The organism is Pantoea anthophila (genome assembly GCF_026104315.1).
In the GTDB taxonomy this organism is placed as follows: Bacteria; Pseudomonadota; Gammaproteobacteria; order Enterobacterales; family Enterobacteriaceae; genus Pantoea; species Pantoea anthophila.
Map to the genome: position 1 here is coordinate 57354 of NZ_CP110473.1, position 57671 is coordinate 115024.

At 56.6% G+C, this 57671-nt stretch carries 44 protein-coding genes, 1 tRNA gene and 3 rRNA genes (1 of these 48 only partly in view); 25 read left to right on the top strand and 23 right to left on the bottom strand.

Translation table 11 applies throughout. From position 1 onward, the window contains the following. Window positions 1–598: 598 nt before the first annotated feature. From rsmG to ravA, 7 genes are all read right to left on the bottom strand, one after another. Window positions 599–1216, bottom strand: coding sequence for a 16S rRNA (guanine(527)-N(7))-methyltransferase RsmG (rsmG, locus tag OJ965_RS02820; protein WP_265137735.1), 618 nt, complete (start codon window positions 1214–1216; stop codon window positions 599–601). A 47-nt stretch (window positions 1217–1263) separates the two neighbouring features. Next, complete coding sequence (mnmG, locus tag OJ965_RS02825; protein ID WP_009088193.1) at window positions 1264–3153, bottom strand: tRNA uridine-5-carboxymethylaminomethyl(34) synthesis enzyme MnmG; 1890 nt, start codon at window positions 3151–3153, stop codon at window positions 1264–1266. Between the two features lie 433 nt (window positions 3154–3586). Further along, window positions 3587–4027, bottom strand: coding sequence for an FMN-binding protein MioC (mioC, locus tag OJ965_RS02830; protein WP_058957195.1), 441 nt, complete (start codon window positions 4025–4027; stop codon window positions 3587–3589). A 155-nt stretch (window positions 4028–4182) separates the two neighbouring features. After that, window positions 4183–4644: a transcriptional regulator AsnC gene (gene asnC, locus OJ965_RS02835; RefSeq protein WP_009088190.1), complete on the bottom strand. Its 462-nt coding sequence runs from the start codon at window positions 4642–4644 to the stop codon at window positions 4183–4185. A 103-nt stretch (window positions 4645–4747) separates the two neighbouring features. Next, window positions 4748–6886, bottom strand: coding sequence for a 5-histidylcysteine sulfoxide synthase (gene ovoA / locus OJ965_RS02840; protein WP_154929064.1), 2139 nt, complete (start codon window positions 6884–6886; stop codon window positions 4748–4750). Between the two features lie 217 nt (window positions 6887–7103). Then, window positions 7104–8564, bottom strand: coding sequence for an ATPase RavA stimulator ViaA (gene viaA, locus OJ965_RS02845; protein ID WP_009088186.1), 1461 nt, complete (start codon window positions 8562–8564; stop codon window positions 7104–7106). After that, a complete protein-coding gene (ravA, locus tag OJ965_RS02850; protein WP_046100974.1) occupies window positions 8561–10057 on the bottom strand; it encodes an ATPase RavA in 1497 nt (498 codons plus the stop codon). Before ravA ends, viaA begins: the two co-directional genes overlap by 4 nt. Before the next feature lie 290 nt (window positions 10058–10347). Here ravA and kup point away from each other — a divergent pair, with 290 nt between their 5' ends. Continuing rightward, window positions 10348–12216: a low affinity potassium transporter Kup gene (gene kup / locus OJ965_RS02855; RefSeq protein WP_009088184.1), complete on the top strand. Its 1869-nt coding sequence runs from the start codon at window positions 10348–10350 to the stop codon at window positions 12214–12216. 15 nt (window positions 12217–12231) lie between these two features. Here kup and qseC read toward each other — a convergent pair whose 3' ends face one another. Together qseC and qseB are read right to left on the bottom strand one after the other, a co-directional pair. Further along, window positions 12232–13587, bottom strand: coding sequence for a quorum sensing histidine kinase QseC (qseC, locus tag OJ965_RS02860; protein ID WP_140029589.1), 1356 nt, complete (start codon window positions 13585–13587; stop codon window positions 12232–12234). Further along, a complete protein-coding gene (qseB, locus tag OJ965_RS02865; RefSeq protein ID WP_009088182.1) occupies window positions 13575–14246 on the bottom strand; it encodes a quorum sensing response regulator transcription factor QseB in 672 nt (223 codons plus the stop codon). Before qseB ends, qseC begins: the two co-directional genes overlap by 13 nt. 162 nt (window positions 14247–14408) lie before the next feature. Between qseB and OJ965_RS02870 the strand changes: the two genes are divergently transcribed. The 7 genes from OJ965_RS02870 to rbsR all read left to right on the top strand — a co-directional run bounded on the left by OJ965_RS02870 (window position 14409) and on the right by rbsR (window position 20904). Beyond that, the gene (locus OJ965_RS02870; RefSeq protein WP_009088181.1) at window positions 14409–14816 is read left to right on the top strand and encodes a YgiW/YdeI family stress tolerance OB fold protein; all 408 of its coding nucleotides are present in this window, start codon (window positions 14409–14411) and stop codon (window positions 14814–14816) included. A gap of 294 nt (window positions 14817–15110) precedes the next feature. Then, window positions 15111–15530, top strand: coding sequence for a D-ribose pyranase (gene rbsD / locus OJ965_RS02875; protein WP_265137736.1), 420 nt, complete (start codon window positions 15111–15113; stop codon window positions 15528–15530). 7 nt (window positions 15531–15537) lie between these two features. Continuing rightward, window positions 15538–17046, top strand: coding sequence for a ribose ABC transporter ATP-binding protein RbsA (gene rbsA, locus OJ965_RS02880; RefSeq protein ID WP_058957198.1), 1509 nt, complete (start codon window positions 15538–15540; stop codon window positions 17044–17046). Next, the gene (rbsC, locus tag OJ965_RS02885) at window positions 17043–18014 is read left to right on the top strand and encodes a ribose ABC transporter permease (protein WP_009088178.1); all 972 of its coding nucleotides are present in this window, start codon (window positions 17043–17045) and stop codon (window positions 18012–18014) included. Before rbsA ends, rbsC begins: the two co-directional genes overlap by 4 nt. Window positions 18015–18039: 25 nt before the next feature. Beyond that, window positions 18040–18915, top strand: coding sequence for a ribose ABC transporter substrate-binding protein RbsB (gene rbsB / locus OJ965_RS02890; RefSeq protein ID WP_009088177.1), 876 nt, complete (start codon window positions 18040–18042; stop codon window positions 18913–18915). A gap of 62 nt (window positions 18916–18977) precedes the next feature. Beyond that, window positions 18978–19907: a ribokinase gene (gene rbsK / locus OJ965_RS02895; protein WP_265137737.1), complete on the top strand. Its 930-nt coding sequence runs from the start codon at window positions 18978–18980 to the stop codon at window positions 19905–19907. A 4-nt stretch (window positions 19908–19911) separates the two neighbouring features. Next, window positions 19912–20904, top strand: coding sequence for a ribose operon transcriptional repressor RbsR (gene rbsR, locus OJ965_RS02900; protein WP_009088175.1), 993 nt, complete (start codon window positions 19912–19914; stop codon window positions 20902–20904). Here rbsR and mdtD read toward each other — a convergent pair. Next, window positions 20901–22301, bottom strand: coding sequence for a multidrug transporter subunit MdtD (mdtD, locus tag OJ965_RS02905; RefSeq protein ID WP_009088174.1), 1401 nt, complete (start codon window positions 22299–22301; stop codon window positions 20901–20903). The genes rbsR and mdtD overlap by 4 nt on opposite strands. A gap of 534 nt (window positions 22302–22835) precedes the next feature. On the opposite strand from mdtD, the gene OJ965_RS02910 reads away from it, so the two are divergent. From OJ965_RS02910 to rrf, 4 genes are all read left to right on the top strand, one after another. Beyond that, a 16S ribosomal RNA gene (locus OJ965_RS02910) occupies window positions 22836–24377 on the top strand. 88 nt (window positions 24378–24465) lie between these two features. Beyond that, window positions 24466–24540: transfer RNA gene (locus tag OJ965_RS02915), tRNA-Glu, on the top strand. Between the two features lie 226 nt (window positions 24541–24766). Further along, window positions 24767–27672: ribosomal RNA gene (locus OJ965_RS02920) — 23S ribosomal RNA — on the top strand. A 91-nt stretch (window positions 27673–27763) separates the two neighbouring features. Then, a 5S ribosomal RNA gene (rrf, locus tag OJ965_RS02925) occupies window positions 27764–27879 on the top strand. The 16S, 23S and 5S rRNA genes sit together here with 1 tRNA gene alongside, the layout of an rRNA operon. Window positions 27880–27964: 85 nt before the next feature. Here rrf and mobB read toward each other — a convergent pair. Together mobB and mobA are read right to left on the bottom strand one after the other, a co-directional pair. Then, entirely contained in the window at window positions 27965–28471 is a 507-nt protein-coding gene (gene mobB, locus OJ965_RS02930; protein ID WP_265137739.1) for a molybdopterin-guanine dinucleotide biosynthesis protein MobB, read from the bottom strand. 1 nt (window position 28472) lies between these two features. After that, window positions 28473–29039: a molybdenum cofactor guanylyltransferase MobA gene (gene mobA, locus OJ965_RS02935; RefSeq protein ID WP_058957391.1), complete on the bottom strand. Its 567-nt coding sequence runs from the start codon at window positions 29037–29039 to the stop codon at window positions 28473–28475. A 39-nt stretch (window positions 29040–29078) separates the two neighbouring features. On the opposite strand from mobA, the gene OJ965_RS02940 reads away from it, so the two are divergent. The 5 genes from OJ965_RS02940 (at window position 29079) to spfP (ending at window position 34539) form a co-directional block, all read left to right on the top strand. After that, a complete protein-coding gene (locus tag OJ965_RS02940) occupies window positions 29079–29354 on the top strand; it encodes a YihD family protein (protein ID WP_046100879.1) in 276 nt (91 codons plus the stop codon). A 45-nt stretch (window positions 29355–29399) separates the two neighbouring features. Then, window positions 29400–30386 carry a serine/threonine protein kinase gene (locus tag OJ965_RS02945; protein WP_140029970.1) on the top strand — a complete coding sequence of 329 codons (987 nt, stop codon included), beginning with the start codon at window positions 29400–29402 and terminating at the stop codon, window positions 30384–30386. Window positions 30387–30412: 26 nt separating this feature from the next. Beyond that, on the top strand, window positions 30413–31042 hold the full coding sequence (gene dsbA, locus OJ965_RS02950) for a thiol:disulfide interchange protein DsbA (RefSeq protein ID WP_009088168.1): 630 nt from the start codon (window positions 30413–30415) through the stop codon (window positions 31040–31042). Between the two features lie 378 nt (window positions 31043–31420). After that, complete coding sequence (gene polA / locus OJ965_RS02955) at window positions 31421–34207, top strand: DNA polymerase I (protein WP_154929321.1); 2787 nt, start codon at window positions 31421–31423, stop codon at window positions 34205–34207. Window positions 34208–34491: 284 nt separating this feature from the next. Next, window positions 34492–34539: a small protein SpfP gene (gene spfP / locus OJ965_RS21360; protein ID WP_071892919.1), complete on the top strand. Its 48-nt coding sequence runs from the start codon at window positions 34492–34494 to the stop codon at window positions 34537–34539. Window positions 34540–34624: 85 nt separating this feature from the next. Here the strand turns inward: spfP and yihA are convergent, their stop codons facing one another. Continuing rightward, window positions 34625–35260: a ribosome biogenesis GTP-binding protein YihA/YsxC gene (gene yihA, locus OJ965_RS02960; protein WP_009088163.1), complete on the bottom strand. Its 636-nt coding sequence runs from the start codon at window positions 35258–35260 to the stop codon at window positions 34625–34627. 549 nt (window positions 35261–35809) lie between these two features. Here yihA and yihI point away from each other — a divergent pair. Continuing rightward, a complete protein-coding gene (yihI, locus tag OJ965_RS02965) occupies window positions 35810–36334 on the top strand; it encodes a Der GTPase-activating protein YihI (protein WP_009088161.1) in 525 nt (174 codons plus the stop codon). A 233-nt stretch (window positions 36335–36567) separates the two neighbouring features. Next, on the top strand, window positions 36568–37941 hold the full coding sequence (gene hemN, locus OJ965_RS02970; RefSeq protein ID WP_265137748.1) for an oxygen-independent coproporphyrinogen III oxidase: 1374 nt from the start codon (window positions 36568–36570) through the stop codon (window positions 37939–37941). A 40-nt stretch (window positions 37942–37981) separates the two neighbouring features. On the opposite strand, the gene glnG is transcribed toward hemN, so the two are convergent. The 3 genes from glnG to glnA all read right to left on the bottom strand — a co-directional run bounded on the left by glnG (window position 37982) and on the right by glnA (window position 41996). Continuing rightward, window positions 37982–39391, bottom strand: a complete 1410-nt coding sequence (gene glnG / locus OJ965_RS02975) for a nitrogen regulation protein NR(I) (RefSeq protein ID WP_009088155.1) — start codon at window positions 39389–39391, stop codon at window positions 37982–37984. A gap of 7 nt (window positions 39392–39398) precedes the next feature. Next, window positions 39399–40448 carry a nitrogen regulation protein NR(II) gene (gene glnL, locus OJ965_RS02980; protein ID WP_009088153.1) on the bottom strand — a complete coding sequence of 350 codons (1050 nt, stop codon included), beginning with the start codon at window positions 40446–40448 and terminating at the stop codon, window positions 39399–39401. 138 nt (window positions 40449–40586) lie between these two features. Beyond that, window positions 40587–41996, bottom strand: coding sequence for a glutamate--ammonia ligase (gene glnA, locus OJ965_RS02985; RefSeq protein WP_009088151.1), 1410 nt, complete (start codon window positions 41994–41996; stop codon window positions 40587–40589). A 438-nt stretch (window positions 41997–42434) separates the two neighbouring features. On the opposite strand from glnA, the gene typA reads away from it, so the two are divergent. From typA to fabY, 5 genes are all read left to right on the top strand, one after another. Further along, the gene (gene typA / locus OJ965_RS02990; RefSeq protein WP_009088150.1) at window positions 42435–44258 is read left to right on the top strand and encodes a ribosome-dependent GTPase TypA; all 1824 of its coding nucleotides are present in this window, start codon (window positions 42435–42437) and stop codon (window positions 44256–44258) included. A 210-nt stretch (window positions 44259–44468) separates the two neighbouring features. After that, window positions 44469–45065, top strand: a complete 597-nt coding sequence (yihX, locus tag OJ965_RS02995) for a glucose-1-phosphatase (protein WP_140029965.1) — start codon at window positions 44469–44471, stop codon at window positions 45063–45065. A gap of 3 nt (window positions 45066–45068) precedes the next feature. After that, window positions 45069–45938 carry a virulence factor BrkB family protein gene (locus OJ965_RS03000; protein WP_009088146.1) on the top strand — a complete coding sequence of 290 codons (870 nt, stop codon included), beginning with the start codon at window positions 45069–45071 and terminating at the stop codon, window positions 45936–45938. Then, on the top strand, window positions 45935–46372 hold the full coding sequence (gene dtd / locus OJ965_RS03005; protein ID WP_265137749.1) for a D-aminoacyl-tRNA deacylase: 438 nt from the start codon (window positions 45935–45937) through the stop codon (window positions 46370–46372). Before OJ965_RS03000 ends, dtd begins: the two co-directional genes overlap by 4 nt. 56 nt (window positions 46373–46428) lie before the next feature. Next, window positions 46429–47376 carry a fatty acid biosynthesis protein FabY gene (fabY, locus tag OJ965_RS03010; protein ID WP_009088141.1) on the top strand — a complete coding sequence of 316 codons (948 nt, stop codon included), beginning with the start codon at window positions 46429–46431 and terminating at the stop codon, window positions 47374–47376. Window positions 47377–47408: 32 nt separating this feature from the next. On the opposite strand, the gene OJ965_RS03015 is transcribed toward fabY, so the two are convergent. From OJ965_RS03015 to gmk, 7 genes are all read right to left on the bottom strand, one after another. Beyond that, window positions 47409–49088 (bottom strand): AsmA family protein, encoded by a 1680-nt coding sequence (locus OJ965_RS03015; protein ID WP_140925490.1) that lies wholly within the window; start codon window positions 49086–49088, stop codon window positions 47409–47411. Between the two features lie 118 nt (window positions 49089–49206). After that, complete coding sequence (locus OJ965_RS03020) at window positions 49207–50580, bottom strand: uracil-xanthine permease family protein (RefSeq protein ID WP_046100872.1); 1374 nt, start codon at window positions 50578–50580, stop codon at window positions 49207–49209. A gap of 105 nt (window positions 50581–50685) precedes the next feature. Beyond that, entirely contained in the window at window positions 50686–52764 is a 2079-nt protein-coding gene (gene recG / locus OJ965_RS03025; protein ID WP_046100871.1) for an ATP-dependent DNA helicase RecG, read from the bottom strand. After that, the gene (gene trmH, locus OJ965_RS03030) at window positions 52761–53459 is read right to left on the bottom strand and encodes a tRNA (guanosine(18)-2'-O)-methyltransferase TrmH (protein WP_265137750.1); all 699 of its coding nucleotides are present in this window, start codon (window positions 53457–53459) and stop codon (window positions 52761–52763) included. Before trmH ends, recG begins: the two co-directional genes overlap by 4 nt. 3 nt (window positions 53460–53462) lie before the next feature. Next, window positions 53463–55568 (bottom strand): bifunctional GTP diphosphokinase/guanosine-3',5'-bis pyrophosphate 3'-pyrophosphohydrolase, encoded by a 2106-nt coding sequence (gene spoT / locus OJ965_RS03035; protein ID WP_009088134.1) that lies wholly within the window; start codon window positions 55566–55568, stop codon window positions 53463–53465. 20 nt (window positions 55569–55588) lie between these two features. Beyond that, complete coding sequence (gene rpoZ / locus OJ965_RS03040; protein ID WP_003851346.1) at window positions 55589–55864, bottom strand: DNA-directed RNA polymerase subunit omega; 276 nt, start codon at window positions 55862–55864, stop codon at window positions 55589–55591. A 54-nt stretch (window positions 55865–55918) separates the two neighbouring features. Next, window positions 55919–56542 (bottom strand): guanylate kinase, encoded by a 624-nt coding sequence (gmk, locus tag OJ965_RS03045; RefSeq protein WP_009088132.1) that lies wholly within the window; start codon window positions 56540–56542, stop codon window positions 55919–55921. A 239-nt stretch (window positions 56543–56781) separates the two neighbouring features. Here gmk and ligB point away from each other — a divergent pair, with 239 nt between their 5' ends. Next, a protein-coding gene (ligB, locus tag OJ965_RS03050; RefSeq protein ID WP_265137751.1) for an NAD-dependent DNA ligase LigB crosses the window boundary here: on the top strand, window positions 56782–57671 show its 5' portion. The gene runs 862 nt beyond the window's last position; the window shows 890 of its 1752 coding nt (coding positions 1–890); the start codon lies at window positions 56782–56784; its stop codon lies off the right edge, out of view.

Consider the following 57671-nt stretch of genomic DNA (forward strand, 5'->3'; position numbering starts at 1 on the left):
TTTCAATCGGTAAGTAGCGAAAAGGTGAACAATTATTTAAATTTCTTTCCGGAGGGCTATTTTTCCAAAGATTACCCTGCCGGAATTCATCTGAATCGGACTGAAAATTCACTGGCGTCTTGCTTTTAAAGCGTGCTTTAGATCACATAATAAGCACCTGCGCAAGAATGAGTTTTATCAGGGTGCTATTTCAGCGCCCGGCCTGCATCGGTTAAGGCTAGTGGAATCAGCCACTTAAAATTAGATCGCTGTAGCGGAAAGCGTAATTTCCCGGAAAACAGGCTATTGACATCGAACTGTGCCTGAGAATCGTGAAACTGATATTACGCACGGCAGGTTATTACCGCGATATATTTTCTGACGTGACTATTTTTATTCCGCTACCCGGCTATACAAGTGATATTTCTGATAACTAAATGTGAATTAAAGGTTAAATGTAACAGAGCTTTTCGGATAATTTCCATCGGCCTTTTTAACCTTCTTACCGCGCGCGTTTAATCAAAAACTTTTATCACGCCGATCTCGTCTGCGTTTTTTTTAATCAGCCGCCTGAGAGGGCCTGAGGCTGAAACGCGCTAAGACCCTGCTGACGATAAGGTTACTGGTGACGCAGAATGACCAGGTGGCGGTCACCGTCCAGCTGAGGCACCTGCAGTCTGATGACGGAATCTACCCCAAAGCCCGCCGGTAAAGCGGCAATTTCATCGTCTGGTTGCACCCCTTTCAGCGCAAAGAAGCGCCCTTCCCTTCCCGGCAGATGATGACACCAGGTCACCATATCGGTCAGGGAGGCAAAAGCACGGCTGATCACCCCGTCGAACGGGGGTTCCGCCGGGAAGGTCTCTACCCGGCTCTGAACCGGCGTGATGTTAGTAAGTCCTAACTCATGCTGAACCTGACGCAGGAACCGGACCCGCTTGCCCAGACTGTCGAGCAGCGTAAAGTGCGCATCCGGCATGACGATAGCCAGCGGAATGCCTGGCAGACCCGGTCCGGTGCCAACATCAATAAAACGTGCGCCCTGAAGGTGCGGCGCCACCACGATACTGTCGAGGATATGACGCACCAGCATCTGCTGCGGATCGCGGACGGAGGTCAGGTTGTAGGCTTTGTTCCACTTATCCAGCAGGCCGACATAGGCAATCAGCTGCTGTTTTTGTTGATCGGAGAGGGAAATACCGGCTGCATTGAGCAGCGACGTGAGTGTGTTAATCACAGCATAAGTCCATTCAGCGGGGGCGAGTCTCCTCGCCCCGTTTAAGATCAGGCGCTTTTGCGCAGCAGACCCTGTTTTTTCAGGTAAATAAGCAGAATCGAGATGGCCGCCGGGGTAATACCGGAAATGCGCGTCGCCTGCCCGATCGACGTCGGCTTGTGATCGTTCAGCTTGGCAATCACCTCATTGGAGAGTCCATTCACCTGGCGATAGTCGAGCTCAACCGGCAGCAGCGTGTTCTCATTACGCAACTGACGATCGATCTCTTCCTGCTGACGCGCGATGTAGCCTTCATACTTCACCTGAATCTCAACCTGCTCAGCGGCCTGCTCATCAGCCAGTGCCGGGCCGAAGGCCTCCAGCGCCATCAGCTTCAGATAGGTCATCTCTGGACGACGCAGCAGATCTTCACCACTCGCTTCTTTGGTCAGCGGCGCGCTGAGCACCGTATTGACGTCGGAAACGTGTTCGGATTTCGGATGAACCCAGATATCACGCAGACGCTGACGCTCCTGCTCAATCGCTTCCAGCTTCTGGTTGAAGCGCGCCCAGCGTGCATCATCGACCAGACCCAGTTCACGACCGGTTTCGGTCAGACGCAGATCGGCATTGTCTTCGCGCAGCATCAGACGGTATTCGGCACGGGAGGTAAACATGCGGTACGGCTCTTTGGTGCCGAGCGTACAGAGGTCATCAACCAGCACGCCCAGATAAGCCTGATCGCGACGCGGTGCCCAGCCTTCTTTGTCAGCAGACTGACGGGCGGCGTTCAGACCGGCCAGCATCCCCTGCGCAGCGGCTTCTTCATAACCGGTTGTGCCGTTGATCTGTCCGGCAAAGAAGAGGCCGTCGATAAACTTACTCTCCAGCGTCGGTTTGAGATCGCGCGGATCGAAGAAGTCATACTCGATGGCATAACCCGGACGCACGATCTTCGCATTCTCCATCCCCTTCATTGAGCGGACGATCTGCATCTGCACGTCAAACGGCAGGCTGGTAGAGATACCGTTCGGGTAGATCTCATTACTGGTCAGCCCTTCCGGCTCCAGGAAGATCTGATGCGAGTTACGATCGGCAAAGCGCATGACTTTGTCTTCGATCGACGGGCAGTAGCGCGGGCCGATCCCTTCGATGATCCCGGCGTACATCGGGCTGCGATCCAGATTTTCGCGGATCACGTTGTGGGTTTTCTCGTTGGTATGGGTGATCCAGCACGGCACCTGCTGCGGATGCTGAGCGGCACTGCCCATAAACGAGAAGACCGGCATCGGGTTATCCCCATGCTGCGGGCTCAGCACTGAAAAATCGATGGTGCGAGCGTCAATGCGCGGCGGCGTGCCGGTTTTGAGGCGGTTTACCCGCAGCGGCAGCGCGCGGAGTCGTTTTGCCAGCGGAATGGACGGGGGATCACCTGCGCGACCGCCACTGTAGTTGTCCAGACCGATATGAATTTTGCCGTCCAGGAAAGTTCCGACGGTCAGTACCACGGTTTTCGCGCGGAACTTCAGTCCCATCTGAGTTACGGCACCCACCACACGATCGTTTTCAACGATGAGATCGTCGACCGCCTGCTGGAAGATCATCAGGTTGGGCTGGTTCTCCAGGGCAGTGCGTACCGCCTGGCGATAGAGCACGCGGTCGGCCTGAGCACGGGTGGCCCGCACCGCCGGCCCTTTGCTGGCGTTTAGTATCCTAAACTGGATACCGGCCTGGTCGATCGCATGGGCCATCAGACCCCCCAGGGCATCCACTTCCTTCACCAAATGTCCTTTGCCAATGCCACCGATCGCCGGGTTGCAGGACATTTGTCCAAGCGTATCAATGTTATGGGTGAGTAACAGGGTTTGCTGACCCATTCGGGCTGCCGCCATTGCGGCTTCGGTGCCCGCATGACCACCACCAATTACGATGACGTCAAAAGGATCCTGATAAAACATGAAGTGGTACCTCGGTTGATGAACGTGCAGGATCGTCGTCCTGGGGCGTGGATTCTACTCAAATTCCGTCTGGGGTGAAAGCCGCGGGATCGTCCGGTTTTAAAAGAAAGGATCTTAGATCTGTATATGATCTTTCTGTTAGATCTCTTATTAGGATCCCGGCCTCCTGTGGATATGTGCCAGAAGCATTGCATAAACAACAGGATGGGCAGGATCACTAGCTGTGAGTGATCGGTGATCCTGATCCGTATAAGCTGGGATCAAAACCTTAGGTTATACACAGCTCAAAAAACATGCATCGGTTGTTCTTTGGATAACTACCGGTTATACGCAGTAAAAGAGGGTAGTTATCCACAAAATAAACGAGCGGAAAAGGATAAAATCAGCATCTTCCACTGGGGATCGTCACTATTTCGCGATCCCCGTCCGCGATTCAGATCGCGTTTTTCCACGTTTCCAGCCAGGCCTCTGCCGGATCTTCAGGGATCTCATGCTCCAGCACGTCAATCTCCAGACGATCGCCTATCCGCTGCGCCCCCTGTGCGGTCAGCAGCGCATCAATCTGGCGGATCGCGCCGCAAAAGAGATCGTACTCATGGTTGCCGAGTCCGACAGCGCCAAAGCGAACCTGAGAAAGATCGGGCTGGCTGTCGCGGATGGCTTCAGCGAGTGGCAGCAGATTGTCAGGAATATCGCCGGCACCATGCGTTGAGCAGACCACCAGCCAGATACCGGTCTGCGGTACCTCATCCAGCTCCGGGCCATGCAGCAGCTGCGTGGAGAAGCCTGCTTCCTGTAATTTTTCTTCCAGATGTTCAGCCACATACTCGGCGCTTCCCAGAGTACTGCCACTGATTAAGGTAATATCGGCCATCTTGCTCTCCCGGACAGTAAGGCGAGCATTGTACGCTGTGATCAAGCGGTGATCCACCTGTGGACAACAGGGTTAATGGATCGGGAAAGGCGAACGCAGCCGTTGCCAGCCGCCACATTCGTCAGGGATAAGATTATGCACAGGGGAAGGAACGATCAGGGCTTGATGGTACGCATGATCGGGTTTTGCAGCGAGATCAGGGTTTCGGTTGACTGAATTTCATCAATGGTCTGGATCTTGTTGATCAGCACCTGCTGCAGGGCATCGATTGACCGGCACATCACCTTAATAAAGATGCTGTAGTGACCGGTGGTGTACCAGGCTTCAACCACCTCATCCAGCGCATCCAGTTTGCTCAGCGCCGCCGGATAGTCACGCGCGCTCTTCAGGATAATGCCGATAAAGCAGCAGACATCAAACCCCAGCTGGCGCGGATCGATATCCACCCGCGTGCCGAGGATAATACCCGCCTGCTTCATCTTCTCCACGCGCACATGAATGGTGCCGGGACTGACATTAAACTGCTTTGCCAGCTCGGCGTAAGCGGTGCGCGCATTCTCAAGCAGGGCATTCAGAATGCCGCGATCCAGATTGTCGAGCTGCAGATGTTCGGCCATGGCCATCCTCGTTGTGGGTCTGCTTAAGTGAACAAGGGTGAATGTGCAGCAAAATAGTGGTTCAGGCAACTCCCGGCAGCGACGGGCGCCGCTGCCGGGTTGCTTAGCGTTTGCGCCAGACGGTGACCTGCGCCAGCGTATGCTGGAACTTGCGGGCCGTTTCGCGGATCACGAACGGCACATCCTGCGGTTCATCGATCAGCTCGAAGTCGGCAGCCAGCAGCCGTTGCAGCGCCTGCAGGGTCGTCAGGGCCTCTCCGTTTTCCCGCACGCCGCCCAGCCAGTTCTCTTTCGGCGTGAAATCTTCCAGCCAGGTGTAAGGCGATGAGAGCAGCAGAATGCCGCCCGGACGCAGCATCGGCGTCACATCCTGCAGGAAGCGCGCGGGCTGACGCAGACGATCGATCAGATTGGAGGCAAGCACCAGATCGTAACCGGCCGGTTGCGGCTTCAGGTTGCAGGCGTCCCCCTGCACAAAGCGGATTCGCTGCGCCAGATCGCTCTCCAGATCGAAATCTTTCAGGCGAACCTGACGATACTCGACCAGATCGCCCTCCTGAGGCAGGAGATAGCGGAAATCTTCACCGCTGGTCAGCTGCAGCGCCACATCGATGAAGCGCGCCGAGTAGTCCATGCCGGTGACGCGTTCAAAGTGGCGGGCCAGTTCAAAACTGGCGCGTCCGGTCGCGCAGCCGATATCCAGGGCGTCGCCCCGGGCGCGGGTGTAATTCAGCGCCAGCTTCACCAGGCTTTCGGCATAGTTTTCCACGCCGAAATAGCGCGGGCCATACTGGAAGTCGAGATACTGCGACACCATGGCGTCAGACTCATACGGATTCAGCGCCATGCTCTCCCTGTGCCCGGACACCACATAGCGGAAACCGGCATGCTGGAAGAAGTGGCGGCGAAACGCATAGCGTGCCGATTTCAGGGCTTCGTTGCCGGTGGATATCCAGCTGCCCCCTTTGATCAGCGAGTGTTTGCCATCAAACGTCGGCGTCGAGAAATCGTCGTAAAGCGGATGGACCCGGAAGCCTTCGAAGCCGTTAATTGGCGTGGTGGTCCACTGCCAGACGTTGCCGACGATATCGAAGAAGTCGCCCTGGGCGAACAGATCGACCGGTGACGAGGAGGCCCAGTAAGCCAGGTTAATGTTGCCCGGTGCCTGCTCCCAGTGCGGCTGGTCGCCGGCAACCTGTTCGCGCAGCTGAGTCCACTCCGCTTCGCAGGGAAGCTGTATCGCCAGCCCCGTCTGCTCTGCTTTCCAGCGGCAGAAGGCGGCGGCTTCCAGCTGATTGACCTCGGCAGGCCAGTCCCAGGGCATCGCCACCTCTTCACACATCAGACGCAGTTTCAGCTGATCGGGCATCGCAGGTGTGCCAACCCAGAAGGTGGGCATCTCTGCTTTGGCAAACTGACACCAGCCCCAGCCTTCATCATCCCACCAGCGACGATCCTGATATCCCCCCGCCTCGACGAAGGCCAGAAATTCTGCGTTGCTGACCAGCATTTTGCTCGCCTGGAACGGCTGCAGCGTAATCTGCTGGCGGCCATACTCATTATCCCAGCCGTAGGTGTCGTCAGTTTTACCCAGCGTGACCGTGCCGCCGGGCATCGGCAGCAGGGCGTTGGCCGGAACAGCCTGACGCTGGTGGCGCGCCAGCGGACAGATGGGCCATGCGGACTGCGGCTTAACCCACTCAATCGGAAGCTGGCGGATCAGCACGCTGGAGGTTTCCAGATGGATGCGCTCATGCTCGATGCCCATCAGGATCACCCAGGCCGGACTTTCCCAGTCGATCGGCAGAGTCAGCGGCATGGTCTGGATGAGATCGCTGACCAGGGCTTTCACGCGTCCCCGGTATTCACGCACTTCATCGACGGTGGGCCAGTCGTAGTGACTGTCGTTGAGATCGTCCCAGCTCATTTCATCCACCCCAATCGCCATCATCGCTTCGATGCGATCGTTCAGACGCGCGTCGATGAGACGTCCGGCCATCAGCTTATTAATGTAGAAGGTCGCCGTGTGACCGAAATAGAAAATCAGGGGGTGGCGCAGCGGAATGGCTTTGGTGAACCAGGCCTGCGGATCCGCCAGACAGGTAAACAGACTCTCATACTGGTCCCAGGTCTGATGGAAATAGGCCAGCAAATCGGCACGTTTTTGTTCGCTATTCTGGCCGGAGAGCAATAACGTCCGCGTAGGTGCAGGCAGATCGCGGTGGGGTTGAGCAAGCGTCACAGGAAGCTCCAGATTGCTGAGTAAGTGAAACGGTAATTCACTATAGCAAAGAAGCTTTTCTGCCAGATGACTTAGAGCCTGCCCGTCAGGCTATTTTATTTGCCACTCTGAACCTGGGCAGTGCTCACAATCCTCACGTACTCCGTGTACGCTCCGGTTGTTCCGCGCTGTCCGTGTCCAGACTGCCTGCAACAATTACGCCTGTCGGGACAGGCTCTTAACGGCGCCAGTGACGCAGAAGGCGGCTTTTCATGCCGGTATCGAAACGCCAGATATGGTCGAAGATGCGCAGAATACCGGGTTTCCCGTGGGCCGACATGGCCACAGCGTGAAAACGTTGCTGATTGTGTCGCTGGCGCTGTTTTATCGCCCCGATCACCTCTTCCGGCAGACGCTGGGCGATGAAATCGGAGACGATGACCGCATCCGCTTCCTGCCACAGTGCGCCCTCCATCCGGTTCACCACCGAGGAGAGGCAGGCGGCCAGATCGGTGCCGCCACGAAAGCGCTGGCTGAGAAAGCGAATCGCCTGTTCCAGCCCATCTTCCCCGGTCAGCTCGTAGCCGATGACTTCATGGGCAAACAGCATGATGTAGCAGCGACGCCGGTCAGCCAGCGCGACTTTCAGCAGCGCCAGACAAAACGCTTTTGCGCAGCGCTCGTTGAAGCCCCCCATGGAGCCGGAGGTATCCACGCAGACGATGAACGGCCCGCGGGGCTGCTCCTCATGCTGCTGATGGCTGGCCGGCCGCATCGTCACTTTTTCGTGCCAGGCCTCGCCCTGCAGACGATAGGTCAGCAGCCGTTTCTCAACCAGGCGCCGGTAAAACTCCAGCTCCAGTTCGCTGATGCTCAGCGCGGCTAACTCCGGCGGCAGCAGACGCAGTACGTCATCGCTCTGATGAATGCCGCTCACCTCTTCCGGCACGGACGCGGGCTCCTGCACCAGATGGTGAAAGGCCTCCATCGGGGCATCCTGTGACGGCACCGATTTAGCCTCCCGACTGCGGCCCAGCTGCTGTGCCAGCTTCAGCAGCTCCGGTTGCTGCGCGAGAAAATCACCATATTGCAGCATCAGCTGATAGTCGCCGGGCTGCAGTGACGCTTTGCTCATGTCCCATAACCGGCCTGCCGCCGCTTCATCATCGTCGCCCAGGATTGGGGCCAGCTGACCGCTCAGCGCCATGCGCTGCTGCAGTTCCGCCAGCAGGCGTTCGCGCTGCTGCTCCAGCAGCTGCTGATTCAGTGTAAGAGTCTGTAAGGTCAGACTCAGCCGCCAGCGCTGCAGAAAAAGCTGGTGCTGGGCGCTGCTGAGATGGTGGATATCGGTGTGCTGCAACAGCCGGTTCGCTTCATCCAGGAAGGGCGAAGGCAGGCTTTGCAGCGCCTGAAGCGTCGCATCCAGCTGGTGGATGAATTCACGATCGCTGAGGAGCTGAACCCGCTGAAAGAGCTGAAACTCCTCTGCCAGCGTGGCCGGAACCGGGGTGGCTTTGAGTTCCGCGTTGATCTCGGCCCGCCAGCGCGGCACATCGCGTAGCAGCGCTTTTTTCAGCCCGGGAAACTTTTCAAAAAACAGCGCAAGCTGTGGGGAGGCCAGCAGGGCGACGATCAGCTCTTCAATCAGTTCGGTCTCCCCCACCGAGAGCAGGGTGCTGAGCGTCTCCACGGAGATCATTTACGCGCCTGTTTCAGCTGCTCTGCCACATCCTGCAGGCTGGTTTCGACCCGCGCCAGCCAGTCGTCGCTGATAAACAGGCAGCGCTGATGCTGACTGAAGAGATGCCGCTGGGTGCGCAGTTCACTCTCCAGTGCATCCAGCGCCTCGGTAATCTCACCGGGCAGCGGCTCGCTGTTGCTGACGCCGGGCAGGGTCAGCCGCGATGCCTGCAGGCTGACATCGCGGATCGCCAGGCAGTGCTGCGCATCCACCTGAAGATCCAGGCTCTGAGCAAAGCCGATGCCGTTGAGCTTGCCGCGCACCTCGCCCCCTTTCTGCAGCCACTGGTTCAGCGCATCACGCGCGATCACCAGATGGGTAACCTGCATATCGTGCAGCATCAGCGGCTTTTGCAGCATCAGCGTCAGCTGCTCATCGGTGAGGCTTTCGGGCATATCGTAGTGCGGCTTGCGGCTGAACATGCCGCTGTGCTTCTCCAGCGTGATGGCCTGCGCCACGCTCTGCTGTTGCTGCAGCGCCAGACGACGGGCTTTGATCTGATGCAGTTTCAGCAGCATCGGCTGCTGCTGCCAGGCGTGTTGTGTCATCAGCTGGTCGATTTCGCGTTCCAGCAGCTGCATGGACGCCACGTCGTGCCAGAGGCAATCTTTCAGCAGGATCAGGTCTATCGGCGCAATCGCGCTGCGTCCGCTGTAAAAGGCGCTGGCCTGTAACAGGTGAATGGCTTTTTTCCAGCGACGATCGGAAATGTAGGGGGCGGCAGGCTGGCTCTCCAGCTGCTGACGCAGCTGATAGATCAGCTCGAAAACGGCATCCGGCAGCCCCACCTGGCTGATGCTGAGCTGCCACTGCGCATACTCCTCATCACTGATGCGCAGAGATTCTGCCACCGGATTGGCGTGTTCATCCTGCTGGTGAGTCAGCATGCTGCGGAAGTTCTGCTTCTCATGCACGTTATCCAGCCACAGGCGGATCAGCATCCGGTCATAGAGCGCCTCGAGACCGCTGTCCGCTTCCGGGAGTTCATTGGAGGCGGTGACCAGCAGACGCATAGGGATGGTCTCTTCGCTGTCGCCATTGCGGAAGCGGCGTTCGTTGATGGCGGTCAGCAGGGTATTCAGAATCGCCGGGCCGGCTTTCCAGATCTCATCCAGAAACACAATCTCTGCGTCGGGCAGATACCCTTTAGTGAGGCGCTGATAGCGCCCTTCATCCTTCAGCGCCTGAATAGAGAGCGGGCCAAACACCTCTTCCGGCGTCGAGAAACGGGTCATCAGATATTCAAAGGCGCGGGCGTGCTGAAAGGCATATTTGAGGCGGCGTGCTATCAGGCTCTTGGCGATGCCGGGCGGGCCCAGCAGGAACACGCTTTCACCGCTCAGCGCCGCCAGCAGGCAAAGGCGAATGGCATGATGCCGCTCATACAATCCTTTTTCTAACGCATTGCTCAGGCGAGAAATTCTTTCTGCCAAAAGATGGGGTTGAGCCATAATCACTTCAATGTCCTTACGATCGACGGGCCGCCGCGCTTAAGCAAGCGCCTTACTCTATAGATCATCATGCGTGAAAGCGTTGATAGCTGTCAGCTTTTTTGTATCAGAAGGTTTGCCTGCTATCACGCGGTATCCACTGACATTTTACCGCCTGAAGCGCCCCCGTTATCCGGCGAGCAAGGCGAAGCGGGTATAGGAATTTTCACCAATACGTGCATACTGTGCGCTTTTTGATGGCCTGAGCGAGGGGTGTTTGCGCCTCTCAGACTCCAACAAAAGATAACTCTATGAGCTCAGATAATAAGCAGTCCCTTCCCGGATTAACGCTGGCCGCGATTGGTGTTGTTTACGGGGATATCGGCACCAGTCCGCTCTATACCCTGCGTGAATGTCTCTCCGGACAGTTTGGTTTCGGCGTTGAACGGGAAGCGGTGTTTGGCTTTCTGTCGCTGATTTTCTGGCTGCTGGTGCTGGTGGTCTCACTCAAATATATCAGTTATGTGATGCGCGCCGACAACGCCGGAGAGGGCGGTATTCTGACCCTGATGTCGCTGGCGGGCCGCCACACCGGTGCGCGCGCCACGGCGGTGCTGGTGATCATGGGACTGATTGGCGGCAGCTTCTTCTATGGGGAGGTGGTGATTACACCGGCCATTTCGGTGATGTCCGCGATTGAGGGCCTGGAGATTGCCGCGCCCTCACTGGATCCTTTTATTGTGCCGATGTCGATTGCGGTGCTGACGCTGCTGTTTGTGATTCAGAAACATGGCACCGGTATGGTGGGCAAACTGTTCGCGCCCGTGATGCTGATCTGGTTCCTGGTGCTGGCGGTCCTGGGAGCCTGCGGCATCATGAAAAACCCGGAAGTGCTGCACGCGCTCAATCCCGCCTATGCCATTGAGTTCTTCCTGCACTACAAGTCGGTCTCGTTCTTCGCGCTGGGCGCCGTCGTGCTGGCGATTACCGGCGTGGAGGCACTCTATGCGGATATGGGCCACTTCGGCAAAGTGCCGATCCGGCTGGCCTGGTTCTCGGTGGTGCTGCCGTCGCTGGTGCTGAACTACTTTGGTCAGGGCGCGCTGCTGCTCAGCGATCCGAAAGCGATTAAAAACCCCTTCTTCCTGCTGGCCCCGGACTGGGCGTTGATCCCGATGCTGATTCTGGCGACGCTGGCCACCGTTATCGCCTCACAGGCGGTTATCTCAGGCGTCTTCTCGCTGACGCGTCAGGCGGTGCGACTGGGCTATCTGCCAGGGATGCGTATCATCCACACCTCTGAGCGCGAGTCGGGTCAGATCTATATTCCGGCCATCAACTGGGTGCTCTATTTCGCCGTGCTGATTGTGATTATCAGCTTTGAGCATTCGAGTAACCTGGCGGCGGCCTATGGTATCGCCGTGACCGGCACCATGGTGCTGACCTCGATCCTCGTCTGCACCGTGGCCATTAAAAACTGGCACTGGCAAAAGCTGGCCGTCGGCCTCATCCTGGTGCTGCTGCTCTTTATCGACGTGCCGCTGTTTACCGCCAACCTGGTGAAAATCTTCTCCGGTGGCTGGCTGCCGCTCTGCCTCGGTCTGGTGATGTTTATCATTATGACGACGTGGAAAAGCGAGCGTTTCCGCCTGCTGCGTCGCATGCATGAGCACGGTAATTCCCTGGAGGCGATGATCGCCTCGCTGGAGAAATCGCCGCCGGTTCGCGTGCCGGGCACCGCGGTCTATATGTCGCGTGCGCTGAATGTGATTCCGTTCGCCATGCTGCATAACCTCAAGCACAACAAGGTATTGCATGAGCGCGTGGTGCTGCTGACGCTGAGAACGGAAGATGCGCCCTACGTTCATAACGTGCGGCGTGTGACGATTGAGCAGCTCTCACCGACCTTCTGGCGGGTGGTTGCCAGTTACGGCTGGCGTGAAACGCCTAACGTTGAGGAAATTTTCCATCGCTGCGGACTGGAAGGACTGAACTGCCGCATGATGGAGACGTCGTTCTTTATGTCGCACGAGTCGCTGATCATCGGCAAACGCCCCTGGTATCTGCGCCTGCGCGGCAAACTCTTCCTGGCGCTGCAGCGCAACGCACTACGCGCACCAGACCAGTTCGAGATCCCGCCAAACCGGGTTATCGAGCTGGGCACCCAGGTCGAGATTTGATGGGTCGCGCCCGCCTTACGGGGTGGGCGCAGACCAGCGCAGCGTGACGCACAGGCCGCTGCCGGGACGCTGGCTGAAGCTCACCTGCATCCCGTGCAGCTGGGCAATATTACGCACAATCGAGAGTCCCAGTCCGCTGCCACTCTTCTCCTGACCGGGCGGTCGCCAGAAACGTTCACCAAGACGCTGGCGGTCGGCTTCACTCAATCCCTCGCCGTTATCCTCCACCGCCAGGCTGTTCGCCTGTAACCGCACATCAACTTCACTGCCTGCTGGCGTATAACGAATGGCGTTATCCAGCAGATTACGCACCAGCAGTGACAGCAGCAGCGCATGCCCCTGAATCTGCGGATCGGCGTCGGCATGCAGCCGCAGCGTCACGCCCGCTTTATCCGCCAGCGGCAGCTGGGCGGCCAGCGTCTCCTGAACCGTGCGCTTCAGCGCCACCGGCCCGAAGGCACTGCGCGCATCGTCAGCTTCCACCCGCGAGAGCGTCAGCAGCTGATCCACCAGCCGCGTGGCGCGCAGGATCCCGGCATCCAGCTGCTGCAGCGCATGGGTGCGCATCACCTCATCATCCGCCGTCAGCTGAATGACCTCACTTTGCACCTGCAGTGCAGCCAGCGGACTGCGCAGCTCGTGCGCCGCATCGGCGGTAAAGCGCCGTTCGCGCTGCATCATGGCACTGATGCGTCGGAAGAGGCCATTCAGCGCCACCATCAGCGGCTGGACCTCTTTCGGCACCCGCCCGGCCTGCAGCGGCGTATCATCATCGGGCGCGCGCTGCGCCAGCTGCTTCGCCAGCCTCTTCAGCGGGCGCAGTTCAGACCAGACCAGCCCCATCAGCAGCAGCAACATAAACGGCAGCGCGATCAACCAGGGCAGCACGCTCGCTTTCATCACGTCCTGCGTCATGTCATCCCGGTATTCCAGCTCCTGGCCGACCACCACACGAAACTGCTTGTCGGGAGTGGTGAGCCAGACAAACCGCCAGCGGTCATCATCATTCGTGAGCTGACCTTCATGGAATCCCTGAGACGCTGCATCGAACGGCAGATAGCGACCATTATCTCCATCGTTCATCACCTGCCTGCCGTCATGCGTGAAGACGGCAAACGCCAGGGCGTCGTCATCCTGTTCGCCGCGATGGTGGCGCAGGATCGCTTTGGTTTTTGGCAGCGTGGTGTTCTCCAGCGTCGAAAAATCCAGTGTCAGCAGACGCTTTGCCAGCAGCATCTGCTGGGTATCGAAGAGTTCATCCAGGGTTTCACGCGTCTGATGCCAGGCACTGAGGCTGGCGCTGACCCAGCAGAGAGCGACCAGCAGTACAAAACCGATGCCAAGCCGCAGAAACAGGCTCATTGATCGCATTCGGCGGCTCCCAGGGTATAGCCGACGCCGTGCAGCGTGCGGATGAACTGACTGCCCAGCTTTTTACGCAGATGATGGATATGCACCTCCACCGCATTGCTGGAGACATCGGCATCCCAGCTGTAGAGTTTCTCCTCCAGCTGGCTGCGCGTCAGCACCCGGCCGGGGTTTCGCATAAACAGCTCCAGCAGCGCCAGCTCCCGGCTTTTCAGCGCAATGGTTTCCCCCTCACGCATCACGCTGTGACCGCCGGGGATCAGCACCACATTGCCGTGACGAAGTTCAGGCTGAAGCTGGCCGTGCCGGCGGCGAATCAACGCCTGCAGGCGCGCGGCCACCTCGGTCAGGGCAAAAGGTTTACACAGATAGTCATCGGCGCCCTGCTGCAGCCCTTCGACCCGCTGGTCGAGTGCATCGCGCGCGGTCAGGATTAACACCGGAACATCTTTGCCCTGCTGCCGCCACTGTCGCAGAATATCGAGCCCGTCGCGTTCGGGCAGAGAGAGATCCAGAATCACCGCATCCCAGGGGGCCGCGTCCAGCGCGTTAAAGCCCGCCTCACCGGAGGTAAACCAGTCAACGCTGAAGCCCAGCCTGCTCAGCCCTGCCTTAATACCGTCACCAATTAAGCGATCGTCTTCAATCAGTAAAATACGCATGATGTCTCCCTGTTCCGATAGCGTTTTATACGAAGCCCCCTCCTGCTTGTACAGCGGATTCCGGCAAATATCGTCTATTTTTAATGCTTAAGAAGCTGTTAAGAACTCTGTGGTCAACTGGGCCTGTTCCACCCGGACCGACCACTAAAAAAGGGGTACACCATGAAAAAGCACGCTGCTATTCTGACCGTCGTTATGCTGGCTTCCGCGCCGGTTTTTGCTGCACAGCAGGGCGGATTTGTTGATCCCAGTGCGCCCGCCGCACAGACGAAGGCTGCCGCTGGCCAGGGCGGTTTTCGTGCCGACCAGACCAGTGTGGTGACGGTGAAGCAGGCGGAAGAGATGAAAGATGACAGCTGGATCACCGTGCGCGGCAAGCTGGAGAAACAGATCGGCGATGAAGATTATCTGTTCCGCGACCAGACCGGCACGATGAAAGTCGAAATCGACCACAAGCACTGGAACGGCCAGACCATCTCACCGAAAGACAATGTTGAGCTGACGGGTGAGCTGGATAAAGATTTCAACAGCATTGAGATGGACGTCAAACAGGTTAAGAAACTGCCTTAATCTCTTTCTTCAGGCCCGCGCCTCTCCTGGCGCGGGACGCTTTCCTCCTCTGTCCATCTCCTCTCTGTCTGGTGCTGAACCCTTGCTGCCCCTTTTTTCCGGCGTTAAGTTTGCCAGCCGCCTGAGACTGCCTTCACGATCCTTTTTTCAGCCCCTCTCCTGCCCTAATTCAAATTCTCGCCCGCGTAAGCGAAACGTTTCGATAGCGATCACAGATTTCTTCTTTGCCGGTTGAGTTGATGGCGGCATTTCATACACTCCTGTCAGCGAAACGTTTCGCTGTGGAGTGAAAAGATGAAAAAAGGTCGCCTGTTAAACGCTGAACTCTCACATGTGATTGCCCGCCTGGGACACACGGATACGCTGACGATTGCGGATGCTGGCCTGCCGATTCCGGCCGGTCCGCAGCGTATTGATCTGGCGCTCACGCCGGGTACGCCCGATTTTATGCAGGTGGTGAATGCGGTTGCCCTGGAGATGCAGGTAGAAAGCGTCCTGATTGCGGAGGAGATTCAGCAGCACAATCCCCCTCTTCACCGTGCGCTGATTGCCGCACTCGAAGCCCTGCAGCAGCAGCAGGGGAACGTCATCACCATACGCTACCTCTCGCATGAACAGTTCAAACAACACACGCAGCGTAGCCAGGCAGTCATTCGCAGCGGGGAGTGCTCTCCGTTTGCCAATGTCATCCTCAGCGCCGGTGTGACCTTCTGAGGCCGCTATGCAACCTTTACTGCAACTCGACGGCATTGAAAAATCCTTTCCGGGGGTGAAAGCCCTTAAGGGTGCTTCGCTGAATGTCCGCGCAGGTCGCGTGATGGCGCTGGTCGGAGAGAACGGCGCAGGCAAGTCCACCATGATGAAAGTCCTGACCGGGATCTACCAGTATGATGCCGGCACGCTGCGCTGGCTCGGCAAAGAGACCCGCTTCAGTGGGCCGAAAGCGTCGCAGGAAGCGGGCATTGGCATCATCCATCAGGAACTGAACCTGATCCCGCAGTTAACCGTGGCGGAGAACATTTTTCTTGGTCGCGAATATGTCAGCCGGTTTGGCCGCATTCAGTGGCAACGCATGTATGCCGAAGCCGACGCGCTGCTCAAACGCCTCAATCTGCGCTTCAGCAGCCACAAGCTGGTGGGCGAGCTGTCGATTGGCGATCAGCAAATGGTCGAAATCGCCAAAGTGCTGAGCTTTGAATCGCAGGTGATCATCATGGATGAGCCGACCGACGCGCTGACCGACACCGAAACGCTGTCGCTGTTCCGGGTGATCAATGAGCTGAAAGCGCAGGGCTGCGGCATCGTCTACATCTCGCATCGCATGAAAGAGATCTTTGAGATCTGCGATGACGTCACGGTGTTCCGCGACGGGCAGTTTATTGCGGAGCGTCCGGTCAGCGCGCTGACCGAAGAGAGCCTGATCGAGATGATGGTCGGGCGCAAACTGGAAGATCAATATCCCCGTCTGGATCAGGCACCCGGCGACGTGCGGCTGAAAGTGGAAAACGTCAGCGGACCGGGCGTGGATAAGGTCAGCTTCAGCCTGCGCAAAGGCGAAATTCTGGGTATCTCCGGCCTGATGGGCGCGGGCCGTACCGAACTGATGAAGGTGCTTTACGGCGCGCTGCCGCGCCACGAAGGCAAACTGTGGCTCAGCGGCCGCGAAGTGGTAACGCGTTCGCCACAGGATGGGCTGGCTAACGGCATCGTCTATATCTCCGAGGATCGTAAGCGCGACGGCCTGGTGCTGGGCATGTCGGTAAAAGAGAACATGTCGCTGACGGCGTTACGTTATTTCAGTCGCGGCAGCGGGTCACTGAAGCACGCGGCAGAGCAGCTGGCGGTCGGCGATTTTATCCGGCTGTTCAATGTGAAAACGCCCTCAATGGAGCAGCCGATTGGCCTGCTTTCCGGGGGTAACCAGCAGAAAGTGGCGATTGCCCGCGGACTGATGACCCGGCCCAACGTACTGATTCTGGACGAACCGACCCGCGGTGTGGATGTCGGCGCGAAGAAAGAGATCTATCAACTGATTAACCAGTTCAAGGCCGAAGGGCTGAGCATCATCCTCGTTTCCTCGGAAATGCCGGAAGTGCTGGGCATGAGCGACCGGATTCTGGTGATGCATGAAGGCCGTATCAGCGGCGAATTTTCCCGGGAAGACGCCACTCAGGAACGTCTGATGGCCGCCGCCGTAGGCAAGCAACACAGCGAGGATTTAGTGGTATGACAACCCAAACGTTACCTGCCAGCCGCCGCTGGTTTAGCAAAAGCTGGTTACTGGAGCAGAAGTCGCTGATTGCGCTGATGGTGCTGATCGCCGTGGTCGCCAGTCAGAGTCCGAACTTCTTTACCGTCGCGAACCTGTTCAACATCCTGCAGCAGACCTCAGTGAATGCCATTATGGCGGTCGGGATGACGCTGGTGATCCTGACTTCCGGTATCGACCTCTCTGTGGGATCGCTGCTGGCGCTGACCGGTGCGGTAGGCGCGTCGCTGGTGGGTATGGAGGTCAATGCCCTGGTGGCGGTGGCGGCTTCGCTGGCGCTGGGGGCGGCAATCGGTGCCCTGACCGGCACCATTGTGGCGCGCGGCAGGGTACAGGCGTTTATTGCCACGCTGGTCATGATGCTGCTGTTACGCGGCGTTACCATGGTCTATACCGACGGCAGCCCGATTAACACCGGATTCAGCGCCAATGCCGATTTGCTGGGCTGGTTTGGTATTGGTCGCCCGCTGGGTGTGCCTGCACCGGTCTGGCTGATGGCGCTGGTCTTTATCGCCGCCTGGTACATGCTGCAGCATACCCGCCTGGGCCGTTATATCTATGCGCTGGGCGGTAACGAAGCGGCTACCCGTCTCTCCGGCATCAATGTGAATCGCGTCAAAATCATCGTCTATTCACTGAGTGGCATGCTGGCGGCGCTGGCGGGCACGATTGAAGTGGCCCGTCTCTCTTCGGCACAGCCTACAGCGGGCACCGGCTACGAGCTGGATGCGATTGCCGCGGTGGTGCTGGGTGGCACCAGTCTGGCGGGCGGTAAAGGGCGTATTTTCGGCACGCTGATCGGTGCGCTGATCCTCGGCTTCCTGAACAACGGCCTGAACCTGATGGGCGTCTCTTCTTACTACCAGATGATCGTTAAAGCGGTAGTCATCCTGCTGGCGGTGCTGGTGGATAATAAAAGCAGTAAATAACTCTGACCTTACACAGGATAATAAGATGAAAAAGTTAACCGCACTGGCCATCATCCTTGGCGCAACCCTCAGTACCAGCGCCATGGCAAAAGAGACCATCGCCCTGGTGGTTTCGACCCTGAATAACCCCTTCTTCGTTTCGCTGAAAGAGGGGGCGCAGAAAGAAGCCGATAAGCTGGGCTACAACCTGGTGGTGCTGGATTCACAAAACAATCCGGCGAAAGAGCTGGCAAACGTGCAGGATCTGACGGTGCGCGGCACTAAACTGCTGCTGATCAACCCTACCGACTCGGACGCTGTAGGCAATGCCGTGAAGATGGCTAATCAGGCGAACATCCCGGTCATCACACTGGATCGCGTCGCGTCACAGGGCAAAGTTGTCAGCCATGTCGCCTCCGATAACCGGTTCGGCGGTAAAATGGCCGGTGACTTCATCGCCAAAAAAGTCGGTGAAAACGCGAAAATTATTGAGCTGCAGGGCATTGCCGGGACCTCCGCGGCCCGTGAACGTGGCGAAGGTTTCAAACAGGCGGCCGATGCGCATAAGTTCCAGATCCTCGCCAGCCAGCCCGCTGACTTTGACCGCACCAAAGGGCTGAACGTTATGCAGAACCTGCTGCAGGCCCACCCGGATGTGCAGGCCGTCTTCGCGCAGAACGATGAAATGGCTCTGGGTGCTCTGCGCGCGCTGCAGACCGCCGGTAAAACCGGTGTGATCGTGGTCGGTTTTGACGGCACGGCGGATGGCGTGAAAGCGGTAGAAAGTGGCAAACTGTCCGCGACCGTGGCACAGATGCCGGACAAAATTGGCATGATCGGCGTGGATACCGCTGATAAAGTGCTGAAGGGTGAAAAAGTGCAGGCGATCAATCCGGTCGACCTGAAGCTGGTCACTCAATAACTCAAAGAAAAGCAGGGCACCGCGCCACCCTTCCGGTGGCGCACTTATTCCGGACTCCCCTAATGAGCAAAAACGCAAAACTGGCCGTTCTTGGCAGCATTAACGCTGACCACATCCTTAATCTGGCGCACTTTCCTCGTCCCGGTGAAACGGTGATCGGGCAGAATTATCAGATTGCGTTTGGCGGTAAAGGTGCGAATCAGGCGGTTGCCGCCGGTCGCGCAGGCGCCGATATCGCCTTTATCGCCTGTGTGGGCGCTGACGACATGGGTGAACGGATTCGTCAGCAGCTGGCGCAGGACAATATTGATACCACCCCGGTTGAAGTAGTTGCGGGTGAGTCCACCGGCGTGGCGATGATTTTCGTTAACGGTGACGGCGAAAACAGTATCGGTATCTACGCCGGTGCCAACGCGGCGTTAACGCCTGCCTGTGTGGCGCGTCATCAGCCGGTCATCGCTACAGCCGATGCGCTTCTTATGCAGCTGGAGTCACCGCTGGAGAGCGTACTGGCCGCGGCTACGTTTGCCCGACAGCATCAGACCCAGGTGATTCTCAATCCGGCCCCGGCCACCCCGCTCTCTGACGACCTGCTGGCGCTGGTCGACATTATTACGCCGAATGAGACCGAAGCGGAGAGCCTGACCGACATCGCCGTCAACAGCGATGAAGATGCTGCCCGCGCCGCGGCAGTGTTACATGCAAAGGGCATCGGCACGGTGTTGATTACGCTGGGGCGCCGCGGCGTCTGGCTGAGCGAACAGGGTGAGGGCCAGCGCATTGCAGGCTTCAGCGTGAAGGCGATCGATACTATCGCGGCGGGCGATACCTTTAATGGTGCGTTTATTACCGCACGACTGGAGCAGAAGCCGATCGGTGAGGCCGTACGATTTGCCAACGCCGCCGCCGCGATTGCCGTGACCCGCTCGGGTGCACAGCCCTCCGTGCCATGGCGCGCGGAGATCGATGAATTTTTGCAGCAGCAGGGCTAAGCGCTTGAGTACCATGAAAGATGTCGCTCGCCTGGCGGGCGTCTCTACCTCCACCGTCTCGCACGTCATCAACAACAATCGCTTTGTCAGTGAAGGCGTGCGGGAAAAAGTCGAGCAGGCGATACGTCATCTGAATTACGCCCCCTCGGCACTGGCGCGCAGTCTGAAGATCAACCAGACCCACACGATAGGCATGCTGCTGACCACCAGTAGTAACCCGTTCTATGCGGAGGTGGTGCGGGGCGTCGAAGAGAGCTGCTATCAGCGTGGCTACAGCCTGATCCTCTGTAACACCGCCGGGGATGAGGAGCGGATGAACCGCAGCCTTGAAACGCTGATGCAAAAGCGCGTCGATGGCTTACTGATTATGTGCACCGAAAGTCACCTCCCTTCCGCAGACATTCTGAATCGCTATCCCTCTATCCCGGCCGTCATGATGGACTGGGCGCCATTTGAAGGGCGTGGTGACATTATTCAGGATAACGCGCTGCTGGGAGGCGAACTGGCAACTCAGCATCTTATCGACAGCGGCTATACCCGCATCGCCTGTATCGCCGGCCCGCAGGATAAGACTCCGGCCCGCATGCGTCTGCAGGGGTATCGCAACGCCATGACAAAAAGCGGCCTTGAGATTCTGCCGGGCTACGTGGTGAGCGGTGACTTTGAATTTCAGGGCGGTTACAACGGGATGGTAGAGCTGCTGGCACTAGACACGCCACCGGATGCGGTGTTCACCAGCAACGACGCCATGGCGGTCGGCGTTTACCATGCGCTCTATCAGGCGGGACTGCAGGTTCCGCAGCAGATGGCGGTCATGGGCTATGACGATATCGAACTGGCGCGTTATCTTTCTCCGCCACTGAGTACCGTTCATCAGCCCAAAGATGCCCTGGGCGAACTGGCGATAGACACCTTAATCCATCGTCTCAGCGATCCCGACGCCAGCCAGCAGACGCTGGTGCTGACGCCGGAGCTCGTGGTGCGTGGGTCGGCTTAAGCCTTTTTCTTCCTGTCGCGATTGGTGATCAGGTTACGTCCATCCCCGTTTTTCAGCAGCATAAAGGTCAGCCCGGAGAAGACGGTTATCACGCCCATGGTCAGAAACGTGGCGTGAAACTGTGAAATGGTGCTGGTTTCAAACTCCTGATAGAAGCGCAGTACCGCGGCGCTGACGGCCACACCAAAACTGATCGCTAACTGCTGCGTCACGGCCAGCACGCTGTTGCCGCCGCTGGCGTTGTCATCATCCAGATCGGCCAGCGTGATCGTGTTCATGGCAGTGAACTGTGTCGACATGGCCATGCCGAGAATAAACAGCGGCAGTAACAGCACAATAATGCTCTCAGCAGGCGACTGCAGGGAGAAGCTGGCGATCAGAATGCCAATGATGGCGGTAATGCCGACCAGCAGGCGGCGGTATCCCAGCCAGCGCAGCAGCTGGGTCACCGTGGATTTCGCCAGGATAGAGCCAATCGCGGTGGGAGCCATCATGCAGCCTGCGATAATCGCTGAATAGCCAAAACCGACCTGTAACATCAGTGGCATTAAAAAGGGCACACAGCCCGTGCCGAGACGTGACGCGATGTTGCCACCGATGCCGACTGAGAAGGTGCGGGTTTTAAACATCGGCAGGCTGATCAGCGGTGAAGGGTGACGCCGGGCATGCACTATATAGAGAAGCAACAGCACAATCCCGCCCAGTAATATCCCGCCCGCCAGCCAGGCTGAGACAATCCGCTCGCCAAACAGCTCAATACCGATTGAGATCATCACCAGTCCGGCCCCGAATAACAGGAAGCCTGCAAAGTCGAAGCGGCGCTTGGGCGTGGTGAAGTCCGGCATATATTTGCGTGCAAAGACAATGCCGAGAATGCCTATCGGGATGTTGATCAGGAAAATCCAGTGCCAGGTGGCGTAGGTGACCAGAACGCCGCCCAGCATCGGTCCCAGTATCGGACCCACTAATCCCGGCATAGTGACAAAGTTGAGCACCGGCAGCAGCTCACTGCGCGGATAGGCCCGCAACAGCGCCAGTCGGGCAACCGGCATCATCATGGCGCCGCCGACGCCCTGCACGATGCGTGACATAACCAGCACCGACAGCGTAGGCGAAAGCGCACAGGCCAGTGAGCCAAGGGTAAACAGTGACACGGCAACGATAAATACCTTACGCGTGCCGAAACGATCGGCAAGCCAGCCGCTGACCGGAATCAACATAGCAACAGTCAGGGTGTAGCTGATAACGGCGGATTGCATGGCCAGGGGAGAACGATCGAGGCTGGAGGCGATGGCGGGCAGTGCAGTATTCAGTATGGTGGCGTCGAGTGACTGCATGAAAAAGGCCATGGCAGCTATCCATGGCAAACCGGCCATGCTGCGCGCGGATCTTATCATTGAGTGTCCTTCTGGGGTTATCCTGCGACAAGAAGCAAAATAATAGCACCCGCAATCCGCCACGGCAGGTCTCTTTACAACGTTTAATGGCGGTTTTTGTGCGTTATTCAGGCATGAAACGTCTGTTTTTAACCCGTTCGTTTAAAAAAGATGCGCTCAGCAAATTAATTCAAAGAAACACTTGTCAGCCCGCGGAAACTCCCTATAATGCGCCTCCATCGACACGGCACACCGGCAACGGGAAACGGGTTGAAGGTTCAGGAGACTGAGCCGCCGGAGAAAAACTTCTGAAAAAAGAGGTTGACTCTGAAGGAGGAAAGCGTAATATACGCCACCTCGCGACAGGACGCTAACGCACTGTTCGCACTGCTCTTTAACAATTTATCAGACAATCTGTGTGGGCACTCGCAGGATTGATATCAGCGCCTTAGGGCGCACAAAAATATCAAAGCCTCACGAGTGAACACATAATGAAATTCATTATGACGTTTTACAGATGAGCACCGCTGAACTCGTTTCAGCAAATCAAACTTTAAATTGAAGAGTTTGATCATGGCTCAGATTGAACGCTGGCGGCAGGCCTAACACATGCAAGTCGGACGGTAGCACAGAGGAGCTTGCTCCTCGGGTGACGAGTGGCGGACGGGTGAGTAATGTCTGGGGATCTGCCCGATAGAGGGGGATAACCACTGGAAACGGTGGCTAATACCGCATAACGTCGCAAGACCAAAGAGGGGGACCTTCGGGCCTCTCACTATCGGATGAACCCAGATGGGATTAGCTAGTAGGCGGGGTAATGGCCCACCTAGGCGACGATCCCTAGCTGGTCTGAGAGGATGACCAGCCACACTGGAACTGAGACACGGTCCAGACTCCTACGGGAGGCAGCAGTGGGGAATATTGCACAATGGGCGCAAGCCTGATGCAGCCATGCCGCGTGTATGAAGAAGGCCTTCGGGTTGTAAAGTACTTTCAGCGGGGAGGAAGGCGGTGAGGTTAATAACCTCGCCGATTGACGTTACCCGCAGAAGAAGCACCGGCTAACTCCGTGCCAGCAGCCGCGGTAATACGGAGGGTGCAAGCGTTAATCGGAATTACTGGGCGTAAAGCGCACGCAGGCGGTCTGTTAAGTCAGATGTGAAATCCCCGGGCTTAACCTGGGAACTGCATTTGAAACTGGCAGGCTTGAGTCTCGTAGAGGGGGGTAGAATTCCAGGTGTAGCGGTGAAATGCGTAGAGATCTGGAGGAATACCGGTGGCGAAGGCGGCCCCCTGGACGAAGACTGACGCTCAGGTGCGAAAGCGTGGGGAGCAAACAGGATTAGATACCCTGGTAGTCCACGCCGTAAACGATGTCGACTTGGAGGTTGTTCCCTTGAGGAGTGGCTTCCGGAGCTAACGCGTTAAGTCGACCGCCTGGGGAGTACGGCCGCAAGGTTAAAACTCAAATGAATTGACGGGGGCCCGCACAAGCGGTGGAGCATGTGGTTTAATTCGATGCAACGCGAAGAACCTTACCTACTCTTGACATCCAGAGAACTTAGCAGAGATGCTTTGGTGCCTTCGGGAACTCTGAGACAGGTGCTGCATGGCTGTCGTCAGCTCGTGTTGTGAAATGTTGGGTTAAGTCCCGCAACGAGCGCAACCCTTATCCTTTGTTGCCAGCGATTCGGTCGGGAACTCAAAGGAGACTGCCGGTGATAAACCGGAGGAAGGTGGGGATGACGTCAAGTCATCATGGCCCTTACGAGTAGGGCTACACACGTGCTACAATGGCGCATACAAAGAGAAGCGACCTCGCGAGAGCAAGCGGACCTCACAAAGTGCGTCGTAGTCCGGATCGGAGTCTGCAACTCGACTCCGTGAAGTCGGAATCGCTAGTAATCGTGGATCAGAATGCCACGGTGAATACGTTCCCGGGCCTTGTACACACCGCCCGTCACACCATGGGAGTGGGTTGCAAAAGAAGTAGGTAGCTTAACCTTCGGGAGGGCGCTTACCACTTTGTGATTCATGACTGGGGTGAAGTCGTAACAAGGTAACCGTAGGGGAACCTGCGGTTGGATCACCTCCTTACCTGAAGATACCTTCCCGCGCAGTGCTCACACAGATTGTCTGATAAAAAGTAATGAGCAGGACGGCTGCGAAGTCGTGACACTATCGTGTCCCCTTCGTCTAGCGGTTAGGACTCCGCCCTTTCACGGCGGCAACAGGGGTTCGAATCCCCTAGGGGACGCCACCTGCTTGGTGACAGGTGAAAGGTGTCTCCATACAGTATCTCAAAACCGTTTCCGCTGCGCGAGCAGGGAGACGCGTCTGAGATATTTGCTCTTTAACAATCCGGAACAAGCTGAAAATTGAAACGACATGACGCGTTCATTCTCCGTAATAAGAATGAAATGGCGACATGTTCGAGTCTCTCAAATGCTTACAGTCTGCAGCGTGAAAACGCCTGTGGGTTGTGAGGTTAAGCGACTAAGCGTACACGGTGGATGCCCTGGCAGTCAGAGGCGATGAAGGACGTGCTAATCTGCGTAAAGCGACGGTAAGGTGATATGAACCGCTACAGCCGTCGATGTCCGAATGGGGAAACCCGGTGCACTCAGTGCATCATTGCAGCATGAATACATAGTGCTGCAAGGCGAACCGGGGGAACTGAAACATCTAAGTACCCCGAGGAAAAGAAATCAACCGAGATTCCCCCAGTAGCGGCGAGCGAACGGGGAGCAGCCCAGAGCCTGAATCAGCATGTGTGTTAGTGGAAGCGTCTGGAAAGTCGCAGGGTACAGGGTGATACTCCCGTACACAAAAGCACACGCGCTGTGAGCTCGATGAGTAAGGCGGGACACGTGGTATCCTGTCTGAATATGGGGGGACCATCCTCCAAGGCTAAATACTCCTGACTGACCGATAGTGAACCAGTACCGTGAGGGAAAGGCGAAAAGAACCCCGGCGAGGGGAGTGAAACAGAACCTGAAACCGTGTACGTACAAGCAGTGGGAGCACCCTTGTGGTGTGACTGCGTACCTTTTGTATAATGGGTCAGCGACTTATATTCTGTAGCAAGGTTAACCGTATAGGGGAGCCGCAGGGAAACCGAGTCTTAACTGGGCGTTAAGTTGCAGGGTATAGACCCGAAACCCGGTGATTCTAGCCATGGGCAGGTTGAAGGTTGGGTAACACTAACTGGAGGACCGAACCGACTAATGTTGAAAAATTAGCGGATGACCTGTGGCTGGGGGTGAAAGGCCAATCAAACCGGGAGATAGCTGGTTCTCCCCGAAAGCTATTTAGGTAGCGCCTCGTGAACTCATCTCCGGGGGTAGAGCACTGTTTCGGCTAGGGGGCCATCCCGGCTTACCAACCCGATGCAAACTGCGAATACCGGAGAATGTTATCACGGGAGACACACGGCGGGTGCTAACGTCCGTCGTGAAGAGGGAAACAACCCAGACCGCCAGCTAAGGTCCCAAAGTCATGGTTAAGTGGGAAACGATGTGGGAAGGCACAGACAGCCAGGATGTTGGCTTAGAAGCAGCCATCATTTAAAGAAAGCGTAATAGCTCACTGGTCGAGTCGGCCTGCGCGGAAGATGTAACGGGGCTAAACCATGCACCGAAGCTGCGGCAGCGACACTATGTGTTGTTGGGTAGGGGAGCGTTCTGTAAGCCGTCGAAGGTGTGTCGTGAGGCATGCTGGAGGTATCAGAAGTGCGAATGCTGACATAAGTAACGATAAAGCGGGTGAAAAGCCCGCTCGCCGGAAGACCAAGGGTTCCTGTTCAACGTTAATCGGAGCAGGGTGAGTCGACCCCTAAGGCGAGGCCGAAAGGCGTAGTCGATGGGAAACAGGTTAATATTCCTGTACTCGGTGTTACTGCGAAGGGGGGACGGAGAAGGCTATATCAGCCGGGCGACGGTTGTCCCGGTTTAAGCGTGTAGGCGGAGGGTCCAGGTAAATCCGGACTCTTTTAACGCTGAGGCGTGACGACGAGGCACTACGGTGCTGAAGTGATAAATGCCCTGCTTCCAGGAAAAGCCTCTAAGCATCAGGTAACACAGAATCGTACCCCAAACCGACACAGGTGGTCAGGTAGAGAATACCAAGGCGCTTGAGAGAACTCGGGTGAAGGAACTAGGCAAAATGGTGCCGTAACTTCGGGAGAAGGCACGCTGGCGCGTAGGTGAAGGGACTTGCTCCCGGAGCTGAAGCCAGTCGAAGATACCAGCTGGCTGCAACTGTTTATTAAAAACACAGCACTGTGCAAACACGAAAGTGGACGTATACGGTGTGACGCCTGCCCGGTGCCGGAAGGTTAATTGATGGGGTTATCCGTAAGGAGAAGCTCTTGATCGAAGCCCCGGTAAACGGCGGCCGTAACTATAACGGTCCTAAGGTAGCGAAATTCCTTGTCGGGTAAGTTCCGACCTGCACGAATGGCGTAATGATGGCCGGGCTGTCTCCACCCGAGACTCAGTGAAATTGAACTCGCTGTGAAGATGCAGTGTACCCGCGGCAAGACGGAAAGACCCCGTGAACCTTTACTACAGCTTGACACTGAACATTGAGCCTTGATGTGTAGGATAGGTGGGAGGCTTTGAAGCGCGGACGCCAGTCTGCGTGGAGCCATCCTTGAAATACCACCCTTTAATGTTTGATGTTCTAACGTGGCCCCGTGATCCGGGGTGCGGACAGTGTCTGGTGGGTAGTTTGACTGGGGCGGTCTCCTCCCAAAGAGTAACGGAGGAGCACGAAGGTCAGCTAATCACGGTCGGACATCGTGAGGTTAGTGCAATGGCATAAGCTGGCTTGACTGCGAGAGTGACGGCTCGAGCAGGTGCGAAAGCAGGTCATAGTGATCCGGTGGTTCTGAATGGAAGGGCCATCGCTCAACGGATAAAAGGTACTCCGGGGATAACAGGCTGATACCGCCCAAGAGTTCATATCGACGGCGGTGTTTGGCACCTCGATGTCGGCTCATCACATCCTGGGGCTGAAGTAGGTCCCAAGGGTACGGCTGTTCGCCGTTTAAAGTGGTACGCGAGCTGGGTTTAGAACGTCGTGAGACAGTTCGGTCCCTATCTGCCGTGGGCGCTGGAGAATTGAGGGGGGTTGCTCCTAGTACGAGAGGACCGGAGTGAACGCACCACTGGTGTTCGGGTTGTCATGCCAATGGCACTGCCCGGTAGCTAAGTGCGGAAAAGATAAGTGCTGAAAGCATCTAAGCACGAAACTTGCCCCGAGATGAGTTCTCCCTGACTCCCAGAGAGTCCTGAAGGGACGTTGAAGACGACGACGTTGATAGGCCGGGTGTGTAAGCGCAGCGATGCGTTGAGCTAACCGGTACTAATGACCCGTGAGGCTTAACCTTACAACGCCAGAGGCGTTTTTGAGAGACATGATTTTCAGTTTGTGACGGATACGTCTGCGCGGCCCCTGTGGCGGCGCGGAAAACAGATTTGCCTGGCGGCTTTAGCGCGGTGGTCCCACCTGACCCCATGCCGAACTCAGAAGTGAAACGCCGTAGCGCCGATGGTAGTGTGGGGCCTCCCCATGCGAGAGTAGGGAACTGCCAGGCATTATACAAGTGAAGAAGCCCCGCACTGACGTGCGGGGCTTTTTTACGTCTGCCGATCGTGAAAAATCGCAGTGTAATACCATCCTCAGCGGCTTTTCAGCCACTCAGCAATGAAATCTGCAACGCTGCCCGGACAATTTATATCCAGAACCGGTACGTTCAGCGCTAATTTCTGGTCAGTGGCAACCGCTATTGTCCGCGCATCGAGCAGCTCTTCGATCCCACCCTTAACCCCCTCGCGCCATAAAACAATCTTTGGAACAGGTTCATCTTTGAAGCCTTCGACCAGCACCACCTCAAGTAAAGCGTGATCCATGCGGCTGACCAGATAAGGCAGATCAATCGACGGCTGATCCGGCGTTTCACACATCAACGCCCAGCGTTCTGAACTGGCGACCATGACCTGACTGGCCCCCGCCTTTCTGAGCAGATAGCTATCTTTACCTGGGGTATCCACATCCATCTGATGATGGGTATGCTTGATCAACCCCGCGCGAATGCCTTTGCCACTGAGGAGCGGAATCACCTGCTGCAACAGCGTGGTTTTACCGGTTCCACTCCAGCCCACAATGGCAAGTAAGGGTAGTGACATATCAGGTTCTCTCTTTCAGATCGTCTGGCGTATTGATGTTGCGGAAGGCGGATTCATCATCATCCAGCGCGACCGCATGACCACCATGATCGCGCAGGAACTGCATGAGGCGCCGCTCTCCGGCCTGCAGATAGTCAAAAAGGGCTTTTGCCATGTCACGGTGAATCAGGGCGAGTGTAGGATGATCGCGCGTCTGCGAGCGAACCCATACTGCGGGTGCTTCTCTGCGTTGATGGATCAGTTTTTCCACAAAGTTAAGAGGAATCGCGGGGGTATCGCAGGAGCAAAAAACCGCCCATTCCCCTTCTATGGCGATCAAGGCACTGTAGATGCCAGCCAGCGGACCCGGGTAATCGTCAAAAACATCCTCTATAACGCGACACCCGCTTAGCTGATAGCGATCAATATTACGATTCGCATTAATCATGACAATGTCGACTTGTGGCCTGAGCCGCTCAAGAACATGCTGGTAAAGCGGTCTGCCGTCCAGCTGCACCAGCCCTTTATCCAGACCACCCATACGGCGGCCCTGACCACCCGCCAGAATGATGCCGGTTAATGCTGTCATGACAGTGCCCTCGCTGATTACGTACCTGGAGAAAACGAAATGAAATGCCATCGCCTGAATGAATTGCTGGAATTGCTGCAACCCGCCTGGCAAAAAGAGCCTGACCTTAATCTGGTCACATTTTTGCAGAAACTGGCTCAGGAATCTGGTTTCCGTGGCCCGTTAAGTGAATTAACGGACGATATATTAATTTACCATCTCAAAATGCGTGACTCAGCCAGCGATGATGCCATTCCGGGGCTGAAAAAAGATTATGAAGTCGATTTTAAAACGGCACTCCTCCGCGCGCGGGGTGTCATTAAACCGGACGAGTAGTGTTATCCTTGGCAGCTACATGCAAGGGCAACCACAGGTAACAGAATGAGCGACGCTGCTTTCAACTTCCAGACACTGAACCCCGACGTGCTGCTTGATGCGCTCTGGGGTACAGGAATCCGCGTCGAATCGGGACTGACAGCCCTGAACAGTTATGAGAACAGGGTCTATCAGTTCAGCGATGATGAAAAACGTCGCTATGTCGCCAAATTCTATCGTCCACAGCGCTGGCGTGCCGAACAGATTGCGGAAGAGCATCAGTATGCTCTCGATCTGCTGGCTGACGAGGTCCCTGTTGCGGCACCGCTGCGGCTTCAGGGCGAGACGTTGCACCGCCACGCGGGCTTTTTCTTTGCGCTCTTTCCCAGTCTGGGCGGGCGGCAATATGAGACCGACAACGAAGATCAGATGGAGTGGGTAGGTCGTTTTCTGGGGCGTCTTCATCAGACCGGTCGCAAAGCGCTGTTCAGTCACCGGCCAGTCATGGGACTGGATGAGTATCTGCACGAACCGCGTCAGGTGCTGGAGCAGGCTCAGCTGGTTCCTGATTCACTGAAAGCCATGCTGCTACAGGCGGTTGATAAGCTGGGAGAGGCGCTGCAGCAGCACTGGCATACCGGATGGCAGCCGCTACGATTACATGGTGACTGCCATCCGGGAAATATTCTGTGGCGCGATGGGCCGCTGTTTGTCGATCTGGATGACGCCCGTAATGGTCCGGCGGTGCAGGATCTCTGGATGCTGATCAGCGGCGATCGACAGGAACAGCGTATTCAGTGGGATATCCTGCTGGAGGCTTACGGTGAATTCAGCGATTTTGATATTAATGAATTGTCACTGATTGAACCTTTACGCGCGATGCGCATGGTTTATTATCTGGCCTGGGTCGTCAGACGCTGGCAGGATCCCGCTTTTCCGCGTGCGTTTCCCTGGATGACAGATGAAGATTTCTGGCGCAGGCAAATTTCGCTATTCACCGAGCAGGAGAAGCTGTTGCAGGAACCTCCTCTGCAGCTGACACCGCAATATTAATGACGTAGTCAGGAGAGTGTTTCACGATGAAAAAGATTTGGTTTGCACTGATGGGTTTAGTGCTGGCATTCAGCGCGTCTGCTGCCCAGTTCACTGAAGGTAAACAATATGTCAGTCTGCAGAAACCCGTGGCCGGCGAACCTCAGGTGATGGAGTTCTTCTCGTTTTTCTGCCCGCACTGCTATCAGTTTGAACGCATTTATCACGTTAATGACGCGGTTAAAAAGAACCTGCCTGCTGACACCAAACTGGTGAAATATCACGTCGATTTCCTCGGCGGTGATCTCGGACCGGTCGTGACTCAGGCCTGGGCGGTAGCAATGGCGCTGGGTGTGGAAGACAAGGTTACGGCACCGATCTTCGATGGCATTCAGAAAACGCAGACCATTACCGATCCTGCCAGTCTGAAAGAGGCCTTTATTCAGGCGGCCGGGATCTCCTCTTCTGATTACGATGCGGCCTGGAACAGCTTCGCAGTTAAAGCCTTAGTTGCCCAGCAGCAGAAAGCGGCGGCTGATGTCGATCTGCGTGGTGTGCCTGCGATGTTCGTTAATGGCAAATACATGGTGAACAATGGCGGGCTGGATACCAGCTCTATGGATAATTTCGTTGCAGACTATGCCAACGTCGTTAAATTCCTGGTAAGCCAGAAGTAATCAGCCTTCTGCACCCGTGAAACGCCAGCGCCTGCTGGCGTTTTTTTTATGCTTCTTAATTGCGCGACGGTTTTGTCCATCTCCAGGGCATAAATTTAATATCCACACAAGGGATCACGCTATTGAAAATGGCGATCACGTCACGGTAATTGATAAAGCATATGAAAAATAAGCATTTTATTTGCTCATAAATTGCCTGATCGCCTGAGGGATCGCGCGTTATCATTTTTACGCACAAAGTTATCCACAACCCGATCGTTGCGATCCTGCCTCCGGAAATGTGAAAAAACGTCCACGCGGCACGCCTTAGTTCACCATTTCTGCCAGGTTGTGGCATCCTTATAGTCCAACTCACAGCAACGAAGACTACACAGACTTATGGCGCAAATTGCAGAAAATCCCCTGATTCTGGTTGATGGCTCATCCTATCTTTATCGCGCGTATCACGCGTTTCCGCCGCTGACCAACAGTGCAGGTGAACCGACTGGCGCCATGTACGGCGTGCTCAACATGCTGAAAAGCCTGCTGGCACAGTATAATCCGAGTCACGTTGCTGTGGTGTTCGATGCCAAAGGCAAAACCTTCAGAGACGAACTGTTCGAGCATTACAAATCTCACCGCCCCCCAATGCCGGACGATCTGCGCGCGCAGATTGAGCCGCTGCACGAGATGGTACGGGCGATGGGGCTGCCGTTGCTGGCGGTGAGCGGTGTGGAAGCGGACGATGTGATCGGTACGCTGGCGCTGGAGGCTGAAAAGAAGGGCCGTTCAGTGCTGATCAGCACGGGCGATAAAGATATGGCGCAGCTGGTTTCGCCAGGGATTACGCTGATTAACACCATGACCAATACCATTCTCGGGCCGGAAGAGGTCGAGCAGAAATATGGTGTCCCTCCCGCGCTGATTATCGACTTCCTTGCCATGATGGGCGACAGCTCAGATAACATTCCCGGCGTACCGGGCGTGGGTGAGAAAACCGCACAGGCGCTGCTGCAGGGGCTGGGCAGCATGCAGACGATCTATGACAACCTGGATAAAGTGGCCGATCTCTCGTTTCGCGGTGCCAAAACGATGGCGACCAAACTTGAGCAGAATCGTGAGGTGGCCTTCCTCTCGTATCAGCTGGCGACCATCAAAACCGACGTTGAGCTGGCACAGCCCTGTGAAGAGCTGACGGTGACCGATCCCGATATTGAGGCACTGCAGTCTCTGTTCAGCCGTTATGAGTTCAAACGCTGGCTGAGCGATCTGCAGGACGGTAAATGGCTGCAGGGGAAAAAGAGCAATACGCAGGCGCAAAAAGCCCTGTCCGATGAGCCGGCACCCGTGGTGGAAACCAGCAGCGTATTGCCAACCGATAATTACGTGACCATTCTGGATCAGGCTCTCTTTGATAGCTGGCTGGAGAAGCTGAAAAACAGCGACGTCTTTGCCTTTGATCTGGAGACCGATGCGCTTGATACCCTGAGTGCAAATATTGTCGGCATCAGCTTCGCGGTGGCACCCGGTGAAGCGGCTTATCTGCCGGTTGCCCATGACTATCTTGATGCGCCTGAGCAGCTGGATCGCGCCGCCGTTCTGGCGCAGCTTAAGCCCCTGCTGGAAGATGCCAGTGCCTGGAAAGTGGGCCAGAACCTGAAATACGATCGCGGCGTCCTCAGGAACTACGACATTGAACTGGCCGGTATCCGGTTTGACACCATGCTGGAGTCATACATCCTCAATAGCGTGGTGGGCAAACACGATATGGATAGCCTGGCTGCTCGCTGGCTTAAACATAAAACGGTCACTTTCCAGGAGATTGCCGGTAAAGGTAAAAATCAGCTGACGTTCAATCAAATCGCGTTAGAGCAGGCAGCCCACTATGCTGCCGAAGATGCCGATGTCACGCTGCAGCTGCATCTGAAGATGTGGCCTGAGCTGGAAAAAGAAACGGGCCCGAGAAACGTCTTTGAGCAGATTGAGATGCCATTGCTGACGGTCATCTCCCGGATAGAGCGCAATGGCGTATTGATCGACCAGGCTATTCTGGCGCAACACTCGAAAGAGCTGACTGCCCGACTGGCTGAGCTGGAGTCGAAAGCGCATGAGCTGGCAGGCGAGCCCTTCAACCTCTCCTCCACAAAACAACTTCAGGTGATTCTGTTTGAAAAACAGGGCATCAAACCCACGAAGAAAACACCGGGTGGGGCACCGTCAACCAGCGAAGAGGTGTTAGCCGAACTGGCGCTCGATTATCCGCTGCCTAAAGTGATCCTGGAGCATCGCGGCCTGTCGAAACTGAAATCGACCTATACGGATAAGCTGCCGCAGATGATCAATCCGCTGACCGGACGGGTGCATACCTCCTATCATCAGGCCGTTACCGCCACCGGACGCTTGTCCTCTGCCGATCCTAACCTGCAGAACATCCCGGTGCGTAATGACGAGGGGCGCCGAATCCGTCAGGCCTTTATTGCCGATAAAGGTTATCGCATCGTCGCAGCCGACTACTCCCAGATTGAACTGCGTATCATGGCGCATCTCTCTCAGGATAAAGGCTTACTGGATGCCTTTGCCCAGGGTGAGGATATTCACCGTGCCACGGCATCGGAAGTGTTTGGTGTCGCGCTGGATAAGGTGAGTGGAGAACAGCGTCGCAGCGCCAAAGCGATTAACTTTGGTCTGATTTATGGCATGAGTGCCTTTGGCCTGTCACGTCAGCTCAACATCGGTGCAGGTGAAGCGAAAAAGTATATGGACCTCTACTTTGAACGCTATCCGGGCGTACTGCGCTATATGGAGAACACACGGCAGCTGGCGGCGAATAAAGGCTATGTCGAAACGCTGGAAGGGCGCCGGCTCTGGCTGCCGGATATCAAATCCAGCAATGCGATTCGCCGCAAAGCTGCAGAGCGTGCCGCCATCAATGCGCCAATGCAGGGAACGGCAGCAGACATCATCAAACGCGCGATGATTGCCGTGGATGAGTGGCTTCAGCAGCAGAATGACAGCGCAGTAAGAATGATCATGCAGGTTCACGATGAACTGGTGTTCGAAGTGAAATCGGAGGCGGTGGAAGCGGCCAGCCAGAAAATCCGTGCGTTAATGGAAGGCAGTGTGAAGCTCGACGTACCGTTACTGGTTGAAGTCGGCGTCGGTGACAACTGGGACGAAGCACACTGATTACCGCCTCCGGGCCGGTTATGTCGCACAAAACTGGCCCTGATTCAGGCATAAGTAATTCGTTTAGTTGAGTGGTCAGCTGTAACCGGGCGACACCGGGAGCGAAAGCGCGTTTCTAACTGCTTATCGGCTAAACATTTTTTTCGTCATTAAACTACATCACAACGCTATTTTTGTGACGGGTATGGTAAAAAAGTCCTGTTTTGATGTAAGTAAGCAACAAAAAAGCCTTTGTGAGGCACAAAAAATCAGGTAAAGTTCGTCGCGTAGGGTACAGAGGTAAGATGTTCTATCTTTCAGACCTTTTACTTCACGTAATCGGATTTGGCTGAATTTAGCCGCCCCAGTCATTCTGTGACTGGGGCGTTTTTTATTGGGATTTTTGTTACTGCAGTGTCAGCGGATCAGCGATGCTGCTCACGCGTCCCCGTGCTGATCCTCAGTCGCCTCATCAGGCATTGCATACCAGCTGTCCAGTTTCTGACGAACCTTATCCACGCCGATTTTCTTCAGCGATGAGAAGAGCTCTACCTGGATATCGCCGCCGAAGCTAAGCGCCGCCTCACGCACGACGTTGAGCTGGGCTTTACGGGCACCGGAAGCGAGTTTATCGGCTTTGGTGAGCAGCAGCAGAACCGGAATTGCGCTTTCCACCGACCACTGAATCATCTGGCGGTCGAGATCTTTCAGCGGATGACGAATGTCCATCAATACGACCAGCCCCTTCAGCGCCTGACGCTTTTGCAGGTACTCGCCTAACGCACGCTGCCACTTCAGCTTCATCTCTTCCGGCACTTCGGCATAACCGTAGCCTGGCAGGTCGACCAGACGCTTCCCTTCTTTGACTTCAAACAGGTTGATCAGCTGGGTACGTCCCGGTGTTTTACTGGTGCGCGCCAGGCCTTTCTGATTGGTTAACGTGTTCAGCGCACTCGATTTTCCCGCGTTCGAGCGGCCAGCAAAAGCCACCTCAATTCCGGTATCGGCAGGCAGATGACGGATATCCGGCGCGCTCATGACAAAGTGGGTAACGTGATAATTCAATTCAGACAAGGTAACACTCCAGAAAACGCATTAGGGCAATGGCGGCGATTATACGCGTTATGGCGCGAAAGTGCTCAATCGCGTCGTGATAACAGTCCATGTAAGAGATTGACCATTCGCGCTGCGGGTTATGTCGATTTTTACGCGGATTTCTGAAAATAAAATCATCATAATTTCAATGATTTAATAAGTTTTGCTCTTTTTTTAAGCCAACTATCGGTGGCGCTGACTTGAGGCTTTTACCAGTTGGTCTACATTATTGTGCAGTGAATGGCAGCACACATCAGGATGATGCGCTCAGGGATGTCAGGATGGCAATGAGCGATGGAATGGAACAGGTCAGGGACATGGCCAGACAGGGACAGGGAATAGCTCAGGAGTTGAGCAGGCGCGGGATTGACCGGGATGTTACGAGCCGAAAAGGATTTAAAACATGATTCCTTCTTGTGAAGGTATGAAATAAGGCGACAGCTTGAGCTGTCGCCTTTTTTCTTTGTCGGGTTTCTGCTAGATTTCGCCGCAATTCTATACTGAATAAAAAAGCCAGGACCGAATACTATGAAGCAACCTGCACGAGCTGCCCACGGCAAACCTGCCGTCAAAGCCAAACGCAAATCGCGTGACGAAATTAACCTCGAAGCGCGCGATCGTAAACGCGATAAAAAGCATCGCGGACATGCATCTGGCAGCCGTGCTAATCCGGCGGCGTCGGACAGCAATGGCGCACGCCAGTCAGCCCCGGCAAAAGATCCTCGCATCGGGAGTAAGAAGCCGGTGGCCCTGATCGCCGATGGCAAAACCACCGCCGTCAGGCCACAGAAAAGTGCAGATAAACCGGCAGCCCCGAAGAAAGTGCGCCTGACGCCGGAAGAAGAGCTGGCGAAGCTGGAAAACGATGAGCGTCTGGATGCGCTGCTGGATCGCCTGGAAAATGGCGAAACGCTGTCGGCAGAAGATCAGGGCTGGCTGGATGCCTCGCTGGATCGCATCGACGAACTGATGGAGCAGTTAGGCATCGTGATGGACGATGGCGAAGATGAACAGGCAGAAGAGGATATGTACCGTCTGCTGAAGGGCAACTAAGCAAATTTGATCGGCATGCGAGTTCCGCATGCCGTGCTTCTCAGGTAAACGACAATGTTTTGGCCTGGATCAATTTTCGCGCTGCTGGCGACATGTTATCTGCTGTGGTTATTGTTTAAACTACGACGCCTGTCGCGTCTGAAGCAACGTTTACGTCGGGTCTCATCCCGCTCACCTTTCATCCCTTCTTCTTCGCGACCTTCTCTCAGACGACGTCACCGGAAGGAGTGAGCATGCCATCGCTGCAGATTGCCTGGGATCAGGCGTTAATTGAAAAGTACAATTACGCCGGGCCACGTTACACCTCCTATCCCACTGCGCTGGAGTTCAGCGAAGATTATACGGAAACCGATTTTCAGCATGCTGTGGCACGCTATCCCGGGCGTCCGCTGTCGCTTTACGTTCATATCCCTTTCTGCCACCGTCTCTGCTACTTCTGCGGCTGTAATAAGCAGGTGACGCGTCAGCGCCACAAAGCGGACCGCTATCTGGATGTGCTGGAGCAGGAGATTATTCAGCGCGCGCCGCTGTTCCGCCAGCGCCGGGTGACACAGCTTCACTGGGGCGGCGGCACACCGACCTTTCTCGACAGGCAGCAGGTTTCGCGGCTGGTGGGCCTGCTGAAGCAACACTTCAATGTGACCGATGATGCCGAAATGTCGATCGAGGTCGATCCGCGGGAAATGGCGCTGGATATGATCGATCATCTCCGATCGCTGGGCTTTAATCGTCTCAGTATGGGCGTGCAGGACTTCAACAAAGCGGTGCAGGCGCGGGTTAACCGGGTGCAGGATGAGGAGGTGATCTTCAGTCTGATGGCCCGCGCTCGTGAACAGGGCTTCCGCTCAACCAGCATCGATTTGATCTACGGTTTACCTCTGCAGACGCCCGACAGCTTCGCATGGACGCTGGAGCGGGTCGTGGCGCTGAATCCGGACCGTCTCAGCGTCTTCAACTATGCGCATCTGCCGGCGCTGTTTGCGGCACAGCGCAAAATCAAAGAGGATGAACTCCCCTCGGCCCGGCAGAAACTGGATATTTTGCAGCAGACCATCGCGACCCTGACGCAGCAGGGCTATCACTATATCGGCATGGATCACTTTGCGAAGCCGCAGGATGAGCTGGCTGTCGCGCAGCGCGACGGGAAGCTGCATCGCAATTTTCAGGGTTACACGACGCAGGGTGACAGCGACTTGCTGGGGCTGGGTGTCTCTGCCATCAGCATGGTGGGTGACAGCTATGCGCAGAACCAGAAAGACCTTAACAGCTGGTACAGCAGTGTGGAACAGCAGGGGAATGGCCTGTGGCGCGGCGTCGCCTTAACCCGCGATGACTGTCTGCGGCGGGATGTGATTAAAACACTGATTTGCCACTTTTCGCTCGATTTTGCCGCAACAGAGGCGCAGTGGGGAATTTGCTTTCATGACTACTTTGCTGAAGATCTGGCGCTGCTGAAACCCTTAATTGCCGACGGGCTGGTGGAGCAGACGACGACGGGGCTGGAAGTGACGGGGATTGGCCGGTTGCTGGTCCGCAATATCTGCATGTGCTTTGATCGCTATCTGCGGCAGAAAGTTCGTCAGCAGCAGTTTTCGCGCGTGATCTAGAGAAACGGGCTGGCAGACCTCGCCAGCCCGAACTGAACCTCTATTCCATCCCCAGCTCTTTCAGCTTGCGCGTCAGGGTGTTGCGTCCCCATCCCAGCAGACGTGCGGCTTCCTGCTTGTGGCCCTGGGTATGGCGCAGCGCCGTAGTCAGCAGCGTCCGCTCCATCTCGGGCTGGGCTTCTGACAGCAGATTCTGATGACCGGAACGCAGGGCGCGGTCGGCCCATTGAGCCAGCAGTGTAGCCCAGCTGTCAGGCAGTGACTGCACCGGGTTTTCCGGTGTGCTGGACTCAAACAGCTCGCCGGGCAGATCCTGAATCAGCACTTCCTGACCGGCCGCCATCACCGTCAGCCAGCGACAGGTGTTTTCCAGCTGACGCACGTTACCTGACCAGTGCAGACGGGTCAGCGCCGTTTCGGTTTCCGGATGCAGAATCTTCGCTTCTACCCCCAGCTCACGGGCCGCCACCTGCAGGAAATAACGCGCCAGACGCGGGATATCTTCACGACGCTCACGCAGCGGCGGCAGATGCACACGAATTACATTCAGGCGGTGGAACAGATCCTCACGGAACTTGCCTTCCTGCACGCGTAATTCCAGGTTCTGGTGGGTAGCCGCAATGATCCGCACGTCCACTTTGACCGGCGCATAGCCGCCGACGCGATAGAACTGACCATCGGCCAGCACGCGCAGCAGTCGGGTCTGCACATCCAGCGGCATGTCGCCAATCTCATCCAGAAACAGCGTGCCCCCATCGGCCTGCTCAAAACGGCCCTGGCGGATCTGGTTCGCACCGGTAAAGGCGCCTTTCTCATGACCGAACAGTTCTGACTCAATCAAATCTTTGGGGATCGCCGCCATATTCAGCGCGATAAACGGTGCTTTGGTGCGCGGGCTGTGCCGGTGCAGCGCATGGGCGACCAGCTCTTTACCGGTGCCCGACTCACCATTGATCAGGACGCTGATTGAGGAGCGCGACAACCGCCCGATGATGCGGAACACATCCTGCATCGCGGGCGCTTCCCCGATAATATCGGTGGTCGGTCCGCTGACCGGCTGATTACGCGGCTGCTGCTGCTCCTGATAGTGACTGATGGCACGCTCTACCAGCGCAACCGCCTCATCAATATCGAACGGCTTAGGCAGGTAATCAAACGCCCCCTGCTGATAGGCGCTGACTGCGGCATCGAGATCGGAATGTGCCGTCATAATGATGACCGGCAGCATCGGATGACGTTGTTTAATCTGTTTCAGCAGCGCCAGGCCATCCATACCGGGCATGCGAATATCTGACAGTAAAACGTCCGGGGTTTTGGTTGAGAGGGCATCCAGCACCTCACCTGCGCTGTCAAACGTCGCACAGCTCAAACCGGCTCCAGTGAGCGCGCGTTCAAGCACCCAGCGGATGGAGCTATCGTCATCGACGATCCAGACTATCCCTCGTTGCATAGAAACCTCACTGGCGAATAGGCAGGTAGACCGAGAATTCGGTGTGACCCGGCCAACTGTTAAATTCTATTTTTCCTGAATGCTGATCAATCAGGCTACGGGCGATGGAGAGACCTAAACCGGTTCCGCCTTCACGTCCACTGACCATCGGATAGAAGAGCGTATCCTGCAGCTGGGCCGGAATACCGGGGCCATCATCTTCAATATCTATTCGTGCTACCAGGCGATAACGGGTGCCATGCAGCGTCAGCTGAAAAGCCGTACGGGTGCGAATAACAATCGTCCCGCCGTCGTCGCCCAGCGCCTGAAGCGCATTGCGTACGACGTTAAGCAGCACCTGTTCAATCTGGTCAGGGTCGTGCGGCAGTTCCGGCAGGCTGGGATCGTAATCCCGCACCAGGGAGACATTCTCCGGCAGCTCCATCGACACCAGATTGACCACCCGCTCAGCCACCTGGTGAATGCTCTGGGTAATGTGCATCCCCGGCTGCTGTGGCCCTAATAGACGATCCACCAGATTCCGCAACCGGTCGGCCTGTTCAATAATGACCCTGGTATATTCATTCAGCGAGGGATCGGGCAGGGCGCGTGATAAAAGCTGTGCCGCGCCGCGCAATCCTCCCAGCGGATTTTTTATCTCATGGGCCAGGCCGCGAACCAGATCGCGTGCTGCCACCTGCTGGGCGTGCTGTAACTGCTCCTGACTGAGGCGACGCTGGTTATCCATCGGCGCCATTTCCATCAGAATCAAGCCATCGGGTAAACGCTGTGCGGTCAGCGACATAATATGTGCGCGACCATCGACTACCAGCGTGACCTCACTGTCAGTGAATCCCTGGCCAGCCTCAAGACTCTCGCGCATCACCTCAATATTCAGCGAAAAGTAGCCGGTTAAATCCGGTAACGGCGTGCCGAACAACTTGCGTGAGCTCTGCGCCAGTAATTGCTGCGCCGCCGGGTTGGCGTAATGAATAACCAGGTCGTTATCCACCAACAAAATACTGTTGATTAAAGCGTTGAGAATCTGCCCGGCGTCGGGCAGAGAGCCAGTTGCCATACAACGTTCCTCTGCACTAAATAGGTGCGTTCTGGTGTTTAAGCCGAAAAGCGGGAGAATGAACGGTGAATTCGCGGAGAAAAAAGCCCATCCGAAGATGGGCTAAAAGTTTCCACGGCAACAAAAACGTCTGATCAGTTAAACGCTGTAGTACAGCTCGAACTCAACCGGGTGTGGCGTCATGCGAACGCGGTCCATCTCAGTTTTACGCAGTTCGATGTAAGCATCGATAGATTCATCAGTGAAGACACCACCGCGGGTCAGGAACTCGCGATCTTCGTTCAGTGCATTCAGCGCTTCTTCCAGCGAGCCTGCAACTTTTGGAATCTCAGCTTCTTCTTCAGGTGGCAGGTCGTACAGGTTTTTATCCATCGCATCGCCAGGGTGGATTTTGTTGATGATGCCATCAAGGCCAGCCATCAGCAGTGCGGTGAACGCCAGGTATGGGTTAGCCGCTGGATCCGGGAAGCGCGCTTCAATACGACGCGCTTTCGGGCTGGCCACTACCGGGATACGGATAGACGCAGAACGGTTACGGGCAGAGTAAGCCAGCATAACCGGTGCTTCGTAACCCGGAACCAGACGCTTGTAGGAGTTGGTGGTCGGGTTCGCCAGGGCGTTGATCGCTTTAGCGTGCTTGATGATACCGCCGATGTAGAACAGCGCCATTTCAGACAGGCCGCCGTACTTATCGCCCGCGAACAGGTTCTGGCCACCTTTAGAGAGTGACATGTGGCAGTGCATGCCTGAACCGTTGTCGCCAAACATTGGCTTCGGCATAAAGGTCGCGGTCTTACCGTAAGCATGCGCGACGTTGTGAACGACATATTTGTAGATCTGAATTTCGTCAGCTTTTTTGGTCATGGTATTGAAGCGGGTCGCCACTTCGTTCTGACCTGCGGTCGCCACTTCGTGGTGATGCGCTTCAACCACCAGACCCATCTGCTCCATGGTCAGACACATGGCAGAACGGATGTCCTGTGATGAGTCAACCGGTGGAACCGGGAAGTAGCCGCCTTTCAGACCTGGACGGTGACCTTTGTTACCGCCTTCGTACTCTTTACCGGTGTTCCATGCCGCTTCGATATCGTCGATAGCAACGTGTGAGCCGGAAGTCGATGAACCGAAACGGATGTCATCGAACAGGAAGAATTCAGGTTCTGGTCCAAACAGGACGGTATCGGCGATACCGGAAGAGCGCAGGAAATCTTCAGCGCGTTTGGCGATAGAACGTGGATCGCGGTCGTAGCCCTGCATGGTGCCTGGCTCGAGAATGTCACAACGGATGATCAGCGTAGAATCTTCGAAGAAAGGATCCATGACCGCCGTGGTAGCGTCAGGCATCAGCACCATGTCTGATTCGTTGATGCCTTTCCAGCCGCCGATAGACGAACCATCGAACATTTTGCCTTCTTCGAAGAAGTCAGCGTTAACCTGGTGAGCAGGGATCGTAACGTGCTGTTCTTTACCTTTGGTATCGGTAAAACGCAGGTCAACAAACTTAACTTCATGCTCGTTCATCATCGAGAGAACGTGTTCAGCGGACATACTCAACTCTCCTGGAAATGGTCTTTCATTATCTACATGGCGAGGAAACGTCGTTTCCGGAGGGCGTGGCGGGAAAGGGAATTCCTGACCACTCTTTTCCGGCACGCTCTTCAACCGACATCTGACTGGCGTTTACGCTTGTTACAGATAAAGCGAATTCTGTGCCAACTTTTTTGATGTTGCTTAAATCGCCTTATGATGCACCTTTTTGTCGTAATGCGGCTGCACCACGATGGTTTTAGTGCACCATAACAGTGCTGAAAGTGAATTTACAGGCACCAATTTGGTGCATAGGACCAACTTAGTGCATTTTCTGCACCGGGAACAGTGCGAATTTGCGTCAATGCAATAATCTTTCAGTGAAAAGTGTGATCGTGTTCAGTCTTCCGCTTAATCCGTGTACAATAGCGCGCTATTTCTAATGCCTGAGGCAAAGCTGTGATCGAAAATTTGCGTAACATCGCCATCATCGCGCACGTTGACCATGGAAAGACCACCCTGGTTGACAAACTGCTGCAACAATCCGGTACTTTTGATGCCCGTACCGAAGCAACCGAGCGCGTGATGGACTCCAATGATTTGGAGAAAGAGCGTGGGATTACCATCCTCGCAAAAAACACCGCCATTAAGTGGAATGACTACCGTATCAACATCGTTGATACCCCAGGACACGCCGACTTCGGTGGTGAAGTTGAGCGCGTCATGTCCATGGTGGACTCGGTGCTGCTGGTTGTAGATGCGATGGATGGCCCTATGCCGCAAACCCGCTTCGTGACCAAAAAAGCGTTCGCGCATGGTCTGAAGCCGATTGTGGTTATCAACAAGGTAGACCGCCCGGGCGCACGTCCGGATTGGGTTGTGGATCAGGTGTTTGACCTGTTCGTTAACCTGGATGCGACTGATGAGCAGCTCGACTTCCCTATCATTTTCGCCTCTGCGCTGAATGGTATTGCAGGTCTTGACCACACCGACATGGCTGACGATATGACCCCGCTGTACCAGGCCATCGTTGACCACGTTTCACCTCCGCAGGTTGAAGTTGAAGCGCCACTGCAGATGCAAATCTCGCAGCTGGACTACAACAACTACCTGGGCGTGATCGGCATCGGCCGCATCAAGCGCGGTAAAGTGAAGCCTAACCAGCAGGTCACTATCATCGATAGCGAAGGCAAAACCCGTAACGGTAAAGTCGGCAAAGTCCTGACTCACCTGGGTCTTGAGCGTATCGACAGCGATCTGGCTGAAGCGGGCGATATCATTGCTATCACCGGTCTGGGTGAGCTGAACATCTCTGACACCATCTGTGACACGCAGAATGTGGAAGCGCTGCCAGCCCTGAGCGTCGATGAACCTACCGTAACCATGTTCTTCAACGTCAACACCTCACCGTTCTGCGGTAAAGAAGGTAAGTACGTGACGTCGCGCCAGATCCTGGAGCGTCTGAACAAAGAGCTGGTTCACAACGTGGCACTGCGCGTTGAAGAAACCGAAGACTCGGACGCATTCCGCGTTTCAGGTCGTGGTGAGCTGCATCTATCTGTTCTGATCGAAAACATGCGTCGTGAAGGTTTCGAACTGGCGGTATCCCGTCCGAAAGTTATCTTCCGTGAATTCGAAGGCCGTAAACAGGAGCCATTCGAGAACGTCACGCTGGATATCGAAGAAACGCATCAGGGTTCCGTTATGCAAGCCATGGGCGAGCGTAAAGGCGACCTGAAAAACATGGATCCGGATGGTAAAGGCCGCGTACGTCTTGACTACGTGATCCCAAGCCGTGGTCTGATCGGCTTCCGTAACGAATTCATGACCATGACTTCCGGTACCGGTCTGCTTTACTCCACCTTCAGCCACTACGACGACATTCGTCAGGGCGAAGTGGGTCAGCGTCAGAACGGCGTCCTGATCTCTAACGGTCAGGGTAAAGCGGTTGCGTTCGCCCTGTTCGGTCTGCAGGATCGCGGTAAGCTGTTCCTGGGTCACGGTGCAGAAGTCTATGAAGGCCAGATCATCGGTATTCACAGCCGTTCTAACGACCTGACCGTGAACTGTCTGACCGGTAAGAAGCTGACCAACATGCGTGCTTCCGGTACAGATGAAGCCACCACCCTGGTTCCACCGCAGAAAATGACGCTGGAGCAGGCTATCGAGTTCATCGATGATGACGAACTGGTAGAAGTGACTCCGCTGTCAGTGCGTATCCGTAAACGCCATCTGACCGAAAACGACCGTAAACGTGCTTCACGTGGTCCTAAAGACGCGTAATCACGCTTTAGCGTAATAAAGAGCCCCGCCATGCGGGGCTTTTTTTTGCCTGCGATTCCGCGCCTGCCCGCCGGGCCAGCCAATTATTGTCTGCTGTGACACGCTTTTTGCCCACCCGCTGCCGTTTACGCTTTTCTCTCCGGTGCTGGCTGTTCAGCCTGCGTTTTTGCCGCTAGAGTGAATACTCCAGGGAACCGAAGGAGGCGCACCATGCTGTATATCTTTGATTTAGGCAATGTGATTATCGATATCGACTTTAACCGCGTGCTGGGCGTCTGGAGTGACCTTAGCCGTGTGCCGCTGGCCTCACTGCAAAGCCATTTCCGGATGGATGAGGCGTTCGAACAGCATGAACGCGGTGAGATCAGCGATGAAGATTTTGCGCTGGCCCTCTGCGAAAAGCTGGAGATCGCTCTCAGCTATGAACAGTTTGCCGCGGGCTGGCAGGCGGTGTTCGTTGACGTGCGTCCGGAAACGCTGGCGCTGATGAACCGGCTGCGGCTGGAGGGGCATCGGGTCGTGATCCTCTCCAATACCAATAAGCTGCACTGCGCCTTCTGGCCAACGCAGTACCCCGACGTGCAGCAGGCGGCTGACAAGCTCTACCTGTCACAGGAGCTGGGCATGCGGAAGCCGGAAGCCCGCATTTATCAGCATGTGCTGGATGCGGAAGGGGTAACGGCCGAGCAGGCGGTCTTTTTTGATGATAATGCAGAAAATATCGAGGCGGCCCGGGCGCTGGGTATCGAAAGCGTGCTGGTGACGGACAGCCGCACGGTTCCCGACTGGTTTGCAGGTCGACAGTAACGCATGAAGTCACGAACATTTCGTCCCGGGCTGCATGCCTTCTGGCTGTGGCTCAGGCTGCTGTGGAAACGCATTGACGAAGATGGCATGACAACCCAGGCGGGCAACCTGGCCTATGTCTCACTGCTGGCGCTGGTGCCGCTGATTGCGGTGGTGTTTGCGCTGTTTGCGGCGTTTCCGGTCTTCTCCGACATCAGCGTGCAGCTGAAGCAGTTTGTCTTCAACAACCTGATGCCCGCCGCAGGCAATACGCTGCAACGTTATCTTGAGCAGTTTGTGGCTAACGTCAACCGGATGACGGCGGTCGGGGCCGTCGGCCTGATTGTGACCGCCCTGCTGCTGATGCATTCGGTCGATACCGCGCTGAACACCATCTGGCGCAGCCACAAGAAGCGGCCGATGGTTTACTCTTTTGCGGTCTACTGGATGATCCTGACTCTCGGCCCGCTGCTGGCCGGTGCCAGCCTGGCGATCAGCTCCTATCTGCTGTCGCTGCGCTGGATTAATGCCACCGGAGTCACCAGCCTGGTTGATCAGATGCTGCGTATTTTTCCACTTCTGCTCTCGTGGCTCGCCTTCTGGCTGCTCTACAGTATTGTGCCCACCCAGCGCGTGCCGCCGCGTGATGCGCTGATTGGTGCACTGGTCGCCGGGGCGCTGTTTGAGCTGGGCAAAAAGGCCTTTGCGCTCTATGTTACGATGTTCCCCTCTTATCAGTTGATCTACGGTGTTCTGGCCGTGATCCCGATTCTGTTTCTCTGGGTCTACTGGACCTGGTGTATTGTGTTGCTAGGCGCTGAAATAACCGTGACGTTAGCCGACTACCGGCAGCTGAAACAGCAGCACAAAGATGAGCAACGCGAGGAAAGATGATTGCATTGATTCAGCGCGTAACGCGCGCCAGCGTCAGCGTCGATCAGGATGTGACCGGTGAAATTGGTGCCGGACTACTGGTCCTGCTGGGGGTGGAGAAGGGCGATGACAATGCGCGTGCGGAACGTCTCGCAGAACGCGTACTGGGCTATCGCATCTTTAGTGATGAGCAGGGCAAAATGAACCTGAGTCTCCGCCAGACGGGGGGAAGCGTGCTGGTGGTGTCACAGTTTACGCTGGCCGCTGACACGCAAAAAGGGATGCGCCCCTCCTTTTCTGGTGGCGCCGAGCCGGCTGAGGCTGAGCGTCTGTATGATTACTTCAGCGACTGCTGTCGGCAGCAGGGCATTACTACGGCGAATGGCCGTTTCGCGGCAGATATGCAGGTTTCGCTGGTGAACGATGGTCCGGTGACGTTCTGGTTACAGGTGTGAGATCGTCAGCTGAGCGGCAGGGAACAGGCCACACCTCCGAGCGGGAGAAACATTTTATGTATCACCTTCGTGTGCCTCAGACAGCGGAAGAGCTGGATATCTACTATCAGTTCCGCTGGGAAATGTTACGTAAACCGCTGCGTCAGCCGCAGGGGTCTGAACGTGACGCCTGGGATGCCTTAGCGCATCATCAGATGGTGGTGGACGAGCAGGGAAATCCGGTCGCCATCGGTCGTCTCTACATTAATGCCGACAACGAGGCCGCGATCCGCTTCATGGCCGTTCATCCCTCCGTGCAGGGCAAAGGGCTGGGAACGCTGGTGGCGATGACGCTGGAGTCAGTGGCGCGTCAGGAAGGTGCAAAGCGGGTGACCTGCAGTGCCCGGGAAGATGCTGTGGCTTTCTTCGCGAAACTTGGCTACGTCAATCAGGGCGAGATAACCGCGCCGCAGACCACGCCGGTTCGTCACTTTCTGATGATTAAGCCGGTCATTACGCTGGATGACATTCTGCACCGCGCCGACTGGTGCGGGCAGCTGCAACAGGCCTGGTACGATCACATCCCGCTCAGCGAGAAGATGGGGGTCCGCATTCTGCAGTTTACCGGGCAGAAATTTATTACCACCATGCCCGAGGCGGGCAACCAGAATCCGCACCATACCCTGTTCGCCGGCAGCCTCTTTTCGCTGGCAACACTGACCGGCTGGGGATTGATCTGGTTGCTGCTGCGCGAGCGTCATCTCGGTGGAACGATTATTCTGGCAGATGCCCACATTCGCTATAGCCATCCCATCAGCGGGCGGCCCGGCGCGATTGCCGATCTGGGCTCATTAAGCGGCGATCTCGATCGTCTGGCGCGTGGCCGTAAAGCGCGCGTGCAGCTTGAAGTGGAGCTGTTCGGCGATGATGAGTGTGGCGCAGTGTTTGAAGGCGTTTATATCGTGCTGCCCGCCGATCCCGACGGACCGCTGGAAGAGGGCGGTTCCGGCGCACGTATCAATTAATCAGCAGGGCCGCACCCGCGGCCCTGCTGCGATTATCGGACCTCACCGGCCTGCATGGTCTGCTGCAGCTGCTGACTGTCGGTTGTCACCGACAGCGTGCCATTTACCGTCGGACGCAGTGGCTGATCAGCGCGTAACGCACCGCTGAGTTGCAGCTGCATATTGCTGTCTCCCGTTAGCGGCAGCGCGGGCCATCCCCAGTTCTGCAATACGTTCACCGGCACCGCACGGCCGGTCAGTTGCAGCGTCAGCGGACGGGCGGATTGCTGGCCCACGGTGGCCGTTCCTTCGAGCAGTCCCTTGTTACTGAACGCGCTCAGCTCCGTTACCTGAATCTGCTCTGCGTCAGCACTCAGCGCAATGGATGGGTGACGCAGATCGGTACGATTAAAGGTGGACTCCGCCGCATTCAGGCTCAGCTTACCCGACCAGATCCCCCACTGATGCTGCTGCGCCAGTCGCAGATTCTCACCCGTGCCATCCAGTGATGTCAGCTGGAAAGGAAAGGCCGGATTGATATCGATAATCAGGTTCCGGTTCGACATGAAACGCGTCACCTCTACACTCTCCAGCCACGCGGGCAGGGTTGCCTGCCAGCGGTCGCGCCAGTCCTGCGGCAGGGTATATTCCAGCCCGGCAACGGCCAGATTTTTCAGGGTCAGGCGTTTATCGCTGCGCGACCAGTCACCGTCAGCCCGAATCACACCGTTCGCCCAGCGTGAACTGAACTGCGTCAGTGCGATGCCCTGCGGAGAAAAATCCAGGTTAACGATAGGGTCGTTAAGCTCGAAACCCCCGTTGATAAAATTGCTGGCATTCAGCGCCAGTGAACCATCATTACTCTGCCAGTCGTCTCCCTGCCAGTTAACGTTTCTCAGCGTCAGGTCGAGGTCGGTTACCGCCCAGTCCGGTCCCTGCAGACGGGCATCGGTCAGATCGAGTCGCGTAATCGCGATGGAGGGAACCACCTGCAGGCTGTGCAGGAAATCTTTCAGGCTGCTGGCGGTCTGCAGACGGATATCGTTCAGTCGCAGCTGGTTGATTTTCCAGTTGCCCTGGGCATCCCGTTCACCGTTACCGGTCATGGAGCCGCGCGCCAGATCGGCACCGATATTGTCAAAGCGCATCCGGCCCTGGGACACACTTCCCTGAATCAGTACGTTCTCGCCCGCCACATTGTTCAGCGTCATGCTGCCGGCGCTCATCTGGAAGCGGGCATCGCGGCCCAGCATATCGCGGGCGGTCGGTTTCCACGGCAGAATGCCGCCATTCACCTGCTGAGCAAACAGCGGTAACGCGCTGCCGGGGCTGTCGAGACGCATGTTATTGAGTTGCAGGCGGTCAGCCTGAATCGGAAGCGCGCTGTCTGGCGTCAGGTTGGCCAGATTCACTTCCCCGTCGCGCAGCTCAAGGCTGCTGAAATGCAGCGGATCGCTGAACTGAATCAGGGCCAGACCGAGATCGACCCGCTTTGCTACGAGTACTGCAGGCTGCCCATCGTGACCAAAGCTGAAATCATCCAGAATGATGTGAGAGGGCGAGGAGAAATTGTGTTCAATTTTACTCAGGGAGAGATGCCATTCGGTTTTGTCGCTCACCCACCGGCTAAACCAGCCTGCACCCCACTGTGTCTGCAGCAGCACATAGATCACCACCAGGGTGAAAAGCAGCAGTAACAGTATGGTGAGGAAAAACTTTCCAAGAAATTTCATCGCATCCTTCCCGCGTTCAATCCGGTGAGAGGTTGTTATGCCTGAATTACCGTTACAGCTCAACAGCCTGGATGTAAATACGAAGAAATAGCAGGCAGGCCGAAGCCTGCCCGTGGCCTTACTTCTCTGGCGGGAAAATCAGGTTGAGCAGGATAGCGGTAATACCGCCCGCGGCAATGCCCGAAGAGAGCAGGGTTTTCAGCCAGTCAGGGGCAAACTGCAGGATCAGTGGCTGCTGGGAAACACCCAGGCCCACGGCCAGCGACAGCGCGATAATCATGATGGCGCGGCGGTTGAGCGGCTCGCGTGACACGATGCGAACGCCCGACGCAGCAATGGTGCCGAACATCACAATGGTGGCACCGCCAAGCACCGGCTCAGGGATCAGCTGCACCAGACCACTGACCGCCGGGAACAGCCCCAGCACAATCAGCATCAGCGCCACCACAAAGCCCACGTAGCGGCTGGCCACGCCGGTTAACTGAATCACCCCGTTATTCTGTCCGAAGCAGGAGTTAGGGAAGGTGTTAAACAGCGCAGAGACAAAGGAGTTAAGGCCATTCGCCAGCACGCCGCCCTTCAGGCGTTTCATATAGAGAGGGCCGCTCACCGGCTGCTCTGATACATCTGAGGTGGCCGTGATGTCGCCGATGGTCTCCAGTGAGGTCACCATAAACACCAGCATCAGCGGGATGAGCAGGTTCCAGTCGAAGCCCAGTCCGTAATAGAGCGGGCTGGGCACCCTGATCAGCGGCTGATCGGTCGGGAGACCTGAGGCAGGCAGCATGCCCATGGCCCAGGCCAGCAGATAGCCGACCGCCATCGCAATCACCAGGGAGGCAACGCGCAGGTAAGGGTTTTTCTGCCGGTTAAGCAGCACGATCACCAGCAGCACCGCGCCGGCCAGCATCAGGTTTTTCGGCGCGCCAAAGGTGTGATCGTTAATCGCACCGAATCCCCCGCCGATAGAGGTGAGTCCCACCTGAATCAGCGACAGGCCGATAATCATGACCACGATACCGGACACCAGCGGGGTAATGATGCGGCGTGCCAGGTGCAGGACGCGGGACAGCACCATCTCAGTACAGGAGGCCACCATCAGCGTACCAAACAGGGCCGCCATCATGGTGGGAACATCCGCACCGCCGTTTTTCAGCGCCATCCCCCCCATGATTAAGGGGGTGACGAAGTTGAAGCTGGTTCCCTGAATCGACAGCAGGCCCGAACCGACCGGCCCCCAGGTTTTGATCTGCAACAGTGATGCCACGCCCGAGGCAAACAGCGACATGCTGATGATGTGCCGGGTGTCTTCTGCGGGCAGGCCCAGTGCCTGACAGATCAGTATCGCGGGCGTGATGACGGCAACAAACATGGCCAGCAGATGCTGAGCGGCAGCAAACAGCGTCTGCGGAAGGGGAGGACGATCGTCGAGGCGGTAAATCAGTTCGCTTTGCAGAGCGGAGGGCTGGTCTGGCTGCGGATTGGTGGACATCTTCTGCTCTTCCCGAAAAAGTGTGTGGCGATTGTAATCATCCGCAGGCCAAAAGCAATCGTTTGCCCGACTGAGGTGAAAAGTGGGTGCGGGCAGGGGCGTGACTCAGACGTTGGTATAACGGGTATTTTCCGGCAGCCAGCGTTCAATCAGGGCGCTGGCCTGTTCGGGATAGTGCTGATGGATGTGACGCGCCACACGCTGAACTTCGGGCACCATCGCCTGATCGCGCAGCAGGTCGGCCACTTTAAACTCGGCGTTACCGGTCTGGCGGGTGCCCAGCAGTTCACCTGGCCCGCGTATCTCCAGATCGAACTGGGCAATGACGAAGCCATCGTTGCTGTCTCGCAGCACCTGCAAACGCTTCTGCGCCGTCTTGCTGAGCGGCGCTTTGTAGAGCAGCACACAGTGTGAAGCCACCGCACCGCGACCGACCCGGCCCCGCAGCTGATGCAGCTGTGCCAGGCCTAACCGTTCCGGATTCTCAATAATCATCAGGCTGGCGTTAGGCACGTCTACCCCGACTTCAATCACGGTGGTCGCCACCAGCAGTTGCAGCTCGTTTGCTTTAAACGCCTGCATCACCGCCTGTTTCTCGGCGGGTTTCATCCGGCCATGCACCAGGCCAATGTTCAACCCAGGCAGCGCCGTTTTAAGGGCTTCCCAGCTCGCCTCTGCCGCCTGCGCCTCCAGTAATTCTGACTCTTCAATCAGGGTACAGACCCAGTAGGCCTGACGCCCTTCGCGGCAGGCGTGTTCCACCCGTGCGACGATCTCATCCCGTCGGGAGTCGGGAATGGCCACGGTGGTCACCGGTGTGCGTCCCGGCGGCAGCTCGTCGATGGTCGAGGTATCCAGATCGGCATAGGCGGTCATCGCCAGGGTGCGCGGAATGGGGGTGGCGGTCATGATCAGCTGATGCGGATGGAAACCCTGCTCCTCACCTTTTTCCCACAGCGCGAGGCGCTGGTGGACGCCGAACCGATGCTGTTCATCAATGATGACCAGCGCCAGTCCCTTAAACTGCACCTGCTCCTGAAACAGAGCATGGGTGCCGACGACCATCGCCACCTGACCGCTGGCGATCGCTTCCTGCTGCGCCTGACGCGCTTTGCCTTTCTGTTTCCCGGCCAGCCAGCCGACTTCAATTCCCAGCGGCGCAAACCACTGACGGAAGTTACTGGCGTGCTGTTCAGCCAGCAGTTCGGTCGGTGCCATCAGCGCCACCTGTTTACCGTGGGCGATCACGTTCAGCGCAGCGAGCGCAGCCACCAGCGTCTTGCCTGAGCCAACATCACCCTGCACCAGTCGCATCATCGGAAAGTCATTCGCCAGATCGTTTTCTATCTCCGCCACTACCCTTTTCTGCGCCTGGGTGGGCGAGAAGGGCAGCGCGGCCAGCAGCTGGTCACTCAGGTTATGGCGCGGCGGCATGGGCAACGCGTAATAGCGCTGCGCACCGGCGCGCACCGCCAGCATACTCAGGTTGTGCGCCAGCAACTCTTCCAGAATCAGGCGGCGCTGGGCCGGATGGCGGCCACTCTCCAGTTCGCTGAGCCGGAGGTCGGGCGGTGGACGATGCAGCGTGCGTAAGGCATCGGGCAGGCTGATCAGACCGCCGCTCAGCTCCTGCGGCAGCAGTTCGGCTATCGGGCAGCTCTCCAGCAGCGTCAGCGCCTGATCGGTCAGATTACGCAGCGTGGCCTGGCGGATACCTTCGGTGGTGGGATAAACCGGCGTTAAGGTCTCTTCCAGCGTTACACTGCTCTGTTCGCCCTGGATGCGGTATTCAGGATGGATAATCTCAGCACCACGCTGGCCGCGCTTGATTTCACCATAGGCGGTAACGTGACGACCCGGCGACAGGTTGTTCTTCATACCGGCATTGAAATTGAAGAAGCGCATGGTCAGCACGCCGCTGCCATCGCTGATCTGGCAGACCATCATCCGGCGGCGACCAAAGGTGATATCCGTGTGCAGCACTTCGCCTTCTACGGTGGCCCAGATGCCAGGCAGCAGATCGTTAATGGCATAGAGCTGAGTGCGGTCTTCGTAGCGCAGCGGGAGATGAAGCAGAAGATCCTGGATGGTGTGCAGGCCTATTCTGGCCAGCTTTGCTGCCTGGCTGGCACCGACGCCGGTCAGGGTACTGAGCGGGATGGCATCCAGCAGACGGCCTTTCATCGTCTTTTACCGATCGATTGCATCGTCGCCCACCAGCTGGGATCGGCGTCGACTTCGCCCTGGGCGTTGATGCGCGGATAGGGCAACCCTTTCTGTCTGGCGACGCGTGCCAGCACCGGGAATCCGCCTTCGAACAGCAGGCGCTGCTGTTCCTCTTCGTCCAGCAGGCTGTAGTCGCGCAGATAGAGCCCCGCATTCTGCCGCTGTCGCTGTGCTTCGTACAGGATCAGCGCGCAGGCGACCGAGACATTCAGCGACTGAACCATCCCCACCATCGGAATAACGATCTGCCGATCGGCCAGCGCCAGTGCTTCTTCGGTAATTCCGGTTTTTTCCTGTCCCATCAGGATGCAGGTCGGCAGGGTGTAATCGATCTCGCGGAAATCAACGGCATCCGCAGAGAGATGGGTCGCTAAAACCTGCATCTTCTGCTGTTTAAGCTGTTTTACGGCATCGCCGATGGTGGGATGGGTGACCACTTTCACCCAGCTGTTGCTGCCGGCAGAGGCAGAAGCCTGCGTGCGCATCCGCTGGCTGGGCCAGACCGCATGCACTTCGTGGATGCCCACGGCGTCGGCCGTGCGGATCACTGCGGAAACATTGTGCGGCTTATGCACCTGCTCCATACAGACCGTGAGATCGTGCTGGCGCAGTGCCAGCATCGCCTGAATCCGGGCAAAACGTTGATCGTTCATGCACTAATTACGGTTACGGTGGACTTTAATCACATCCGGCATCACGCGGATTTTCCGCATGATGTTGGCCAGATGGACGCGGTCACGCGCGGTCAGGCGGATAAAGGCGCTGTAAACGCGGCCATCGCGCTCTTCGGTATTCAGGCTCTGAATATTCGAGCCGGCGGTATTAATCGCCGCCGTCAGGTTAGCCAGCGCGCCCTGATGGTTAAACATGTCGACCTTGATCTCCGCCACGAACTCCTGCTCGGTGACTTTGTCCCACTCGACCGGCATGAATTTTTCGGGCTCTTTCTGATAGCCGCGAATATTCCGGCAGGATTCGTGATGCACCACCAGCCCTTTTCCGGGGCTGACGTGGGCCACAATCGGGTCACCAGGAATAGGGCGGCAGCATTTGGCGAAGGTAATCAATACACCATCAGCGCCCTTGATCGGCAGCTTACCGCGTTTGCTGTTGCTGATCGTCTTGTTGTCAGCCTGCAGCAGGTTCTTCGCCACCACCACGCTCATCGCGTTGCCCAGACCGATCTCGGCCAGCAGATCGTCGAGCGAGGTCAGCTTCATGCGATCCAGCTCCTGGCGGATATTCTCAGCCGGGATTTCAGCCAGTTTACGGCTGCCGCCCAGCGCATGGCTGAGCAGGCGGCGACCCAGATTGACCGAGTCTTCGCGCTTAAGGTTTTTCAGCAGCTGACGGATTTTGGCACGGGCTTTGGAGCTGACGACGAAGTTAAGCCATGCGGCGTTAGGCCGGGCGCCTGGGGCGGTAATGATCTCAATCGTCTGCCCGCTGGTCAGCGGCTGCGACAGCGGATAAGGCTGGCGATCGACGCGCGCGCCGACGCAGGCATGACCAATATCGGTGTGAACCGCATAGGCGAAGTCCACCGGTGTCGCGCCGGTGGGCAGTTCCACAATGCGGCCTTCAGGCGTAAAGACGTAGATCTCGTCAGGAAAGAGATCGGACTTCACGCTCTCAATAAATTCAAATGAGCTGCCCGCACTCTGTTGCAGCTCCAGCAGGCTTTGCAGCCAGCGCTGGGCGCGAATCTGTGCGGTGGTGCCACTTTCGCCCGCCTGTTTGTAGGCCCAGTGCGCAGCGACCCCCATCTCCGCCATCTGATCCATATCCTCGGTGCGAATCTGCACTTCAACCGGCACGCCGTGCGGGCCAATCATGGAGGTATGGAGCGACTGATAGCCGTTAGCTTTGGGGATGGCGATGTAATCTTTCACGCGACCCGGACGCGGCTTATAGAGGCTGTGCATCTGGCCCAGAACGCGATAGCAGGTATCCAGGTCTTTCACGATGACGCGAAAGGCGTAGATATCCATGATCGAGTGAAAACGCTGCTCTTTCAGCGTCATTTTGCGGTAGATCGAGTAAAGATGCTTTTCACGACCGCTGACGCGGCAGGGGATGCCCGCTTCCTGCAAACGGCCATCGATCTCAGAAAGAATCTTCTGGATCATCTCTTTACGGTTACCGCGCGCGGCTTTCACCACCTCTTTAATCACCCGATAGCGGTTCGGATAGAGGGCCTCAAAACCGAGCTCTTCCAGCTCCGTTTTCAGATGGTGAATACCCAGGCGGTGCGCCAGCGGACTGTAAATCTCTAACGTCTCCAGCGCAATGCGGCGACGTTTGTCCGGGCGTAATGACCCCAGGGTGCGCATATTGTGGGTGCGGTCAGCCAGCTTGATGAGAATGACGCGGATATCCTGCACCATCGCCATAATCATCTTGCGGAAGTTCTCTGCCTGCGCCTCTTTCTTGTCGCGGAATTTCAGCTTATCCAGCTTGGAAACGCCTTCGACCAGTTCCGCCACGCTTTTACCGAACAGCTGTTCCATGTCCTGGTAAGTGGCAGGCGTATCTTCGATGACGTCATGCAGCAGCGCGGCCATGAGGGTCTCATGGTCGAGCTTCATTTCCGCCAGAATACAGGCCACGGCAACCGGATGGGTGATATAAGGCTCACCGCTGGAGCGTGTCTGTCCCTCGTGGGCATCACGTGCGACAAGGTAGGCTTGCTGGAGGCGCTTGATCTGCTCCTCTGGCAAGTATTTTTCAATCAGTTGATTGAGGCTCTCAAACAGATACAAGGGCGACCTGCAGGTGGCTGTTAACGACGACCTTCAGCGATAGCGGTAACGGCCTGTAACTCAGCGGCTTCCTGCTCTTGCTGTTCCTGACGATCACGCACATCTAAAATCTGATTGGTGACCAGACCTTCTTCGATTTCGCGCAGAGCGATAACGGTAGGTTTGTCGTTCTCTTCCGGAACCAGCGGATCTTTACCGCCAACCTGCATCTGACGTGCACGACGTGCAGCGACCAACACCAGGTCAAAACGATTACCAACTTTTTCTACTGCGTCCTGAACGGTTACGCGTGCCATAGGTGTGCTACTCCACAGATGAAGAAATGACTGCGCATCATACTGAAACTGTATTCAGACTGCCAACAGTTTGCTGATTAAAGCATCGTGACGCGCCTTCTGACGTGCCATGCGCAGACGTTCTGCGCGAATGATGGTTTTCAGATCGGACAGCGCCAGATCGAAATCATCATTCACAATTAAATAGTCATATTCGGCGTAGTGGCTCATTTCCGCAACGGCCTGCGCCATGCGGCGCGTGATGACCTCTTCGCTGTCCTGGCCACGACCGCGCAGACGGCGATCGAGCTCTTCTTTCGACGGCGGCAAAACGAAGATGCTGCGTGCGCCGGGCATTTTCGCGCGAATCTGCTGCGCGCCCTGCCAGTCGATATCGAGAAAAACATCCACGCCGGTCGCCAGCACCTGCTCAATTGCCTGACGTGAGGTGCCATAGTAATTGTCGAAAACTTTGGCGTGTTCGAGAAAAGCTTCTTCCTCAATCATCCGCTCAAATTCATGTTTTTCAACAAAGAAGTAGTGTTCGCCATGGGTTTCACCCGGACGCATACCGCGCGTCGTGTGCGAAACAGAGACCTGCGTGTCATACAACGGCTGGGTCTTTAACAGTGCCTGAATCAGGCTGGATTTACCTGCGCCGCTGGGAGCAGAAACAATATAGAGCGTGCCTTGAGCCATGGTTTTCTTGAATTGATTAAAAGCGGAGTCGATTTCCTGCACAGTATACACAGCTTCCGGTTGCCACGCAGCGTTTGCGCAGCGGCAATAACCAGTTTTTGCGCATTCTGACGCAATGACCTGTCGTGCCGCTGCAATAGCGGGCAGATGACGACAGCCTCTCTTCCATCATTGTACATCGTCGCTGGCTGGTGCTGATGGCCTGAGGTTGAATGCCACAAAACCTCAGGAGAGAGAAGATGAAAGGAGTTGGCTGGAGGCTGTTTGGGGTGGCGCTGGGGTTCGTCCTCTGTCCGGCGCACAGCGCCCTGTGTCCGGTCTGGACCCCCATCCGGGCGGAGAAAGAGATCGCTCGCCTGCAGCAGCAGCTGCAACACTGGGACGAGGCCTACTATCAGCAGGGTCAGAGCCCGGTGGCGGACAGCGATTACGATGCGCTGCAGCAGCGCCTGAATCACTGGCAGCACTGCTTCAGTCCTTCGCAGCCTGCTTATACACCGCAACTGCCGAACAAGGGAGAACATCTGCATCCGGTTGCGCATACCGGCGTGAAAAAGCTGCGGAACAAGCTGGCTCTGGCCTACTGGATGCAGGGACGGCACGATCTCTGGGTACAGCCGAAAGTCGATGGCATTGCTGTTTCGCTGGTTTATCGTCAGGGCCGGCTGGTTTCCCTGTTGAGTCGCGGCGATGGCTTACGCGGTGAAGAGTGGCTGAGTAAAGCCGCTGAGATTCCGGCGATCCCACAGCATATCGACACCCGCCTTGACGAGGTGGTGCTGCAGGGTGAGCTCTTCCTGTCGATGACCGGTCATCAGCAGGCAACGGATGGCGGCAGGAATGCGCGCGCGCAGGTGGCGGGTGCCATGATGAGCAAAACGCGGGCTCCGCTGCGCCAGTCGCTCAATATCCTTATCTGGGCCTGGCCCGATGGTCCCGCCGCAATGACGGAACGCCTGCAGCAACTCAGCCGCTGGGGACTGGGTGTGGCGGAAAAATGGAGTCACCGGGTAAACGACGAAGAGGATGTCGCCGCCTGGCGAACGCGCTGGTTCCATGCTGCGCTGCCTTTTGTGACTGACGGTGTGGTGGTACATCAGGCCCGGCGACCTGCGGGTAAAAACTGGCT

Coding starts and splice junctions, on each gene's coding strand:
- asnC (WP_009088190.1), bottom strand. CDS start 4,644: ATGGCCGAACATCTGCAGCTCGACAATCTGGATCGCGGCATTCTGAAT.
- gmk (WP_009088132.1), bottom strand. CDS start 56,542: ATGGCTCAAGGCACGCTCTATATTGTTTCTGCTCCCAGCGGCGCAGGT.
- OJ965_RS02945 (WP_140029970.1), top strand. CDS start 29,400: ATGAGCGACGCTGCTTTCAACTTCCAGACACTGAACCCCGACGTGCTG.
- rbsK (WP_265137737.1), top strand. CDS start 18,978: ATGAGCAAAAACGCAAAACTGGCCGTTCTTGGCAGCATTAACGCTGAC.
- mobA (WP_058957391.1), bottom strand. CDS start 29,039: ATGACAGCATTAACCGGCATCATTCTGGCGGGTGGTCAGGGCCGCCGT.
- yihI (WP_009088161.1), top strand. CDS start 35,810: ATGAAGCAACCTGCACGAGCTGCCCACGGCAAACCTGCCGTCAAAGCC.
- glnL (WP_009088153.1), bottom strand. CDS start 40,448: ATGGCAACTGGCTCTCTGCCCGACGCCGGGCAGATTCTCAACGCTTTA.
- fabY (WP_009088141.1), top strand. CDS start 46,429: ATGTATCACCTTCGTGTGCCTCAGACAGCGGAAGAGCTGGATATCTAC.
- mdtD (WP_009088174.1), bottom strand. CDS start 22,301: ATGATAAGATCCGCGCGCAGCATGGCCGGTTTGCCATGGATAGCTGCC.
- rbsC (WP_009088178.1), top strand. CDS start 17,043: ATGACAACCCAAACGTTACCTGCCAGCCGCCGCTGGTTTAGCAAAAGC.
- recG (WP_046100871.1), bottom strand. CDS start 52,764: ATGAAAGGCCGTCTGCTGGATGCCATCCCGCTCAGTACCCTGACCGGC.
- OJ965_RS03015 (WP_140925490.1), bottom strand. CDS start 49,088: ATGAAATTTCTTGGAAAGTTTTTCCTCACCATACTGTTACTGCTGCTT.
- OJ965_RS02870 (WP_009088181.1), top strand. CDS start 14,409: ATGAAAAAGCACGCTGCTATTCTGACCGTCGTTATGCTGGCTTCCGCG.
- OJ965_RS02940 (WP_046100879.1), top strand. CDS start 29,079: ATGAAATGCCATCGCCTGAATGAATTGCTGGAATTGCTGCAACCCGCC.
- trmH (WP_265137750.1), bottom strand. CDS start 53,459: ATGAACGATCAACGTTTTGCCCGGATTCAGGCGATGCTGGCACTGCGC.
- hemN (WP_265137748.1), top strand. CDS start 36,568: ATGCCATCGCTGCAGATTGCCTGGGATCAGGCGTTAATTGAAAAGTAC.
- rpoZ (WP_003851346.1), bottom strand. CDS start 55,864: ATGGCACGCGTAACCGTTCAGGACGCAGTAGAAAAAGTTGGTAATCGT.
- OJ965_RS03000 (WP_009088146.1), top strand. CDS start 45,069: ATGAAGTCACGAACATTTCGTCCCGGGCTGCATGCCTTCTGGCTGTGG.
- mobB (WP_265137739.1), bottom strand. CDS start 28,471: ATGTCACTACCCTTACTTGCCATTGTGGGCTGGAGTGGAACCGGTAAA.
- dtd (WP_265137749.1), top strand. CDS start 45,935: ATGATTGCATTGATTCAGCGCGTAACGCGCGCCAGCGTCAGCGTCGAT.
- ravA (WP_046100974.1), bottom strand. CDS start 10,057: ATGGCTCAACCCCATCTTTTGGCAGAAAGAATTTCTCGCCTGAGCAAT.
- kup (WP_009088184.1), top strand. CDS start 10,348: ATGAGCTCAGATAATAAGCAGTCCCTTCCCGGATTAACGCTGGCCGCG.
- OJ965_RS03020 (WP_046100872.1), bottom strand. CDS start 50,580: ATGTCCACCAATCCGCAGCCAGACCAGCCCTCCGCTCTGCAAAGCGAA.
- glnG (WP_009088155.1), bottom strand. CDS start 39,391: ATGCAACGAGGGATAGTCTGGATCGTCGATGACGATAGCTCCATCCGC.
- mnmG (WP_009088193.1), bottom strand. CDS start 3,153: ATGTTTTATCAGGATCCTTTTGACGTCATCGTAATTGGTGGTGGTCAT.
- mioC (WP_058957195.1), bottom strand. CDS start 4,027: ATGGCCGATATTACCTTAATCAGTGGCAGTACTCTGGGAAGCGCCGAG.
- glnA (WP_009088151.1), bottom strand. CDS start 41,996: ATGTCCGCTGAACACGTTCTCTCGATGATGAACGAGCATGAAGTTAAG.
- viaA (WP_009088186.1), bottom strand. CDS start 8,564: ATGATCTCCGTGGAGACGCTCAGCACCCTGCTCTCGGTGGGGGAGACC.
- dsbA (WP_009088168.1), top strand. CDS start 30,413: ATGAAAAAGATTTGGTTTGCACTGATGGGTTTAGTGCTGGCATTCAGC.
- yihX (WP_140029965.1), top strand. CDS start 44,469: ATGCTGTATATCTTTGATTTAGGCAATGTGATTATCGATATCGACTTT.
- polA (WP_154929321.1), top strand. CDS start 31,421: ATGGCGCAAATTGCAGAAAATCCCCTGATTCTGGTTGATGGCTCATCC.
- rbsA (WP_058957198.1), top strand. CDS start 15,538: ATGCAACCTTTACTGCAACTCGACGGCATTGAAAAATCCTTTCCGGGG.
- qseB (WP_009088182.1), bottom strand. CDS start 14,246: ATGCGTATTTTACTGATTGAAGACGATCGCTTAATTGGTGACGGTATT.
- qseC (WP_140029589.1), bottom strand. CDS start 13,587: ATGCGATCAATGAGCCTGTTTCTGCGGCTTGGCATCGGTTTTGTACTG.
- rbsB (WP_009088177.1), top strand. CDS start 18,040: ATGAAAAAGTTAACCGCACTGGCCATCATCCTTGGCGCAACCCTCAGT.
- rbsD (WP_265137736.1), top strand. CDS start 15,111: ATGAAAAAAGGTCGCCTGTTAAACGCTGAACTCTCACATGTGATTGCC.